The sequence below is a fragment of the Lysinibacillus sp. RS10 genome (genome assembly GCF_041956855.1).
Lineage (GTDB): Bacteria > Bacillota > Bacilli > Bacillales_A > Planococcaceae > Lysinibacillus > Lysinibacillus xylanilyticus_A.
This window is the reverse complement of sequence record NZ_CP167122.1, coordinates 1,840,887-1,898,557: the sequence shown is the minus strand read 5'-3', so window position 1 is coordinate 1,898,557 and position 57,671 is coordinate 1,840,887. Positions and strand designations below refer to the sequence as shown.

Below are 57,671 nucleotides of genomic sequence, written 5' to 3'. Positions count from 1 at the left end.
ACCAACGATATTCGGCTTATCAGACAACAGTTGGAAGCCTTTCACAACCGCTGCTACACTTCGTGCCATACTTGCACAATTGACAATTAAAATAACAGGGCTCTCTGTTACTACACTAATATCTGCTGCAGAACCTTCATCAGATAATGGACTTTTACCATCATAAAAGCCCATAACGCCTTCAATAATTGAAACATCCGCATCAAAGCTTGCGCGCGCAACAATATCACGCACGGCTTCATGTGAAAACATCCAGCTATCGATATTGCGCGATACCCGTCCTGTTACGGCAGTATGATACGTTGGATCAATATAATCGGGACCACATTTGAAGCCCTGCACAGTCTTGCCCTTTTCTTGTAATGCTTTCATGAGTCCAATGGTAAAAGTCGTTTTACCAACTCCACTGCCAGTACCAGCAAGTACAAAGCGATTTGTTTGCATAGGCTTCCTCCTTAAAATGTTAATCTAGCAACAGAAATCGTAGCATTGCCCGATTTTTTCTTCTGTAACACAAGCGACTCCACCTGCGCATAACGCATCGCTGCAGGCTCACTCACTCCATATGCACCTGTATATTGAAAGACCGTCTCTGAAGGTGTTGGAAAATCGATTTCATTTAATTCAGTAGGTGAATATGTTACAAATTCCCAATCATATCTCTTTGTTATCTCAAGGAAGCATTGCTCATCTTTCTTCAAATCGATTGTACATAGTGCCTTGACACTTTTTTTCGAAAGTTTAAGCTCTGCAAGTGTGTCATCAATGACCTGTTCAATTTCTTCCACAGATGTCCCACGATTACAGCCCATGCCAAGCACAACCGATTTTGGTCGATAAATGACACCATTTTCAAGAAGTACTTCTTCTTCAGGTTCAATTATGCGATCTGTAATAAGCAATGTCGCATGTGGTTTAGCTTCAATCGCAGCATACGTTGACGTATAGACTTTAATTTGCTCAGGCATTGGTGTGTCACGCATCCACCAGTCGCGTTCACCCGTTTCCTGTACGATTGCGACATGCTCCTCATTGACAACAGAGGCACTTACTGGTGTTAGTTTATCGGCACTATCCCAAATCCAGCCAAAACGTGCGCCAAATAAATCAACAGGGATTGTCTTTTGCACATCTGAAGCTGTTGTAATTATTGGATTGGCTCCAAGTGCTGCTGCAACTTCATGTGTCAGCTCATTGGCACCACCTAAATGTCCAGATAACACACTAATCACATTTTCACCACGGTCATCAATGACAACAACGCCTGGATCTGTCTTTTTATCCTTTAATATCGGTGCAATCATGCGTACAACTGCACCGAGTGAAATGATTAAAATTAAACCTTTATATTGCTTAAACAAGGTTGGCAGCAGCAAACGCACAGTCCCTGTAAACATTTGAATATGCTTTTCCGCTTCATCGCCCTGCTCAAATTTACTCATATAGTATAAATCGCTCGCAGCAAAAGTTTGCTGCAAGCGGCGTCCGAGTTGAACACCATGTTTGGTGATGGCTACAACAGCATAAGCATTTCGTTGCTCAACTGCTGGTAAAATACCCTCTTGTAACTCAATCACTTGTCTTCACACCTTTTCTAAAACCATGTGTAAAGGTAGCATCATATAACTTCGAACGATATTGATCCTTATCATGAATAGTCGGATCTAATGCCCAACCAGCTAAAATCATCGCATGCTTACGAATACCGTTCACACGCATTGCTTCATCTAGCTCAACCAACGTAGTACGTACGATTTTTTGATCTGGCCAAGAAGCTCTTTGAATAACCGCTACAGGTGTATCATCAGCCCAGCCTGCACTCTGCAATTCTTTTACGATTTTCTTCGTTAGCGTTGCACTTAGGAATAAGGCAATTGTACAATGGTGACTTGCTAAATCGCGTAGTTTTTCGAATTCTGGCACAGGTGTACGCCCTTCTGCACGCGTTAAAATAAGTGTTTGCGTTAAGTCAGGGATCGTTAATTCTGCCCCAATTGCTGCCGCCGAAGCGAAGACAGAGCTAACACCAGGAATGACCTCATAGCCAATGCCTTCTTTTTTCAATAATGCAACCTGTTCCATGATGGCACCATACATAGCAGGATCTCCTGTATGCATACGAGCCACTACTTTACCTGCATTGACACGATCTGCCATTACGGCTACCATTTCCTCTAAATGCATACCCGCGGTGCGAATAACTTCCGCATCCGGTCTTGCTTTGGCAATAAGATCTTCATTTACTAACGAATCTGTATACATGACAACATCCGCTGTTTGTAGCATATGTAAACCTTTTACTGTAATTAAATCCGGATCACCAGGACCAGCGCCGACAATATATATTTTCTTCATTATTTTCGCACCACCATTAATGTTAAGTATTCTAAATCGACACCGTCTAGCTCGCGTACATCCCAAATAATCTCCTCGTCAGATGTGACCTTCGTTACGACAGATGCCTTATCAAGTAAATCTAAATCACGTAACACCTCTAACATTAAATCAATCACCTTCGCCACTTTAATGAATACCACTGCATCGTGACTTTCAATCGCTTCACGCATTGCATCATAGTTATCATAGGCAGGTACGATGGCAACACGGTCATCACCATCTGCGAGCGCAATTCCTAAACGTGATGCCGAACCATTGAACGAAGAAATTCCTGGTACTGTTTGGATTTCAACCTCTGGGTGCATATCCTGCATAAGCTTCATCATATGGATGAACGTACTATATAATAGTGGATCTCCCTCTGTTACGAATGCGACGTCTTTGCCTTCTTTTAATTTTCCATAGACAAGTTCAACAGATTTTGTCCATTCACGTTCTAATACAGTCTCATCCTTTGTCATTGGGAATACTAGGCCAAGCATATCCTTTTCTTCTGGATTAATGTAAACATCTACAATACGATGTGCATAGCTTTTACTGCCTTTTAATTTTTTTGGATACGCAATAACAGGCGACTCCTGAATAACGCGGAATGCTTTAACTGTAATTAATTCTGGATCGCCAGGACCTACGCCCAAGCCATATAAAATACCAAGATTACTCATGATTTTCTTCCTTTCGATATGCAGATATAATATAAATCGGATTTAATGGGACAAAACGTGTCATATCTAAAATTGGTTTACTGCGCGCAAGCTGTGCCTGTAAGATGTCAACGGCAAAGCCACAAGCTTTAAACGCTTCGACTGCCTTATATAAATTTTCAATTGTTGCAGCATTTAAGACAATACGACCATTTGGCTTCAAGCGGGTACAACATAATTGCAATAGCTCCACCATTTCGCCTCCTGTTCCACCGATAAAAATCGCATCCGGATCAGGGAAGTTTTCAAGTCCTGCAGGTGCTTTACTATGAATAGCTGTTATATCAACACGGAACTTTTGCTGATTTTGCAGGCAATTTTCTAAATCAGGTGCATTTTTCTCTACCGCAAATACCTGACCTTCTGGCGCAAGCTTACCAGCCTCAATCGCCATAGATCCTGTACATGTACCGACATCCCATACAATACTATCTTTTTGTAGCTGCATTGCTTGTAAACTTAAGACACGAATTTCTTTTTTCGTAATAAGCCCTTTATCTGGCTTACGCTGTGAGAATTCTTCATCATCAATCCCGAGTGTATAGCGTTTTGGTTCGGATGATTGTTTTAAAATCACGACATTTAAAGGAGAAAAGTCTGTAGTCTCTAATTCATCAAGAGAATACGAGCCAAATTTTTCATTAATGCCCTGTAGATTTTCTGCCACAAATGCGCTGTATTCTGTCATGCCAAAATGCTTTAAATAGCGTGCAAGTGCATTCGGGTTATTTTCAGCATCTGTTAGAAGCGCCACTTTCTTTTTGCCATCAATACGCTGTGCTAAGCCTTTCATAGAGCGTCCATGAATACTTGTTACATAAGCGTCCTGCCAGCTTTCCCCCATCTTCGAAAAGGCAAGTTGTACCGAGCTCATATATGGATAAACTTCAACGTTTAGCTTTTTCGCTAAATAACCACCGATTCCATAAAATAGTGGATCACCTGACGCTAGAATAACGGTGTTTCTTGTTTCTGTAGATAATCTTTCAACAAGCGTTGAAAGACCACCTTTGATTATTATTTTTTCTCCAGTAAAGCTCGGGAAAAATTCTAGAACACGCTCACCGCCAACAAGTACCTCACAGTCTTCAATCCACTGTACATATTGTGGTAGCAAGCTTTCTTGTCCGTTATCCCCGATCCCAATCAATTTCATCGATCGATGCAATGTCATCAGCCCTTCCTAATAATTGTCCCTGCATCGAATAGATCGATGTGGAAAGCGTTAAACCGCCTCTAACATGATGTAACGAAGAATAGCAACAAGCCTCACATAAATGGTGAAAGAATGCATCATAGCCCTTCTCTGCCATAATTTCGCCGACTTGTGAAGCAGTATTGGCCTCTCGTATCTCAGCTACCGTCTCTTCGTCTGCACCTATATCCACTGCCAATTGTGCTAAAAAGTTAAAATCAATCGGAGCACTTTTGGAATGCACCATCATCACACCTTGAGCAACCTTGGAAAACTTACCCATCATACCAACTAGTGATACTTCTTTAATACCAAGTCGTTTACAATGCTTTAATGTAAAGCCAACAAAGTCGCCCATCTCTACAAACGCTTCCTCTGGCAAATGAGGGTACTGTGCCATCCCAAATTTTTCACTGCGCCCACCAGTAGTCACGACTAAATGCTCACAGCCAGCTGCCTTTGCAACACTAATAGCTTGAACGATACTTGCCATATAAGCGGAACTCGAAAAAGGCACGACGGTTCCCCTTGTGCCTAAAATGGAGATGCCTCCAATAATACCAAGTCGCCCATTTAACGTTTTTTTTGCAATTTCCTCACCTTCAGGTACTGAAATCACTACATTGACGCCTCTGTCAATTTCAAAATCGTCAAGCACACCCTGTACAGTACTAAGAATCATCTTCCGTGGCACAGGATTAATCGCTGCTTCTCCAACAGGCACTGGTAAGCCGGGCTTTGTTACGCGCCCGACACCAATCCCTCCGTCTAAATGAATGCCAGGTGTATCAGCCCAGCTCACTGTCCCAATAATGAGTGCCTTATGTGTTGCATCAGGGTCATCACCAGCATCTTTAATGGTTTCACAACTTACAGCATTATTTTCAAATGTACATTTTTCTATCGTAAATGTTGCATCTCGCCCAATCGGCAAATGAATTGTACTTGTTTCTTGCTCGTCATTTGTAATTAAGGCCAGTAATGCAGCCTTCGTTACTGCAGTTGCACAGGCTCCCGTTGTATAACCGTGACGCATGTCCTTGGGATCCTTTTTAGGCTTCCGCTCCATTATTTTTTCGCCTGTTCATCCGCTAAAAGTGAAACAGCATTCAATGCGGCAACCGTCACTGTACTACCGCCTTTACGACCAACATTTGTAATATACGGAATACCTTCTAGTTTTAATAACTCTTCTTTCGACTCAGCAGCAGAAACGAAGCCAACTGGCATACCGATAATTAAATCTGGTTTCGCTAAGCCTTCTTTAATTAAACGAATTAATTCCAGCAATGCAGTCGGTGCATTACCGATTGCATAAATGCCACCCTCATGTAATTTAGCAGCCTTTTGCATAGAAATAATCGCACGTGTAGTGTTTTGTTTTTTCGCTTCGATCGACACGTCTTCATCTGCAATATAGCAGTGTAAATCGCCACCATGTTTTTGGAAGCGTTTTTTCCCAGAACCACTTTCAATCATTTGCACATCTGCAATGACATGGCGACCAGCAAGAATTGATTTAATCCCTGCTTCAAGCGCACCTGGTGTAATAATTACACTACGTCCTAGTTCAAAGTCAGCAGAAGCATGGATGATGCGACGTACTACTTTCCACTCGTCTTCTGAGAAATTATGCTCGCCCATTTCCTCTGCAATAATTGCAAAACTGTAATCGTAAATTTTATCTGGGTCTACTGTTAATGGTTTGAAATCTGTTTTAAAGTCCATCTGGATTGCCTCCTAAAGTGTGTTTTGTACAGCTTGTAATACATCTTCAAATGTAGAATATTGCTGTCCGTATTTTATATTTGGTCTTGCAATTAAAATCGTTTCAATGCCACATGCAAGGGCAGCATCTAGCTTTTCATCCACAGAGCCAACCTTGCCGCTTTCTTTCGTAATCATCAGGGTCACATCATATTGACGGAAGAGCGCTTCGTTTAATTCCTTTGAAAACGGACCTTGTATCGCAACGATATCTCTTTGTGCCACACCAAGTGCTTCACATTTTTCCATATTATCGAGTCGAGGAAGCATACGCGCAATTACTCGTGTATTGTCTAAGCCATGTAATACTTTTGTAAATGTTGCAAGTGTTTTACTGCCCGTCGTTAACATGATGACACCACGTTTTTCCGCTGCTAAGTGAGCAGCCTCCTCATAATCTTTCACAACCATAATTAGTGGATGTGTATAATGCTCATGTGCTCGTTCATAGCGAATATACGGTACATTTGCTTGCTCAGCTGCAGCCATGGCATTTTTTGAAGCTTCCTCAGCAAATGGATGAGAGGCATCTACAACTAAACGATACCCTTGCTCTGTGATGATTGTCGCCATTTCTTCAGCCGTTAATCGACCGACTAAATGAGGCAGGCCCACTTCTGTAAGGCTTGAAGCGGCTGATTCAGTAACGACTGTAGCTGTCACAGCATAACCTGCTGACTGTAATTCTAGTGCTAGATTCCTTGCATCACTCGTCCCAGCTAACATGAAAATCATTTCACTGGCTCCTCTTCATGGTCATGATGGTGGTCGTGGTCATGGTCATGGTCATGATCATGATCATGATCATGATCATCGTGGTGATGGTGGTCGTGCCCATGGTCGTGGTCATGATGGTGATGATGATGCGCATGTCCATGTACCGCCGCATAAGCACGATAGTTTTCTAAATCTTGCATACCTGTTGATGTACCATTCACAGCTTGCTCAATACGCTCTAATAACACATTTTGTAAACGCTCATGATAGCCAAAATAGTTAGCGATTTGAATATCACTGTCTGGATATTTCTCGTTAAATTGCTCGCACATACCATGCATGCGTTCCATTAGGATACCTGTGAATAAAAAGTACGGTAGCATAATAATTTTTTTAGCACCAAGTTTTACACAGCGCTCAATGCCTTCTTCAACACGAGGATCTGTTACACCCATAAAGGCGCTTTCTACGTACTGTACAGGTAGTTTTTCCCATAGCAGACGTGTAATTTTATAAAAATCACCATTCGCATATGGGTCACTGCCGCCTCGTGCAATTAATAAAATGGCAGTATCCTTATGTTCTTCTTCCGCATTAAAGCCAATCTCTGCTAGGCGGTCTTCTAGAATCGCAAATATTTCTTCATGGACACCAATTGTTTGGCCATATGTGAATGTAATATTTGGATAATGCTCACGCGCATGCTCGATTTCTGCAGGAATATGCAGTTTTGAATGTCCCGCATGAAGAAGAATAATCGGAATAACATGTACCTCAGTAGCGCCCTTCTTGACACAGTTCGTAATACCTTCTTCAATGTTTGGCGAAGCAAACTCTAAAAAACATGTTTCTACTAAAAAACTATCATCAATACGAGGTGTCATTTGCTCAATAAATGTACGTACCTCATCATTTCCTGCTGCTAAACGGCTCCCATGGCCGACAAATAAAATTGCTTTCATCCTCATTACTCCTCACTAGTCGCCGCACGGAGCTGGCTCAACTTTTATTTTTGAAGACATATCCTGATACGTAAAATGAAGTATCTTTTTCACACGCTTAAAGTATTTAAACAATCGTTCATTTGGATGTGCATTTGCTTTATACTCTTCGATAATATCTGTGATCAGCGGTATAAGTTGCTCAGGTTCTAAACCCTCCACAACAGGCTGGGCCGCATGTGCTGTACGACCAACTGGCTTAGCCCCAATAAAAACATCAAACTTACTTTTGCGATACACAATACCAATATCATCAAATACCGCTCGATAACATGCCATACCACAGCCGTTAAAGCCTATATTTAACGTTTTCGGTAACGACATACCGCCAAGCTTTTCCTGAATCTCTTCCGCATAAGGAATCGAATCAGTCTTTTCTCCATAGCAGAAATCACAAGCCTTTAACGATAGCACGTCACCAATCGGTGCTAGTAAAAAGCCAACTTCTCGAAGCTTTGCTGTAATCACTGCAGGATCAGTCGTTGGAATTTTCAGATGAATTTGATGGTCTGGTGTATACTCCATCGTTCCTTCTTCTCCAACTACCTCTGCTAGCGTCATCATTTGTTGAGGAGTAAAGAACTTATTGGCTACTCCTGGACTCACAGCTAATTCAAAAATGGATTCCATTTTTTGTTGAACAAGTTTCGGAGTTACCCTCACTGCACTTGTTCCCTTCACCATTGCTAGTGCTGTTGTCGCCAATTCAAGTGATGACTTTTTTTTAGGCTTTGGTTCTGATGTTATGGCTAAACTGGGCTTAATACGATTGGCATTGGGATCTGTCGCAAAATCATTACGAGCCTGACCTGTTTCTTGATTCATTGCCCATGGTTCATTTTCTTCTTTTAGACGTTGATGTGGCCGTAACGGTTGTTTTTCATCGCCGAGTGTATATTTACGCTGATAACCACGTGGCGTAATCATTTTATTGTCATAGAAGAACGTTGATGAATTCCCGATAACAACAGTTGTTAGCATGCCAATATCATGTTCTAGCATTTCTGCTAAAGTCGTCATCGTAATTTCCTGACGTTCACGATACGCACTTTTCACTAGTCCTACCGGTGTATCTGGAGAACGATATTCTAATAAAATTCGTTGTGCCTCTACGATTTGTCTCGTACGACGGCCACTTTTTGGGTTATAAAGAGCAATAACGAAATCAGCCATTGCCGCTGCTTCTACTCGCTTTGCAATTAAATTCCAAGGTGTTAAGTGGTCACTTAAACTAATCGTACAGGCGTCATGCATAATCGGGGCACCTAGTAAACTTGCACATGAATTGATAGCAGAAATACCTGGAACAATCTCTACTTCAACACCCGTTGCTTCCGTCCATCCTAGCTCAATTAAAACTTCATACACTAATCCCGCCATGCCATAAACGCCAGCATCACCGCTCGATATAACCGATACGATACTTCCTGCCTCTGCTTGGCGCACCGCTTCCTGTGCACGAGAAACTTCTTCTGTCATACCAGTACTAACTATTGACTTTGCACTTACTAAATCCTGAATAAGCTCAACATATGTTTTATAGCCTATGATCATATCACTTTGTTGAAGTGCCTCAACAGCACGAGTCGTAATATGTTTAAAATCCCCAGGTCCAAAACCAACTACGAAAATCTTTCCTTTTTGCGCCATTTTGTTACCCCTCTTTCACCTTTTCAATGCCTTTAATGGCTGTTGTTTGTGCTGTACGCTGTAACGAACCTTCACGCAGTGTAAAGACATGCTCATTTTGTAATACTTCATGATTTAAATCTTGTACAAGTGCCCGCGCATGCTCTGTAGTCGGCACACGGTACCAATTCCCCTGAGGATAAGCGATAACAACACATGCATCCTTACATCTACCATTACAGCGTGTCCTAGTCGTATGTATGTCCTGATCAAGCGCTTGCATTTGTATTTCATCACGGATTGCCTGTGTAATTTCCTCTGCATCTTTTTTCATACAGCTACTGCCATTGCAAATAAAAAGATGCGTTTTCATCCCCTCTAAATTCCAAGTTGTCATTGTTGTTCTCCCCTCATTTGCTTTTAGGAAAAAGAAAAAACCTTTACTCTAGACGAAGAGTAAAGGTTTAGTAGAAGCCAAATTAAAACGAATATATACAGGTACTCGCTCTCGCTTCAACTTCTCCCTCCGAAAAGTTTGCATGCATTTATCACAATAAGCAGGTTTCCTGACTTAAGCTTCCTTTTACTTTCGCGCCTTCCTAAGTTTTCACTAGTGGCATTTGCGATTTCATCAGCTATTACAGTAGCGGGGGCTGTATCGGATTTTCACCGATTTCCCTATTATCTCGAAAATATTCAAGCACTTATTGATGTTTTATATGAAATTGTTTAACTTCTTTCAGCAAGTCTCCCACCTGTATAGGTGGTGAGATGAATACGGGTTTTTATTTTTCAGCAAGTGTCCAAACATCCGCTGAAAGAAGTTAAAGCCTCCGGCGGATGTCACGAAATCGGAAAGGAGTTCTTTGTGCAAGCACAAAGCCGATTCCGGACGCAATTATGCCGAGGCATAATTGATTGTGATAGAAAACTGTCTCTATCATATCTTAATTTTTAAAAATTTCAATATTTCTTTCTCAAATTGCGACATTTTTATTAAAAATTCAGAGAAAACACGAAATTTTTATCTGTATTTATCTGAATTTTCGACATTGACCTTTAATTCTAAAATTTTTATAAAAAGTATAGCATATATGTGGAAATTCATGTTACACTTTGTCGTGAAATCTCACAACTTCATTCTTTTTCGGTGCGAAGTGTATACCATTTCGCTTAAAAGGGAAGCCGGTTCAAGTCCGGCGCGGTCCCGCCACTGTACTAGGGAGTTTTATAGATCATGTCACTGTCCAAAGGATGGGAAGGCCTATAAAACGTTGAACTAAAGCCAGGAGACCTGCCGAAAAATATGTGATCGTTTCAACCTACGAGGATAGGTGTGCGGCTTAGCAGATTAAAATTTTATTTGCCTCTTTTAGCTATGCACTTTTCCAAAGTCGGAGAAGTGCTTTTTATTTTCATTCAGAAGAGACTCCATCTCATGGTGGTAGATGTTTACAGATATAGCCAAAACACCTCCTGAATGAAAATAAAGCCTCCGGACGCAATTACGCCAAGGCGAAATTGATATCGTTCGCACGCTACATTCGAAAAATATAATGTTAGGAGGAGAGATTTTGAAATTCTCACGTTGGAAGCTTAGTTATTTCTTGCTGGCATTTTTATTTGTGCCAAATCGTGCATTTGCTATGCATATCATGGAGGGCTTTTTGCCGATTGAATGGGCAATTTTTTGGTGGGTCTTATCGATCCCATTTATTATTTTAGGATTACGCTCTATTCGTAAAACCATTGATGAAAATCCTGAAACAAAAATGATACTAGGTTTATCCGGTGCCTTCGCCTTTGTATTATCAGCCTTAAAAATTCCTTCTGTAACGGGGAGCTGCTCGCATCCGACAGGAGTTGGACTTGGGACTGTTCTTTTTGGACCACTAGCTATGAGTGTGATTGGGACAATCGTTTTATTATTCCAATCTTTACTTTTAGCACATGGTGGGCTTACAACATTAGGGGCAAATGCATTTTCTATGGCAATTGTTGGTCCTATTATTGCTTACTCTGTATTTAAGGGCGCACAAAAAATGGGGCTATCATTTTCAATAGCTGTTTTTTTAGCAGCAATGCTTGGTGACTTAGGTACATATGTTGTTACATCTGTACAATTAGCTCTTGCCTTCCCTTCTGAAGTAGGAGGATTTATGGCATCATTCACAAAATTTGCTGGTATTTTTGCATTAACACAAATTCCGCTCGCGGTTAGTGAAGGAATTTTAACAGTGATCGTTATGAATTTCTTGAAAAAATATAATGTGAGCGAACTAAAAGCATTACGTGTTTTCTCAGCTAAGGAGGCACACTAAAATGAAAAAAAATTTACTGCTCTTGGCAATTGTTGTGTTTCTAGCTATCATTCCTCTTTTTATCCAAAAGGGTGCAGAATTTGAGGGTGCTGATGGCCAAGCAGAAGCAGCAATTGGTGAAATTAACGCTGACTACGAACCATGGTTTGAAAGCATTTGGGAGCCACCAAGTGGTGAAATTGAAAGCTTATTATTCGCTCTACAAGCTGCTATCGGCGCTGGATTTATCGGCTATTTCATCGGCTTTATGCGCGGCAAACATAAAGAAGGTTAAACGATATGTTACTCATTGATAAGTATGCTTATTTGAATAAGCTAGCGTCAGTTCATCCGCTAGAAAAAATGACGTTATCCTTAGGACTACTATTATTGTCGCTGATCATGAGAGATGAACGAATTTCACTCATTACATTTATTGTAATGAGTGCTTTTACCATTTTAAGCGCAAAAATCCCAGTTAAATATTATGCAAAACTGCTATTACTACCGGGATTTTTTTTACTTTCTAGTTTAGTATCAATTTTAATTTCTATAGCCCCATCAACAAGCACTCTCCCTACACATATTTGGTCATTTTCTATTAACGGTTGGACAATTTTTGTAGGGCGCGTGAGTATAGAAACAGCCCAGCAGCTTTTTTTCATCGTCCTTGGTAGCATTAGCTGTTTGTATTTTTTAATTCTTACAACATCCGTACAATCGATCTGCTATGTTCTACGACTATGGCGACTTCCCACTTTATTTGTAGAGCTAGTGGAACTAACGTATCGATTTATTTTTATTTTTTTAGACAGTATGCAAAAAATTCATCTTGCCCAGCAGGCTCGATTAGGTTACCGCTCCCCTATGCAATGGCTACGCTCAATTTCAATGCTAATTGCAGCTTTATTTGCCGAGATGTTTCAGCGAAGTCGTGAACTAAACAATGCAATGCAGGCACGCGGTGGAGAAACTGTCTATTGGCAGGAGAATGTTACCTATTCCATGAAAAACTGGCTAGGTATGGCTGCTATTTTTATTTCCCTTATCATTTATGGAGGTTTTTTCTGATGACAGATTTATACTTTGAACTAAAACAATTATCCTACGCTTATGCAGATGGAACCCATGCTTTGACAGATCTTACACTCCAAATTCCAAAGGGGAAAAAAATCGCTTTACTTGGTCATAATGGAGCTGGGAAATCGACTTTATTCCAGCATTTAAATGGCATTTTAAAGCCTACCACTGGAAATATATCCTTTTGTGGCAAGGAACTTAACTATAGTAGAAAAGCATTAAAAGAATTGCGCCAACAGGTTGGAATTGTTTTTCAGGATGCAGACAACCAGCTTTTTTCAGGTACTGTTATGCAAGATATTGCATTTGGACCTTTAAACCTTGGTTGGACAACTGAAAAAATTGAAGAGAATATTGCATGGGCTGTTGCTCAAACTGAAGTTGAACCATTACTCGATAAACCGATCCATTTTTTAAGTGTTGGCCAGAAAAAACGTGTTGCAATGGCTGGAGTACTAGCGATGGAACCATCTGTTTTATTATTAGATGAACCAACAGCTGGACTTGATAATTATTATGCTGCACAAGTTTTACAGTATTTAGCTAAATTAGAGAATGGTGAACGGACTATTTTACTGGCAACGCATGATATCCCATTAGCTTATGAATGGGCAGACCAAATCATCGTGATGGAAGCTGGAAAAATCATTTATAATGGGGACCCTGTTGAGTTGTTCTTTCAAGAGCAATTGCTTGAACGGGCCCATCTCGAACGCCCATGGGTCTTTGAAATGGCGATTGCCTTGCAAAATAAGAAACTATTTGAGAAAAACATTACAATGCCTCGTTCGAAGGAAGATTTACAAAAACTTATTGAGCAGCTTTAAGACGATGTTTTAAGGATATAACATTTCTTGGACTATAGTTGCGTGTTTTCCACTTGTAGGGCTCATTACCATAACGTGTGGTTGATTGTAGTGAAGGCTGGGCGCTTATAGCTGATACACTTCCCTTAACTACAATCTAAAAGAGTGACTCCCCCCGACCTCTCGCACCACCGTACGGACAGTGCCTTTCAGTAACGAATATTACCTGTTGTCTCAAGGATGTGAAATCATAGACTTTTTATAGTCCTAATGAGGGTATTCGTTCTCCCTTCCCTTTCACTAAGGCTAGTTTACTGATACAAATTTTCATAGATTTTACATAAAGGAAAAATATAGATTGGTACTTTTGGAAAAATAACATCTTATTTACGAAACTTTTCTATCATTCATCCGTAATAGTATAGATGTGACTTATATTAAACACTCAAGGAGGTAATACAGTTGAAGAACTGGAAAAAGAAATCATTTGCTATAGTAGCATCTGCTGCACTAATGGTGCCTACTGCTTCTGCCTTTGCTGAAGCACCACAAAAAGCAGAGAAGAACCCAGAGTCAGTGAAAGTAGCTAGCAATCAGAAACAAACAGAAAAGAATCAAAAAGAATGGATTAGTAAGGATACAATTATCGTCAAACATTCTGGTCTTGATAAGAATGTGCATAAAAAAATTGGCGCAAAAGTAATCCGCTCTATTCCTTCATTAGGTTACGATGTTATCCAACTTAACAAAGGAGTAACTTTAGAAAAAGCAGTTTCATATTATGCAAATCAAAAAGGGGTTAAGAATGTTTCCCCGAGTTACATGTATCATTCCTTTGGCAATGGCGGAGACCCAAAGAAAAATGATATGTATCATTTAAACTTACTTGAAATTGATAAGGCCCTAGAATTAGCAGGCAATAACGAAGTAAAAGTAGCGGTTATCGATTCTGGTGTGGATTTTAAACATCCAGATCTAAAATCTCAAGTGCTTCCACCTTATAATGCAGCAGCACCTGCCAATACTACTAATACTGGTGATCACGGAACACACGTAGCAGGAATTATTGCTGCGGCAAAAGATAATGCTGTGGGAGGACATGGGATTAATCCAAATGCCAAGATTCTTCCAATTGATGTATTCAACGGAAAAGCTGGAGCCAATGATTTCGTCATTGCACAAAGTATCCTTTACGCTATTGAGCAAGGCGCTGATGTTATTAACATGAGTCTTGGTGGGTATGGACAATCTCCACTAATGAAAGATGCTGTTCAGAAAGCGATTGATCAAGGAATTACCGTTGTAGCGGCTGCTGGTAATGAATCGACAGATAATTACTCCTTCCCTGCTTCTTACGAAGGCGTTATTAGCGTAGGTTCTACGAATGATAGAAACAAACTATCAAGCTATTCAAACTATGGCCCATCGGTTGACCTAGTAGCTCCAGGTGAAGAAGTATACAGTACAGTTCATGATGAGAAAAAAGGATCTTCCTATGTAAAATTTAGTGGGACATCGATGGCTTCTCCTGTTGTTGCAGGTGTGGCGTCCCTACTAAAATCAAAATATCCAAATTTAAAGCCTCATGAAATAGAAGCTATTCTCGAAATGACGGCAAAAGATTTAGGTGAGAAGGACTATGATTTGACATATGGACATGGCCTTGTTAACCCTGTAAAAGCATTACAGTTTGATTTAAAAAATCTTCCTAAACAGTATTCAGAAACAACAGATGAGCGTATGAAAAACGCAAAAGTCCTCAAAAAGAATACACTAAATACAGAAAAAGGTGAATTCAAGCAGCCGGACGAAAAGAAATGGTACAAGGTTGATTTAGAAGCAAATGAATACGCACAACTGACATTAAAAGGTGCAAATAAATACGATTATGCATTTGATTTGTACTTCTACCCTGAAGGTCAAAATGGGAAAGCAGAACCAATCAACGTGAATGATGTTCGTATTGGAAAGCAAGAAGGATACCTATATAAAGCAGATCAAAAAGGAACCCTTCTTGTTGGCGTAAAGGATCATAATGGCAGCTACGACTTAAAGGGTAAATCTAACTACATCTTCACAGCTCAAACAACTAAAGAATTACCAGTTGATTCATTAGAAATAGACAAAATGGAGAAAATTGCAAAATTCCCATTCAATACAGCAGGGAAAAACTATACCCTACTTTCTAAAGATCAGAAAAGTGACAAAGATTATTTTACATTTTCAGTAAAAGAACCAACGACACTGAAATTTGATTTATCTGGTATTCCAGGTGTTACAGCATCTATGGAACTTTATTTAAAAGAAGACTTAGATAATGTAGCAAAAGAACCAGTCGATACTGAGGAACCAGAAGAGGCCTATCCTCTCCAAGCATCCTACGGTATGGATAAAGGCGACGGAGTAAGCCTTATTGTCGATGTTATGCCTGAAGAAGAGTATGTACTAAGCGTATCTAATGAAAACGGAAATGACTTCTCGCTTGAAATGTTCTTTAGCGGCGGCATTGATACGAAAGAAAATGTAAGTGAATCAATTATTCCTTACACATTAACAGGAGCAGCCGTTACCCTTCCTAAAGATGAAGACGGACTTCCATTAATTGAGGAAATGCCAGAAGAAGATGTACAAATGGATTCTGTACCTTTAGCTGAATCTAAAATAACAAAACGCAATGAAATAGATGATTTAATGAATATGTTCATGAATCCCGATGCTATGGAAAATCCAGAAGACGTGGATGCAATTATAAAGCAAGCGATTCGTTTTAATATTGGTAAAGATCAAAAAGCATACTTCCAATCAGATTATGATAAAGATTACTTCTTATTTAAAGCCCAAGAAGATGGCATATGTGGTTTCAACATTAAAAAAGGTATGAACCAAATGCCAGCTGGTACTGTATTTGAATATGATGAAGAAACAAAAGAATTATTACCAATTTCTTCATTAACAAATGATTTAGGGCCAATGGGTCTATTCCTTGGATCAACAAGTGATGAAAACGTTGCAAAGACAATTTCATTGAAAAAGGACAAAACCTATGTTGTAAAAGTAAGTAATTTTGGTGACCGTTCTTCTGAACCATATACACTTAAAACAAGTAAAGTGGCAGCTATTCCAGAAGGTTATAATAAAGAAAATAATACAGAAAAAACAGCTCAAACGATTCAACCTGGTAACAGCTATAAAGATTATCTAGTTTATCAAGATGATAGTGATTTCTACTATTACAAACAGCAAGGCAAAGATGAAGTCATGAGTCTTCTTGTTTCTTCTGAACTACTTACAAATGAACAGCTAGATAAATTACCTAAAGAGCTTCAAAATAACTTAAAATTCACAGGCTCCATTATTGAAGATACAAATGGTAATATGCAAATTGATCCACAAGAAATGGCAACAGAAATTACATTTGGACAACCTGAAAATATCTTTGAATTGCTACTTGGTATATCAGGAACATCAGATGTAAATACTTCTTTTAAAGCGAAAAAGGACCGCGGTTATTTTATTGTTGTTAACGGAATGAAACTTGGCCAAGTATCGACTCAACCATATACATTAACGTTGTTTGATCATACAAAAGTAGATGAGGATGCAGATTCCAAGGTAGTGAATGGTATACCAACAAAACCATCTACACTTACGAAAAAAGACGACAAATGGGTAGCAACTCACTATCTAAATGCAGGTGTTCCATTTGGAGATAAAGACTATTTCGAATTTAATAATGACCGCAAACGCGATGTGCTCTTCTCTCTACAAACAGAAAAAGCACTAGATGGCGTCATCCGTATTATTGATGCAAAAGGAAAAACAGTAGAAACCTTAGATCTTTACGGCGCAGAAGATGCTGAAGTAGGTACAGTTGAACTGGATGAAGGAACTTACTATATTGAAGTAAGTGAAGCTGACGGCAAAGCAAGTACACAACCATATACACTTGAAATAAAATAAGTTGAAGGATTGTCCCCTAGATAATGAAATCTAGGGGATTTCTTTATCATTATCGATCTCATCCATGTTAGGCGCAATACTAAAAAAGCATCTCATCCGTGATGGATGAGATGCCTCTTTTTAGCTAAAATACTTTACATAATTACAGTATTGATCTTGTTTCATATTAAGATTCTCATATAGCTTCCGTGCATGAACATTATCAGTTGCCGTTTGAAGCGTCACATAGCGAGCATATTGCTGCTCACAATATTGAAATACCTTTTCCATCAATGCCTTGCCCACCCCTAGGCCTCTAGCATCTTCTTTTACATAAATATCATTTAATATATATGCACGCTGTAAGGCAATGGACGAAAATGTCGGATATAATTGTGCAAAGCCAATTGTATTGCCATTTTCTACAACTACAAAAATAATGGATTCTTTTAAGGCCATTCGTAATTGTAAAAATGCCTTCGCACTGCTTACATCTGACTCAATCCCATAATACTGGCGATATTCATCAAAAAGCACTGTTAGCTCCTCTAGTTCATTCATTGTTGCTTGAAGTATTTCCATCCTGTTCTCCCCTTGTGTCTACCCATGATCGTCTAAAATTATGAATCTAGTTTTCATTATAAAGGAAATAATGGAATAAATAAAAGAATATCCATCTTATTCAAGCAAGGAGATACTTTAGCACAGCTTTTCATCTAAAACTTCGGCAACAATTTGCCCAATATGTTTTCAGGTTCTATTCCACCTATTGCGAATGTTTTGAGGTGCTCGTATGTATTAGCAGCTTCCTTCTTTAAGAAAGATTTTTTAATGTATCTAAAGTTTTGTATCCTTATTATTTTAAATGAGTTTGGAGGATTCGTATGCTAAAAAGAAAGTTTGGAGACCGTTCACAATGGCAACGAGTTATAGAAAGAAAGTATGGCCAGTCATACCTTGATACTAAAGATTTTAAGGGTTATATCACTTTATTAAAAACAGTAAAAGTGACAGAACCCCTTTCCGTGAATTATGGAGAGAAAAGATTATGTATTGTCGATAATGGCTATATATGGTTGCAACAATTTCCTCTTGAGAAAAACCATGCAGTAACAACAATGTTTGATGCGAACGGAGAAATAATTCAATGGTATATTGATATTTGCAATAAAAACTCAATCGAAAATAATGTGCCTTGGATGGATGATTTATTTTTAGACCTCATCTTGTTGCCGTCAGGAGAGCTGATTGAAAAAGATGCTGATGAATTAGAGGAAGCTTATGTAACTGGTATCATTGATAAATCTCTTTATGAATTGGCATGGAACGAACTAAACAGTATAAAAAGAGATATAAGCAAAGGTGAATTTAAATTGGTTAATCTTTCTAAACAGCATAAAGAAATTTTAGTAAATAAAATAAATTAACTTTGGTTCTTCTCCTTACAAAACTCCATTTCGAAGTCATCTTTATTCAAAATGGAGTTCTTATGTATTGGCAGCTTATTAAGTTTTACGAGCACATTTTATGTAACTTTTAGAACACTCTTTCAAATTGACTAACTAGCACTAATTGATCACCTTGCCATCTGGTAATTTGCCACCCTTCATCCACTCTTCTACAAAACGGTTAAAGAACTTTGGGTTTGCTAAAGAGACACCATGGCCGATGTTAGATAGCACAACACCTTTACAATTAGGATTACTATTCACAAGATGGATGGCTGATTTTTTCATGCTGCCCTTCTCTTTTTCACCGACCGTTACTAAAATTTTGCATTGGGCTTTCGAAAAATTGTGTGGAATTGCAAATGACATATTTTCTTGCAATATTTTAATAAGGGTATCTAATTTCATCTTTGTACTATCTTGATAATATTGCTCAAAATATTCCTCATCTACATACAATGTTTTAGCTTGAAGCTTCGCGAATGATTTATTTTTTATCAGAGGAAAAGATAATTTAATGAACGGTCTAATCAATTTTTCTGTGATCGGAGAAGGTATCACTAAAGCACTGTTGATGATGGCATAGTCTATTAAATGCTTCTATCAATTATGCCTCGGCATAATTGTGTCCGGAATCGGCTTTGTGCTTGCACAAAGAACTCCTTTTCCGATTTCCGTGACATCCGCCGGAGGCTTTAACTTCATTCAGCGGTTGTTTGGACTTCCGCTGAATGAAGTTAAACAAATCATTTGAATAGCAACTTGTGCACCTAATGAAAAACCGATTACCATGACACGTTTATTTTTCGCTTTTTCTTCGATTAAAGATAGAAGCTTTTTTGCACATTCTTCAATTGAAAAATCAGTGTCATCATTGATTAATTCTGGTACAACGCAATGATAATCGGAAAAATATTGGACTTGTTTATCCCACATCCACCCTCCAACACCACCCCCATGAATCAACATTATGAGTGGCTTATGTAGATCACCGTACTCCTTGTAATGCATTACCACACCTTCTTTCTTCGTTGTTGTATTTCTCGGGAAATAATTAGATTATTCTTTCATTTTATACGCTGTATTTATTTTACTATTTTTAGTGTCATATTTATAGTTACCGTTGCATATATAATACTTGAAAAACATTTTGCATTTTTTAATGAAGCATTGTGGCTCTTGGGATTGAGGAAGAAAGACAAAAAATAATAAACATGGAGGTAATACAGATGGATCAAAACAAAACAAACGAACCAAAAGAATTATTAAAAACCATTAACCCTTCCAGTTTAGGAGAATTTCCCCTCTCACCAATTAGTGGTTTATATGCATGGAGCGAACAGCAATTCCATGAGGAACTTCGCCTTGACGTAGACGGATACTACCCACAAATGGTAGCAAGCGGAACTATTATTTCAAACACGTCTTCTACTATTCATTGGATTGCCAAGTTAACAGCTAATGGTCCAAATACTTGGATAGGCAATATTCGAAATAAATACCTAGACGAAATACAATCATTTCCTTATACAAATGTAAAAATACAGGTAACACGCGGTTCAATCCCTGAACAACATACTGCAGAAGTCGCATTTCTTATCGGAGGGGAGACAGACAGAACTAGCACTTTCCAGTTTCAATCTCCTCACTTCCACCCTGTGGAATTTGAATTCGATGCTGAAGAAGGTACAACGCCAGTCACGACCTATCAAACACACACGCATCCAGACAAACCAACATCTTTGCCGGATGAAACTTTGTCAATTTCAGAAGTTTTTAAACGCACTGGGTTTGACGTGAAAATATCAGAAGGTAATAATATTGTTTCCAAAGACTATACAGGGACTGATAAAAAGTGGAACACTCAAGAGATGCATGATGCCATGCAAGTATATTGGTCACACTTTGGTAATAAGCCTCAATGGTCCATGTGGACATTCTTTGCAAATTCGGAAGCTGAAGAAGGCCATGGTCTAGGCGGTATTATGTTTGATAGCATAGGTCCGAATCATCGTCAAGGGACAGCCATTTTTAATAATTCATTTATTTCAGATCCGCCTAAAGGTGACCCCTCCCCAGAAGCTTGGGTACAGCGCTATCGTTTTTGGTGTACTTGCCATGAGATGGGACATGCTTTCAATCTCCTGCACTCTTGGCAAAAACACCTAGGTCATCCTTGGGAACCGTTGGAGCGCCCTCTTACCCCAGAACCAAAGGCTCTAAGCTTTATGAATTATCCTTTCAAATTTGATGGCAACCAACAGGAGTTCTTTAAAAACTTTGAGTATCGTTTTAGTGATCAAGAGCTTTTATTTTTGCGACACGCTCCTGAGCGCTTCGTACAAATGGGTAATGCTGACTGGGCTGTTGATCATGGGTTTGAACAACCGATCATTTCTGATCACCCTTCTTTTAATCTTGAATTGAGAGTTAACCGCAAAACACCTATATTCCAATGGTTAGAACCTGCAGTTATTGAAATCAAACTAACGAATACTTCAAATCAACCTCAGTCAATAAATAAACATATCTTGTCCGATTTATATGGAATGTCTGTAATGGTTAAAAAAGATGGCAAACAAGGTCGTCGGCTACTACCTTATGTTCAATTTTTAAGGAACCTAGAGAACAAGGTAATTATGCCTGGTGAGTCACTGTATGAAACCATTTTCGCTTCCGTAGGGAAAAATGGCTGGTTAATTGATGATCCAGGATTCTATAACATTCAAGTAGCCCTACAAATAAACGGCCATAACATCGTATCTAACAACTTAAGGCTACGAGTTTTACCACCTACCGGATACGATCAGGAATTCCTTGCTCAAGATTATTTCTCTGAAGAAGTCGGCCGTATCCTTGCATTTGACGGCAGCCGTTTTTTTGAAAAAGGGAACGATATCCTTCGTGAGGTAACAGAAAAACTTCCTGACCATGCTGTTGCTCTACACGCTCATATCGCTCTTGCTAAACCATTGGCGTTCGATTATCAATTCCTTGACTTCACAGGAGACTCAGATACAAGAGGTAAAATCAAAATAATACCTGCTCAACCAGATGAGGCACGTAAACAGTTTACTTCTGCTTTAACAGAGCACAAACAAGTAGCTGCTAAGACACTTTCCAATATAGACTATCATGAATATATGGGAACATATAGTGAATTTCTAAGTAACCAAGAAGAAAACAAGGAAGCCGCAGAGGTACAGAATGTCCTTTATCAAACGCTGTCTGAACGGAATGTTCTAGACAGCGTTTTACAAAAAATCAAAAATCGCCGCGAAACTTATGGACAAAAGGAAAATGAACACTTTACGAACAGCTAAAATAATTTAAGTTAAAACATTACTCATCGACAAAGGTATTTAATTAAGATATAAAAAACTACAAATTGAAAACCGTTATTTCGAAAAAAGCTTGATCGAAATGACGGTTTTCTTTTTGATTTTAACTAACTATTTCTTTATGAAATTAAACAAGCACTAGTTAGCTTAATAAGACGTAAGTGGTGCCATGATTATATAGTATTCCTTAAGAAACTAAATTCTCTATTCCCAAAAATCCTTACTAAAACTCGTATTTGCATGATATTTCCCAACTGGTTTGGCAATATCTGAACCTCTAACGATCGTTCCTTTTCCAAACTTTTGTTCTATTTGATCAACGAGTTTAATGATTGGTTCTTCTTTTATATGTTCTTCAAAGTTAAATAATGTTAGCTGCTGTGTCGTTTCTTTAATATCACTGACATTCGATACGGTAACACCTAGTAATCGAACTGGTTCTTCACTCCAATGCTTATTAAATAAATACCACGCTTGCTCAATGATATCCTCTTTTGAATGAATCGCGTTATTGATGGACTTACTGCGTGTACATGTTTCCCAGTCTGCTGAACGAATTATGATACTTACAGTTACCCCTGCAAGTTTCTTAGCCTTTAATCTTTCCGCTACTTTTTCAGAAAGTGTTGCGATTACTTTATATAATTCATCTCTATCTGTTGTATCATAAGAAAGTGTTGTAGAATTCCCTACACTTTTCGTATCGTATATTGCTTCTGGATCAACAGGTCTGTCATCTTCGCCATTTGCTTTTTGTTTCATCCTTAGACCATTAATACCGAAGTTTTGCTTTAATACATATTCATCAGTTACAGCTAGTTCTCCAATTGTTTGAATACCTAAATTACCCAATTTCTCCGCTGTACTTTTGCCAACCCCATGCATCTCAATTACATTCATCGGCCATAGTATTGTTGGTACATCTCGCTTACGGAGTATTGTAATACCCATCGGCTTTTTCATGTCACTTGCCATTTTCGCCAAAAATTTATTTGGCGCAATGCCGATTGAACAAGGGAGTTGCAGTTCGTTCCAGATTCTATCTTGAATATTTTGTACGTGTTGCAATACATTTTGGCCATCAACTTTAGGAAGTTGCAAATAACCTTCATCGATTGAAACTGGTTGAAGAATTTCGCTATACTCTTTTAACAAATTAAAAAAAGACTTAGACGCAGCTCTATACCGTTCAAAATTAGGAGGTAGTACAATTAGCTCTGGGCACTTTCGCCGCGCCTCCCCCACATTCATAGTTGTATAAACACCTCTTGCCCTTGCTTCATAACTACAAGTAATTATAATACCTCTACGCTCTTTAGGATTCCCTGCTATAGCTATGGCCTTGCCTTTTAAACTCGGGTCATAAATCTGTTCTACTGAAGCATAAAAACTATTCATGTCAATATGGAGAATGATTCTTGATTTATTAGCCATAATATTCCCTCCATAAATAACGTAATTTCGGCAACATCTAATCGTTTTGATGATGTGTACTTCTTGTTTAGATAGATGCGAAACGATAGGCTAGATTCTACGCTTCGTAAAACAAGAATATTTGTTCTTATTTTATCATCAAAAGGGATGTTTTGGCTATCACAAACCGACATTCCTCATCTATTTTCTCATTGGAAACTGTCCACGTTAGCTACTTGGTTTAATGTATTCTCCTGTTGAAGCATTAAAGCCCGCAGTATTCATTTTTATGACACTTTATTCCATTTCAAAGTAGGCGGATATACTAATTCAATCACTTGTTTTATTGATCATTCTTGGTGTATATCGACTTCAAATGTATCTCCGGTTAATGAACAAGCAGGTACTTTCTCGACAGCATCAACTGAAATTAACAAAAGTAAGACAACAAAATTTTTTTCATTTTCTTGATTCCGCTTCGTTAGTAAACTATAAGAAATCCTCCTAACATGAAAGCTAATAGGATTTCTTATCAAACTTTATTTTAATACCACAGAAACATTAAAACTTATCTCAATGTTTGCTGTTCCAATTAAATCGTTAAAGAATTGCGTCTAATCCTAAGACTTGCTAGTGATATTTTTGAATCATATCGTAAAAATTAAAAAGCTAAGAGTATTCAATTAAATGAAAACTCTCAGCTTTTTTGCATTACGGAAACCAGAGGTGATTACGACCACCTGCTTCGCGAGACTGTGACAAGTAGTCGCCAAAAGATGCTCCAAGTGGACGTGTTAGGATGTAAGCAATCCAGAAAGCCAACACTGCATATCATTTGGACCGATCTAATATTAAATCTGTTTGATCTCGAATAATGTATGCTTCTGGAGTAGCAATATTGGCTCTTTCAGTCATAGCGTTAGCATGGTAATATAAAGGATTTGTCTCATATAGATAATCATCAAATTGTATTCCTGTAATTTCAGTTATTGTTGTTAAAGGAACTTGGTATTGTGTTAGTACATCCATTTTCTCCAGTAAGCGATTTTTTGTCGAGGAACGAAATTCTGCCTTTACGTTATGTCTCCAATAATCATCCTGTACTATTTTAAATGCGACTGAACGGAGCCTATCATCAACCCCAATATAAAAAGCTACTTTCCAAAATCCGGCCGGTATCTTTATACCGCAACCTAAGGGTTTTTGATATCCGCAGTACTCCCTGTCATTTTCCGTAAAGATCGGCCCAGTGAAAATTGAGAATTTTTTATTTTTGCTCTTAGTTTGATTAATAATCCAACCTTCGATGTCACCCCATTTTGTATGATGAAACTCCTTATGTTGAGGGGCAATATTTGCAAAGCAAAATGAATCACAATCTCCATCCTTTGCTTCATCTCTTTCTCCCCAACCTACATCGTCTCTTCTGACAAGGTGACCTCTATCCCACAAGTCTGCTTGTCCTCCTTCATATAACCATCCACCTACCTGATTTTCCTCTCCAATCCGATCGTCAGTATGCCAATTATTACATCTCTTAAGTTGTATATCCCGTTCTTTATCCGTATTGTTCGCTCCATAAATGGCAAATTTCCGTTCTTTATTCATCACAATTGAAAAGTGCGTAAATGGATAAACTTTACCTCCTTCTAATGCTACTTGGCCTATATCTTCACGTAAACGTGGAAATGGGATAGGAAACTCTTCTCCTAAAAAGGTAGTATCAAAGCCTTTGTTTAAACCCATTTTTGAACGACCTCCTTCTTATCTTGAAATCAAACCTATCAACTAGATCCTCTTGCACATTACAAATAAACCAGAAATATTTCGCTCGAGAAAATAAAACAAAAGGATGGGCATGTCCTAATTTTGTTTGTTTCTATTTATATATTTGCACTGAGCAGCATATATGACTTCCTCAAGCTACTTCGATATAACTAATTTATCATTTGTTATGAAAAAAACAGGTGTGTTGATTAGCCATTTTTATACATTCGAATTAAATTCGAAGATGCTGATTTCCACTGGAGTCGAGTAGACCGTAGCGGAAATCAGTAAAATAGGAATATATCGGCAAAATAACAACAAAAAAATCCTTCTTAAATAACACTCATTATACCTTTAAAAAGCCCTCCAATTCCCAAAATTTGCTATAATTCAATTATTAAAAAAGGATAAAGAAGGGGTCTATATGAAAAAATTTATAATTATATTACCTTTACTCATAATCATTATTGCTGTTGTTTTTTTTATTGCAATGAAAGACCATAACGACTCTGCAACAGATGTATTAGAAAACGCTGATTTTAATGCGGAAAATCCAACTGTAACTATTTTTAGTGTCAATACAGAAAAAAAAGATATATTTACGGAAATTGAAATTCCAGAAAAAACACAACAAGAACTTATAAAGGCTTTTCAAAACGCAAAATTTAAAAAAACAACTATAAACACCACTAATTACGATTACCGAATCACCATTACATTAAATGCGGGTTATTCAATGTACCTTGATTCAGATAAAAAAATACTAAGTATCATTAGTACCGACGGCAGTGCCGACAAAAAATATGCCATCGTAAATGATAGCGATTTTTTTAGTATTTTAGAAAAAGCAACAAAATAAGGAGTCTGGGACATAACTGGTTAAAACCTTAAAAAGCGAGGGAAATCAATTTTAGAAACGTTGATTTCCCTCGCTTTTCTGATGTGAAATTTTTTAATTTCGCTTGAAAAATATACTTATGTCCCAGCCTCTTGTTGACGCTATCGTATCTCTACTTGTCCTAAAATATTTCAATCAACAAATGAATAATCCCCATCACTTTCAAGTAAATCCTTCAAAATAATTAGTGCTTGTTCAAGCTGAGTTTCCGGAGCAGTGATGGCCAAACGCACCGCATTGATCGGCTTCACATTTCCGACGGCAAAGCGTTCAGCTGCATATACTTGCACACCTGCTTTTGATGCAAGCAATTCAAACTGCACACTAGTAAATTTTTCAGGAAGTATAAGCCATCTAAACATGCATTCTTCTTCCCCTAAAATGTTATAATCCCCTAAATATTGATTGACTAGTGAATTTTGTTGTTTTGCATACAATCGATGTTTCTCTAAAATGGATTGTGCAACACCATCATGAATCATCCTCGCTGTTAACTCCACCATCATCGGAGACACTGAGATATTTATATTATACAGTGTTTCCATTATTTTCTTCCGAAGCGTTAAAGGTGTAACAATAAAGGATAGTCGTAAGCCAGGCGAGATTGTTTTTGACACACTGGCAATATAAATAACCTTTTCTGGTGCATAGGAAGCTATTGGTGCAAATGGCTGCTCCTTAAGAAAACTATATATCGCATCTTCTATGACGATTAAGCCTGTCTGCCTTGCAACTACCGCAATCATTTTTCTTGTTTCCATCGACATTGTATGGGTAGTAGGGTTATGAAAATCAGGAATAACATAAAGACCTTTAATATGCTCATTTTTACAAGCGTATAATAGCCCCTCTCTTGTCATTTCTCCGTTTCTTTGTTGGATTGCTACGAGTTGGATACCAAGCATATTTGCCGCTGTTTTGATACCAGCATATGTAATGGGATCTGTACCAATTCGATCACCTGGCTGAAACAATGCAGCTAACGTTCCAACAATGGCATTTTGTCCCCCCGCCCCAAGCAATACAGGTTGATCCGTTTGAAAGTTGACTTTTTCCAAAAGCTTCATTGCCGCCTCCGTTTGCCACGCATTGCCTTCAGGGCGTCCGTATTGAAATAGTTTGCTAAAATTCGGGTCATTCATCATCTTTTTCATATACCGTGTAATGTCCTCATTTGCATGATTTTCTGGTAATACAGACCCCATTTCAATCATATGAGAAGAATTACTAGTCGGTAATAAAATTTTATTCGTCGCGGCGTCTGATGAAACGAATGTTCCGCTTCCAATCGAGGCATAAATAAGCCCCTTCTGCCCACAAAGCTTAAATGCCCTTGTGATCGTGCTTAAATTAACGTCTAAAAAGTCAGCTAATTCCCGCTGTGGAGGAAGCTTAGTTCCTGGAGATAATTTCCCATCCTTTATATCTTGTTCAAGCTGTTCGGCAATTGCTATATATAACGGAGCCGAAATATTGCTTATATCTGGCTTCCAACTCATCGGATATTCTTCAAACGAATTTACTGGCATTAGCACAGCCCCTTCTCTCTCTCTTTGATTGCATACAATATTTAATTGTCTTGCATACAATGATAATATTGTATGCAAATGATTACAATGATATAATTTTTAAAAAATCAGAAAAAAGGACCGATACATTATGCAATTTTCAGAAAGAATTTTAAAAACCCCATCTTCATTCATCCGAAATATTTTGAAAGTAACTGATGCAGAGGATGTCATTTCCTTTGCAGGGGGTCTTCCTAACCCAATCTCGTTCCCGATTGATGCGTTACAGGCATCTGCGAACAATGCCATTGCTACAAATGGCAGTCGTCTATTCCAATATTCATCTACGCAGGGCTACGCGCCTTTACGTGAATACATCGCTGCAAAATATCAACGTGTACACGGACTAGACATCCATGCTGACGATGTATTTATTACAACAGGCTCACAACAGGCTCTTGAATTAATTGGGAAAGTACTGATTAACAAAGGTGATGGCATTATTATTGAAGAACCTGGTTATTTAGGCGCCATTCAAGCCTTCACATTAAGTGAACCTACATTTTATGGAGTAACTCTCGAAAATGATGGCTTAAACTTAGAAGAGTTAGAGAAAGCCCTTCAGCAACCAAATGTAAAATTCATTTATACAGTACCAAACTTCCAAAACCCAACAGGACTAACGTATTCTAAAGAAAAACGTCAGCAAATTTACGAAATCATTTCAAAATACGATGTAGCATTAATCGAGGATGACCCATATGGAGAATTACGCTTCGAAGGTGAGCCACTACCATATATCGGTGCTGGTAAATTAGAAAATAGTATTTTGCTAGGTTCTTTCTCTAAAACAGTCACACCAGGAATGCGTCTTGGCTTTATCATTACAAAAAATAAAGAATTAATGGAACATATCGAAACAGCGAAGCAAGCAACTGACCTACACACAAATATTTTCTCTCAATATGTCATTTATGATTATTTAGCAAACAATGACTATACGGAGCATGTCCAAAAAATTAAAGCATTATATCAAAATCAAGCACAGGCAATGCTAGATGCGATGGAAGAGTTCTTCCCTGAACATGTGGACTACACAAGACCTGAAGGTGGAATGTTCATTTGGGCTACAATGAACAATGGAGCATCATCCTTAGATATTTTCCATAAAGCAATGGAGCAAAAAGTTGCTTTCGTACCTGGCGACCCATTCTACACTTCGAAAACGAATGTGAATACAATGCGCCTAAACTATACAAATGCAACACCAGAAGTGATCCGTGAAGGTATTAAACGTTTAGGTAGTATTTTATAGTCAAGACAAGAGAACACCGTATGAGCGCTTTTGAACGCTTGTACGGTGTTCTACATTATTCAGGATAATAGATGGTCATACTTAATCGTGTTAAAGTATCCCTAGATTCGATGGCGCTTTTATTAGTGTATAGTGCCCTCTCTATTTTCATTCATAGTTTTGTACAACGTAAAAAGCAATCCTCTTCGGCGCGATAGCGTACAAAGAGGGTTGCTGATCTTTTACTACTTATATTATTTTGTATATGTTAAAACGGCATTTTTTTTGAATTTAGCTAAAGCTTGTGTTGCCTCATTTTTGTTTGTATACTCAAAAATTCGAACGTCCTTTTTATCAAATACTGTAATAACCCACATTAATAAAATCTCCCTTCCAACTCGTTTTTGTAATATAACAACCAATGAAAATCGTGCTACTTTTTCTAACTGTTTCACAACAACCTCTTGCTCAATTCTTATTTTACGCCGATTTTTTTAAAAAGAAAGTATTATGTGAATCCCTTCACAAACTGTTCAATTTCAAAACGCTTTCACTTGAACAATTTGTGAAAACCTGAATTTTCAAGGCATAAAAACAATCTTTCTACCATTTTAATATTGTCTATCCGTCACTTTACCCTTTCTATCCGTCGTTCGGGGTACTCTATCGATCACTTTCTTCTTTCTTATCTGTCCAATACAAAAAAAACCGTATGTACGCCTTTTCCACGACGCACATACGGCTTTTCAATTTCGATGATAATTAAGTAGTAGTAGTAGTAAATTTTATTTCAAAAGTTTTATTTAGCAGAATGCTTCTTCTTGCTTTGCTGATAATTCAATTTCAAAGCCTAAATCCTCAAGCATACGATAATCACTGTTTGCTTCTTGACCTTCAGTTGTTAAGTAATCCCCTACAAAGATACTGTTTGCTGCATATAGACCTAGTGGCTGAAGTGACCCAAGATTGACTTCGCGACCACCAGAAATACGAATTTCTTTTGTTGGATTAATATAACGGAACAACGCTAAAACCTTTAAACAATAGCGTGGATTTAATTCTTTCGTTCCTTCTAGTTTCGTACCGTCAATCGCGTTTAAGAAGTTGACAGGAATAGAATCCGCGTCTAATTGATGAAGTGCACGTGCAATATTCACGACATCCTCTTTTGTTTCTTTCATACCGATAATGGCACCTGAGCAAGGTGATATTCCATGCTTTTTCGCAATCTCAACCGTATTCACACGGTCCTCATACGTATGGGACGTAGTAATATAGGAGTGATGTCGTTCAGATGTATTTAAGTTATGGTTGTAACGGTCTACCCCCGCTTCTTTTAATTGCTGTGCCTGTTCTTCTTTTAATAAGCCAAGACAGGCACATACTTTTAAGCCATACTTTTCTTTAATTTCTGACACAGCTTCACTTACTACATTGACATCCTTTCGAGTCGGACCACGACCACTTGCCACGATGCAATAAGTACCAATTTTATTGTCAAATGCTCGTTTTGCCCCCGCTAAAATTTCCTCTTTCGTAATGAATGGATATTTGTCAATCGGAGCTGTTGATTTAGATGACTGTGAACAATAGCCACAATCCTCTGGGCAATAACCGCTCTTAGCATTCATAATCATATTTAATTTTACTTTTTTCCCATAATAGTGCTTACGAATGGCAAAAGCTCCGTCCATCACCTTCAAAAGCTCATCATCGTCACTATTTAAAATAGCAAGAGCCTCCTCATTGCTAACGATCTTCCCCTCAATAACTTCCTCTGCTAACTGTAACCAATTCATTAGACATTCTCCCTCTCTACTTGTACAATCAATCAATTATGCCTCGGCATAATTGTGTCCGGAATCGGCTTTGTGCTTAGGCCTGCAGATGTTTTTTGTGCGAAAGCGCAGTGCTAACGTAGCGGCAGCAGCATGATGCAGGTCAGTTAGCCGTTATCGCATGGATGCGATGGTTTTAGGCTAACATCCCCTAAGTATTCCTTTCCGATTCCGTGACATCCGCCGGAGGCTATAACTTATTTCAGCTAGCGTTGAATATCCGCTAAAAAACAACTTAAATCTGCATTTATCTCTCCACCTATAGAGGTGGGAGACTTCTGTAGCTGACGCTTTGCTTTCGCTACAAAAGAGATTTGCTGAAAGAAGGTATTGCTCTTGCTGAATTAAATACTTTGTAAAGTCGCTCAGCCAGAAGTGCAGAAGCGATTGCTAAGCAAAAATCTGCAACAATACTGTTTAAAAAGCCAACTAAGAAAATATGTGACCAGCTAGTTTCCATGTGTAACCAGAAATTCAAAGACACATATAAATATGGAACGGCCACCGCATAAATAACGATAAGCCCGACAATATTTGCACCGATAAAATGTTTTTTCGTTGGAGTATCCACTCTTTCAATGATGAAACCAATGACTAAAGCTGCCAGTGCAAAGCCAATCAGGTAACCAAATGTTGGTTGCAGTACATAGGTGATGCCTCCACCTTGTGTAAAAACGGGCAAACCAACTAAACCAACGCCTATATAGACGAGCTGACTTTGAAATCCATTGCGACTGCCGAGCAAGCAACCTGCTAAAAAAACAAAGACAATTTGTAATGTAAAGGGCACTACAGGTAGCGGTATTTTAATAAACGCCCCGATTGCGGTTAAAGCGGCAAACATCGCAATCATGACAAGTGTCAGTGTTGATTGTCGTTTGAACAAACTACTCCCTCCCACTCCTCAAAAAATTGCATAAGCGTTTCTTTTGTTGTATCAATCATAAAACGCATTTCATCATCAGATATAATGTAAGGAGGCATGAAATATAATATATTGCCAAGAGGACGAATCAGTAAGCCTTTCTCTAAAGCACGTTTATATATTTGATAACCGATACGTTCCTCACTTGGAAGTGGCTCCTTTGTTTCACGATTGGCGACTAGTTCAATAGCGCCAACTAACCCTACCTGTCGATATTCGCCAACAAATGGAAATTGTTCAAATGCCTGCATAGCTAGCTTCCGCATACGTTCACCCTTGTTTTGTACAATGTCGATCACACGCTCCTCTTCAAACATTGTCAAAACTTCTAGAGCTACTCGACAAGCCAGTGTATTACCAGAATAGCTATGAGAGTGTAAAAACGCTTTCATCGTGCCGTAATCATCATAAAAAGCGTTATAAACATCATCAGTCGTTAATACAGCGGATAGTGGCAAATATCCACCTGTTAAACCTTTTGACAAGCACATAAAATCTGGAGCAATATCCGCTTGCTCACAGGCAAATAATGTACCTGTACGTCCAAAACCAACTGCAATTTCATCTGCGATTAAATGAATATCGTATTTTGTACAAAGCTCTCGTAATCGCTTCAAATAAATTGGAGGGTACATTTTCATACCCGCTGCCGCTTGAATTAGTGGCTCAATAATAACAGCTGTAATTTCTTCATGATGCTGATGAAGCTCTTCTTCAACAAATTGTATACATTGGGCATGACAGCTTTCAGGCTTCTCTTTGAAAGGACATCGGTAGCAATCTGGCCCCTGTGCACGCACCGTATCCAATAATAGTGGCTGATACACTTCGTTATACAACCCTACCCCTCCAACAGATAAGGCACCTAGTGTTTCACCGTGATAAGCATCCGTCAAGGCAAAAAAACGTTTTTTCGTTGTTTTTCCAATTTGCATATGATACTGAAAGCTCATTTTTAGTGCGACTTCAATAGCTGATGAGCCGTTGTCTGCAAAAAATACTTTATTTAAACCATCTGGCGTTAAGGCAACTAACTTTTCTGCCACCTTAATCGCAGGTTCATGTGAAAAGTTCGCAAAAATCGCATGTTCTAATGTAAATGCTTGATCACTTAATGCTTGACTAATACGAGGATTTGCATGTCCAAACAAATTAACCCACCAAGAAGATACGGCGTCTAAATAGCGATGATTATTTTCATCGTATAGCCAAACACCTTGTCCTTTTTTAAGTACAATAGGCGGAAATTGCTCATAGTCCTTCATTTGTGAGCACGGATGCCAGACATGTTGTAAATCTCTTTTCTGCAATTCAGTTAATGCTTGTTTCATAGTTGACCAGCCTTTCAAACAAAGATGTACGTGAAATGGAATAGTCAACAGCTTGTGAAATATCTTGAAGCTTTGGAATCGTCGCATATGGTAAATCATGATGTTGTAGAATCGTTTTCACATTATCTTGTTCCATCTTACTGCCTGTGTCTCCATTAAATACAATGCCAAGAACCTCAACATTTCGAGTATGTAAAGCCTCAAGAGTTAGCAATGTATGGTTAATCGTTCCTAGTGTTGTTCGTGTGACAATAACAACTGGAAGCTTACTTTGAACGATTACATCAAGGAGAGTATTTTCTCCAAATGTATCCAATGGAACAAAAAGTCCCCCTGCTCCCTCACAAATCACGACATCGTTTGATTGCTGTAACTTCTGAATTTGATGTAATAAATGCTCCACATTAATTTGCTGGCCCTCCAGTTGCGCAGCAAAATGTGGTGATGCGGCTTCCTTAAACGAATAGCCATTTAAATTATCTGGCTCCAGTCTTTGTAATGAATACTTTTCATACATTGCTGTATCGTAGTAATAGCAATGCCCATTCTCATGTACCTCGCCCGTTTGCACAGGCTTGTAAGGCGTGACTTGTAGATCATGCTGCTGTAATTGTCGCATCAGTAATGTGGTGATAACCGTTTTACCGACATCTGTATCTGTCCCAACAACCCAAAAATGTTGCATTGTTAACCTCCCCCTTTAAGTTAACTAGTTACATTTCTAAAGTTAACACATATATTTTTATTTTGTAAATGCTATTTCTATATTTCTTCATAAACGATACTTTTCTTAACAAAAAATAAGGAATTTTGTGATAATTTAATAATTTTTTAATTCACAAAAAACACTAGGTTCTTACCTTGAGGTAAAAATCTAGTGCCATGTTGTTAAAAAACTATATTATGTCCATGATATTTGTCCAATTAAATAAATTGTGACTCTTCGGCAATACGAGGGGGTGATTTCTGTTCCGACTGGTAATTTTCCGTATATTATCAAAAATTTAAAGGATTTCCTTCTTCGTTCGTAGTATTAAAACTAGACGGGGGTGGTTGTATGTTTGGTATTTTTAAAGAATCAGAAAAGATTATAGATACATATGAGCAAGTTTCTTTTATTTTAAAATACTTGCTCACATACGAGCTAAAAGACTTACCTATTCGTTATGAATTTTGGTATCGCGTGGCTATTCGTCAGGAAGAATTGCGAACGTTAAATACTGAGCATCGAGCAAAGATTACGATGACTACAGCAGTAGGTCGCTTTCACAAAACACAATATGAGGTAACGAAACAACAATTGGCAAAGCTTGAGCGCCTCGCAGATATATTTAAATCGTTTTGTATCGAGGAAGAACGAGAAGCATTAAACCATCGACTCCATTTCCAAAAGGAAGCGATTACGGAGCTATATGAGCATGTTCAAAATAAAGAGTTATATCTATATTGTGATTCTGTACAGCAACAATTTTGGGATGCAGTCAGTGAAGATATATTAAATGCAATTGCCCACCTGGATTAGCAGATGGGCAATTTCCAGGTCTATCTATTTTTCTATGAGTCTTCCTTTATCCATCTGTACAAGTCGATAAAAACATTTAAAGGCTTCTCTTCTATAGCCATCGCGAAAACGATTCCTTCCTCCTACGTAATGGACAGTACTATAGCGCCTTTCCCCCTTGCAAATGACATTCCACATATCTTTTGCGATATCCGCTTTCCTTTCTTCATGATTCACTATTTTTGGCATATCTTTATAATCTTTTTTAATACAATTGTTTTAATTAAAAACTTACGGTACTTTAATTACTATAACTGCATTAATTAAAGTTTGGAGGTTTTATATGATTGCCTGGATTATTACTGCGGAAATCGCCTTTTGGATTGTTATTATTCTAGGGCTTATTTGCAGATATGTTTTGAAAATGCCGAAACTGAGCATTTTCTTTTTTGCACTAACACCTGTTATAGATTTGTTACTTGTCATCCTCACTGCACTAGATTTAAAAGCAGGCACTTCCGCTTCTATATCTCACGGTATAGCAGCTATCTACATTGGGGTCTCCATAGCCTATGGTAAAACGATGATTACATGGGCAGATGAAAAATTCCAACAATGGTTTTTAAAATCTGTCCATAAAAAAGAGCCATTGACTGGAATGGCAAAAGGTAAGCATGAAATGAAAATGCTTGGACAGCATATTGTTGCCTTCATCATTGGTGCTGGATTATTGTATGCTATGTCTCTTTTCGTTGGTTCAAATTCTGATACATCTCCCCTATTTCAAGTAATGAAAGTTTGGGGTATTGTCCTTGCGATTGATACTGCAATAAGCATTTCATATGTTTTATTCCCCAAAAAGAAATAACTCAAATTTCGAAACATTTCTCCTCTTTATTCGTAAGTAAATAAAAGGAGAGGACGTTAATGACAATAGATATTAATATACATAAAGGTGGCTATGTAGAAGAAGAAATCGTTATTACGGACATTCAATTTCAAGTAAACAGCGGTGAGCTTGTTGGATTAATCGGTTCAAATGGGGCAGGTAAAAGTACAACCTTGCAGGGAATGATGGGTGTCTTACCAATTATGGATGGTCATGTCTCAATAGGAACTTACGGCTACATACCAGAAAGACCAATTTTGTATGAGTATTTTACATTATGGGAGCATATTGATTTTTACATGCGTGTAGCAGGTAAAGAGGCTTCTTTAACCGATCGTGCACATGAATTACTAGATATTTTTAAATTAGACCATAAGCTACATGATTATCCAACAACGTTTTCCAAAGGTATGCAACAAAAAGTGATGCTTATTTTAGCATTTCTTGACAATCATTCTTCCTATATTTTAGATGAACCATTTATGGGGCTAGATCCACAGGCAATGCGTAAGCTCTTAACGACTTTAGATGAATTAAAAGCGCAAGGTGCCTCCATTTTAATGAGTACACATGCACTCGATACGGCAGAAAAAATATGTGATCGTTTCATACTGATTGATCATGGGCGAATTCTACAGCAAGGTACACTCACATCATTACGCCTAACGGTGAAACAGGACAAAGCATCTCTTCTTGATATTTTCGATACATTACTTGAGGAAAATCACCATGACTAGTTTATTTCAGCAACGAAGAAAAATAGAGCGCTCCAATAATTTCAAGCTACTAGCAAGCATTATCGATTGGACAGTCGCCTTATATATTGTTGTGCCATCTCTTGTGATTGGCTTTTTCCTCTATAAAGACTTTATTCTTAATGTCCAAACATCATGGGTTGCTCATACTACTCCTGTTATCTACATTGTGCTGTTACTTTTCATCACACAAATTGAAACAATTCGTACATTTTTTCAACGAGCTGATCGCCTTTTTTTAATCCAAAATCAAAAACAAATGATAAAGTTAAAACAAGCTGGTCTTTATTGGACGTTTAGTAAGCAGCTCTTCATACTTGTTTCTGCCCTTGCTTTATTAGCGCCCATTTTCATAATCGTTCATCATATAACAATTTTGGAATTACTTATTTTATTACTGCTACTATTTACAACTAATTTTTTCAATGCACTTGTAAAATTAAGACTTCGTAAATGGCAGCAGCTTTTAAGTAAAATTGTGATGTGTATTCTCGGCACAGTTTTCTTTTTGTATGTACCCAATATTATTACGGCACTTTTTTATCTAATTCTTTTTGTCTATTGCGCAAGCTATTATTATAGACATTTTATTTATAGCACGAAATATTTTGATCAGCAGGTGAAACTCGACCAAGCAGCTTTTTATAAATGGCAAAGTCTCTTATTTCGAATTACTCCTGAACTTAAAAGTCAGTTAGTGCCAAAATTTAAAAAGCCTCGTCTACTATGGAAAAATTCAAAGCGCATGTTTAGACGTTCCGATTATTTTATAGAGGAAATAGTATGCAAAACGATGCTTCGCCAAAAACAGTATCGCCTTGGCTATCTTCGTTTTTTAGCGATGGGGATTGGGCTTACCATCATTGTTCCGACTTGGGGTAAATTTATCATAATTGGAATGCTTTATTTTACTTTACGTAGCGTTATGCAATCGATAATCCAACAAATTATTGAGCACAGAATTTGGTCAATCTTTCAATTATCCAATGAACAAATTCAGATAGCTAAAAGTCGATTAATTAAAGGGTTTGTAGATTTCCCATTATTGTGTGTTCTTGTTATCTTAGTAATTTTTAGTCTTGTAAATTAAACAGGTGCTAGCTTAGTTGCTAGCACCTGTATTTTATTATCTATTATTTTCTATTCCGTATAATAGCATATTTCTAAATTCCTGCACTTGGTCCGCTTTAATCGCCACTTTGTTATAACGTTTTTTTAGTCCAAGCATAAAAGTCACTTCCACAGGTTCCCTCATCTTTAAAATAAACTGTGGGTAGGCCTCACCAAAATCACGTGCTACAAAATCAATCGTATCTTTAGATAATTTTCCTTCCAATTGTTCCTTATCTTCAATAAGTTCTTCAATATCTTCAAAGCGAATTTCTGCACGCTTCATCAAACCTAAAGACAAATACAGCTTATCAGATGTTACATAGACAGGATTTAAACGAATTGCCTGCATATCTGCAATAAAAAATACAACAGAGTATACATTAAAAATAAGCAATAGAATAGAAAGAACCATTGATTTCTCATGTAGCCACCAGTGAATTCCTATTGTTTCAATGGCAATTCCATGGATGATCATAATTTGAAAAGCAATATAGCTGGAGTTTTTATGTAAGGTTAATCCTGGACGCTCTTTTCTCTTCCAGCTTGCCAAACTATAGTAAAGTACTAAAAAGTCTGTGCAAAGCATTTGTATAATAAGATGCTTTGGGGCATGTTTTTCAACTGCTTGTGGAAATGTGAACAGATCTGGTAAAGTATTTGATCGTACATCTGCTAGAATTCTTGGCATGTAACGAACAAGAGTTGCAACTAGTAATATTTCTAATAAAATAATCGAACCTTCAATGGCAAATCCAACCCACGTAACCGCAACAAAAGGCTGTAGATGCTCGATTGGAATAATAAAACGGGCTGCAATACAACCAGACGCTGCTAAAATTACCGCTTGTTTTACAGAAAACTTACCCTTATACAGCATAAATAAAACAGGCATTACAAGGAGAAAATCAATTAATGACCCTATGACAACTCCATTTGTTTCAGTTGGTAAAATAGATAAGCCAAGTCCCGTGTTATAGAGTGTGTAATTACTAGCGAGAACGACTAACAAAAATGCTAGCCATATATTTTGCTTTTTCTTTAAAGCGATCATGTTACAGCTCCCCTTTTTTCAAATGATGATCATTTAATGCATCGATAGTGCCTTCCTTAATGACAATTTGATTGAGTTTCTGAATAACCTCTTTTAATTGCACAAGCTCACTTAATTCGAGCTTTGAATAATATTTAGAGATAATAAATCGTTTTATTTCTTCCTCTCGTTCAAAATACTTAAAGCCTGAAGTATCTAGACTTACAAATATTTCACGTCGGTTTTCAGGATTAATACTCCGAGTTACATATTGCTGTTCTTCAAGTTTACTAACCAATTGACCGACAGCACTTGAAGTAATATTCAAATAACTTGCAATCTGTCCTATCGTCACTTGGCTATTTTTTTCAATAAAATCTAATAAAATTAGTTGCTTAGGTGATAAATCATCAGTCACTAAATTCTGATGTAACTTAATGAAATGACTATCCATCGAATAAATGGCATCATTTATTTCCTGTACAAGGTGATATAGAAGTTCTTCATCCTTTTTCATTAAAAACCAAATCCTTTAAGTAAAGTTAATAGTAAAGTCTTCTTTACTATTAACTTTACTTTACCACATTTGGTTATAGCTGTAAATAAATCCAGTGCAAAAGGCTCCATCCTTTTACCTATAATTTTCAATAATTTTTCACAAATGGGGATTTGATTCTCATTTCATGGCTATTCCTTTGCTTCGCGCGCGGATATTTACCTCTCTTCCACGTATTCTTGCTTCGCAGCTTAGAACCCCTTACAGCTGTTATAACAAGTGTAATTTGGCTTAAAATTTCCTTCAGTGGTTTTCAATTTATCGGAACATTCCTTATTCTATGTTTAATTTTATACCTCACTGTTTTTTAGAAAAAACACGCTTAGCATAAATCCAATAAATTCGGATTATTCCGAAAATATTAGTCATTAATTCCTATAACAGATCATAAAAACGATGAATCTATACATAAAATTTACTTATTTTATATATCCTTTTTCCTTGTCTGTCCAGTATACTGAAAATATCATCAATCATATTAAAGGGGTATTTTTTTATGGATAAAAAAGTTATTTTTTTCGAGGTTCGTGGCGGCACAGATAAGGGACCAGATGGCTATCGACAAGATACAATGCCAATGGTGAATGCGCTAAAACAACGAGGACAGGATGCAGAAGTCATTTTCTTTGATGTTACAAAAAAAGAGGAAATTTATCATTATGTCAAAGAGTATGGTGCAGCCTTTGTATCACGTATCAATCCCGGAAACTTACAGCAAGAGGAAGAATATTTTGATATGTTACGCGAGCTATGTAATGAAGGTGTCATCGGTATGCCTCATCCCGATGCAATGATTGGCTATGGCTCTAAAGATGTATTATCAAAGCTGTCTTCTACAAATTTAGTGCCCAATGATACATTTGCTTATTATACGATTGAAGCATTTAAAGCCCAATTCCCTACCTCTCTTGCTATTACTGAACGAGTTCTAAAGCAAAATCGTGGTTCAACGGGCGAAGGGATATGGCGAGTAAAATTAGTTGAACCTCTTGCTGAAGGGATCACAGAAGTGCCACTTGATGCGGAGATTAAATGTACCGAAGCAAAAGATAATCATGTGGAATATTGGAAACTCGGAGACTTCATGACGTTCTGTGAACAGTACATTACAGGTCCAAATGGCATGCTAATTGATATGCGCTTCCTTCCTCGTATTACTGAAGGTGAAATCCGCTTATTTATGTTGCGTGATAAAGCAGTTCACGTAGTACATAAAAAACCAGCAGATTCCGAAGACGCTTTTAGTGCAACACTGTTCTCAGGCGCGCAATATCGCTATGACGCACCGGAAGACTGGGAAGAGCTTGTACAAAACTTTTTAACCCAGCTCCCTCTCGTTACTAGCTTACTCGGCAATTATAATTTACCGTTAATTTGGACAGCCGATTTCATGTTAGATACAAACGAAGCTGGCGAGGATTGCTATATTTTAGGAGAAATGAATTGTTCATGTGTAGGCTTCACTTCTGAACTCTCTTTAGCACATCAAGTAGCAGAAGAAATTTTGGCTTGTATCAGTGAAAATACCGATATTTCAGCATAAAATGAAAAAGTGCGATCTTTTGGGATCGCACTTTTTATATATACACTTTGATCGCTTGTATAAATTCATAAATAAAATACCCTGCAAAGCCAATTAATAATACGCCCGCTACTATTGTAAGCGACTTAATGACTTTACGACTCATCGCTTTACGGGTAACAGAAATAATGGTCATCAAGCCTATATCATGTAACAATATGCCACTCAGAACCCCTGCAGCAATGACTAAAAAACTAGCTGACTCCCCTTGCCCATATGATTTGGCTAGTACGACACCAAAAACATTTACCCAAAAAACTAGATTTCCAGGCGAAATTGCTACTAGTAAACCATTTCGATAAGAAGTGAAAAACGATTTTGTCACTTTCTCTCCTGCCAGCGTAATATCCTGGTCAGCATTTTTTATTGAATCCAAACCTAAAAGGAATAAGAAGCCAGCCCCTATAAGCCACATAGGAATTTGAATGATGGGCATTGCTAAAATGGAGGCAAGTCCCATATACAAAGCAAAAACCAATACAACATCAATTGTCATACCACCAAGCCCTACAGCCCAGCCATGCATAAAACCATTTTTTAGTCCTTGCTTTGTCATTTCTACTGTAATGGCTCCTACAGGCATGGCAATCGCAAGTCCTACCAACACATACGCTACATATAAACTCAAAGCAACACTTCTTTCATGCAATCAATTTCGCCTTGGCGTAATTGCGTTCGGATTTTGAATTGTGCACGCACAATCCATTCCTTTCAATATCCGTGACATCCGCCGGAGGCTTTATCTTCATTCAGTCGGTGTTTGGGCACCTACTGAAAAGGAACCAAATCCGCATTCATCTCTTCACCTAGAAAGGTGGATGTAACGGTCGCTTTGCTTTCGCTACAGAAAAGATCTGCTGAATAAAGATAAAATAAGTTTCATACGTCCGTTTATAGTTGTATTATAGCATAAAAATACAGAAAAAGATGTAAATATTAATAATTATTCATTTTTATGGAATAATTATTAATATAGGTAAACCTGATTGTTCATTCCCTATTTTATTTATGATTCCTTAATTATATGACATCATTTGAAGTCAGACTTATAGCATTCTAAGACCCCCTAACTACGAGAGGTATCCTTTCTTTCTATAACATTTGCTTTTTCCATTGCAATAGTAGGTCATTGGATTTCGCAATGTCCACTTTTAGGGCAATCTGTTTAGCAGAGCAGCGTTTTTTAGCCTTTTCCCAGGCTTCTTCTAAAGCCGGTAAATAGCTTAAATTTTTTGTTGCTGCAACAAGTTGCAAGAAAATATTTCCTTGAATATAGTACCAGCGAGGGTTCATGCTATCTAACTGAATTGCTTCTTCAATGAGACGCAGTGCCAAATACGGACTGCCTTCACTACGGTTCAAAAACTGTGCAAAGGCTCCCCAGTAAAGAGCTTTATTTGGCTGTAATTTTACCGCTTCGACAAATTGCGCCATTACCTTATCATGCTCCTTAGCAAGAACAAAATATTCAGCCATTGTATAGTAGGCATTCGCTTGCGCTTCAATGGATCCAGCTAATAATTCGTCTACCACTTTAGCAAACTGTTCATCATCCTGACTTCCTAAATAAGCAGCGAGTACATCACGCTCTGGGTAGGAGCCATCTGCCCGTTCAACACTTTGCCTCTCCTTCTCAGCAGACGGAACAGGCATATTTGCATAGCCGTTCGCTTCTAACAACGCGACGTGCTGTTGAATTGTTGCCAATGATTCATGTTCAATAAACGCTCTATCAGCTAAAACTATTTTCGCTAACTGATAGCTTTCTTTCACTTTTCCACTTAAAAATAATTCATTTATCTGTTGGACTTGCTCATCAAACTGTTTGATCACTATTAAAATCCTCACCTTCACCAAAAGAAAAGTCTTATAGGTAGTTTACCATCTTTAGAGAGAAAAGGATCTATTATCATCTAAAAATTCTTTCAATTCAACTAATTTAATATGCCGTATGTTCCATTTGTTGAGCTGGTATTAACATATCTTCCAGGACTTTTCTCTTATCATTCTAATTCAATAGCAAGACATTGTATTAGAAAAGTACTGTTATTTACCCTTATCAAAAAAGGTTGATAAAGTTCTGAATTATGAGATAATTGAAGTAGTCTATCTACATCATTTGTGCATTCAATATAAAGGAGGGCTTGCTATGAATAGTCGCTTTCATTTTATATCGCTTATTATTGGAAACTTATTTACACTAGGAGCTATTTTCATTTATGCTCTGCAAAGTCAAGTGGACGTGGCCCTCAGTACTTATGCCCTTGTGACGGGAATTTTAAGTACATTACTCATTATCTTTTTTTATTTATGGCGGGATGAAAATTTCAAATCGTTTTTCTAAATAAATCGCTGGGTGGAAAATATAGTTTCGAAGTTTATTACTAGAATTGGGATGAGCTATCATTTTTTAAAATATATGGACTGTATATTAGTTGATTGGAGTGGAGACTGGGCGACTCCTTGGGGATTAGCGATCGAGGAACGAAGACTAAGAGCATCACATCCTGTGATAACGCCTTCGTGCCCAACATCGGTGCTGTTGCTGTCGCTGCGCTTTCGCACAAACAAAACCCTCTGCTGCCGCTACGTTAGCACTACGCTTTCGCGCAAAAAACATCTGTTGGCCCGAGACCCTGGAGCGAAGCGGTATGGGGAACGAAGGCTAAAAACATCACGTCCTGTGATAACGCCTTCGTGACCAACTTCCTGTCGCTGCCGCTACGTTGCACTGCGCTTTCGCACAAAAAACATCTGTTGCCCCGACGCCCCCAGGAAGCTCTGCTCTGCGCGAAAGCGAAGCGGCAGCGGCAATGTTTTATCTGTGCGAAAGCGAAGCGGCAGCGGCAATGTTTTATCTGTGCGAAAGCAAAGCGACAGCTACAAAGCGCCCAGTCGGAACGGAAATCAACCACACGTTATGGTGATGAGCCTCATTTTTCCCCTTTTCTACAGCAGTAGTAAAGGGATTTTTTTTCATAGAAAGCTTCTTTTTTCGTGGTATTCCCCTCTGAATACGACTGATTGTTGTAGAAAAATAAATTTTTTTGTAGAAAATTTAAAAACAATGATTGAGTAGTAAATCAATTTTCTGTATAATCAGCTTGTTTGACAATACTTTTATGAACTTGGGGGTAGACAATTGGGTAAAGCATTGATTATCGGAGCTGGCGGAGTAGCCAGTGTTGTGGTACACAAGTGTGTTCAAAATTCGGACGTATTTGAGGAAATTTGTATCGCAAGTAGAACTGTTTCAAAATGTGACGCTCTAAAAGAAAAACTAGAAGGCGGAAAAACAAAGATCCAAACTGCACAGGTAGACGCAGACAATACAGAAGAGGTTATTGAGCTTATTAAAGCCTTTGGACCAGATGTTGTCATTAACGTAGCACTACCTTATCAGGACTTAACGATTATGGATGCTTGCTTAGCGACAGGTGTACACTATGTGGATACTGCAAACTACGAGCCACCTGAAACGGCAAAATTTGAATATAAATGGCAATGGGCTTACAAAGAGAAGTTCGAAAAAGCTGGCTTAACTGCATTACTTGGTAGTGGTTTTGATCCAGGTGTAACGGGCGTTTTCACAGCTCATGCTCAAAAACATGAATTTGATGAAATCCACTACATTGATATTGTGGATGCAAATGCTGGTGATCATGGTTATCATTTCGCAACAAACTTCAACCCAGAAATCAACATTCGTGAAATTACTGCGAATGGTCGTTACTGGAAAGAAGGCAAGTGGATAGAAACTGCACCACTTGAGAAAAAAGAAGTGTATAACTTACCAGAAATTGGACCAAAAGATATTTATCTGTTATACCATGAAGAGTTAGAATCTCTTGCTAAAAACATTAAAGGCTTAAAGCAAATCCGTTTCTGGATGACATTCTCAGAAAAATACTTAACACATTTAAAAGTATTAGAAAATGTTGGTATGACTTCTATCGAGCCTATCGAGTTTGAAGGAAAAATGATTCAACCAATCCACTTCCTTACAGCAGTACTGCCTGATCCAGCATCACTTGGACCACGTACAAAAGGGAAAACAAATATCGGTTGTATCGTTCGCGGTCTAAAAGATGGTAAGGAAAAAACTTATTATGTGTACAACGTATGTGACCACGAAGAATGTTATAACGAAGTTGGTTCACAGGCGATTTCTTACACAACTGGTGTACCTGCAATGATTGGCGCGATGCTTGTGATGAACGGTGAATGGCGTAAACCAGGCGTTTGGAACGTCGAAGATTTCAATCCAGATCCATTCATGGATGCGCTAAATAAATGGGGTCTACCATGGCAAGAAAGCCATAATCCAGAATTACTTGACCTTGATTTAGATGCAAAGGAAATAAACCAATGAAACCAATTGATTTCTCAAAAGTTCCATCCCCTTCTTACGTAGTGGATGAGCGATTATTAACAAAAAATCTTGAGCTTTTAAAATCAATTCAAGATCGCACTGGCTGCCGTATTTTACTTGCCTTAAAAGGGTTTTCAATGCATTCAACATTCCCTTTAGTAGGTAAATATTTAGCCGGCATTACATCAAGTTCACTTCACGAAGCGCGACTTGGCTATGAAAAAATGGGCAAGGAAGTACACGTTTATGCACCTGCTTATATGGAGCATGAGATGGACGAGCTTCTGGGCTATGTTGAGCACATCGTGTTTAACTCATTTAACCAATGGGCACAGTACAAGGATAAAGTAAAATCTGCTGGTAAAACAATTGAATGTGGTATTCGTATTAATCCTGAGTACTCTGAAATTGAAACAGCCCTTTACGATCCTTGCTACACAAATTCTCGCCTAGGTACAACATTAGCCAACTTCGACAAGTCACAGCTTGACGGTATTGATGGCTTACACTTCCATGCAATGTGTGAGCAAAATTCAGATACGTTAGAGCGTATTATACAAGTTGTCGAAGAAAAATTTGGTGATGTTTTGCATCAAATGAAATGGTTAAACTTTGGCGGTGGTCACCATATCACTCGTGAAGATTATGATGTAGAAAAGCTAGTGAATATCATTAATTACATCCAAGACAAGTATAACCTTCTCGTATATTTAGAGCCAGGTGAAGCTGTTGCACTAAATACTGGTTATTTAGTAGCAACTGTTCTTGATATTCAGAAAAACGGTATGGACTTAGCAATTTTAGACACATCGGCAACATGTCATATGCCAGATGTTCTAGAAATGCCATACCGCCCTATGATTATCGGTTCTGGTCAAGCAAATGAGCTAGCACACACATATCGTCTAGGCGGACTTACATGTCTTGCTGGTGACATTATTGGTGATTATTCATTTGAACAACCTTTAAAACCAGGAGATCGTCTTGTATTTACGGATATGGCACATTACTCAATGGTGAAAAACCATATGTTTAATGGGGTAAATCTTCCATCAATCGTTTCTTATAACGATGAAGAAGGCATTAAAGTTATTCGTGAATTTAAATTTGAAGACTATAGCGGTCGACTTTCCTAATAGAAAAAATCCTCTCCAACTTCAGCTGGAGAGGATTTTTTATTATGGCCGCATATTCATCCAACTATCGACATGATGAATGGCAAAACCATTAAAGCTTGTTTTATTGGCATAATGACGATGAACCGTTGCTAATTGTTTATTCATATAGGCTTCTCCATTATCATAAAAGGTAATTGTTTTCCCCTCATTAGAAGCGCCTGTTTCTACACCAATCACAATTGATTTATTTACTTTTTGTGCATACTCTATTTCATTTTCAACTATTTTGATAATGTTTTTTGCTGCATCTCGATAGGCCATGATCGAAACACTATCCACTTGATCGATAACCCATTCAGCTAATATACCATTGCCATATTGATTGCTATAAGCGATCTCATCAAACCAAAATGGCATATCGACTTCCAAAGGTATTTGTAATTGATTGGCCTCCTCTTTCGCTTTAGTAAGGAGCGCTTGATAGGATTCGATTGTATTTACTTGGTTCGAGCTCCACCCACTATTTAGATAGGGCTCTACATCCAGGTGGACCCCAGAAAATTGCTCTGTTGTTAATGCACGCTCATTATATGTATTTAACCACTCAAACAGTTGATCCTGCATTTTATAGCCATCCTCTGACACCCAACTTGCAGCACCATCCAATGCATATACTTTTATACCTTTTGCTGTTGCTTTGTCAATAAAGCTTTTATAATTGTCATTTGCTATATCAGTATTAATCTGTAAATAGACTTTGTTAACATCTTTGCTTTCTAAAAATTGGAGTACGCCTGTTTCATCTTCAACAATTTTCATCGTATCCCATAACCAAGTAGCCCTATCTTGCATGGCCGTTGCCTCTACCTTCCCTATTGTTAATCCTAGCGTACTTACAATTGTTACTATAAAAGCAATGATTGCTTTTGATAGTGAACGACTTACCATATGTTACATCTCCATTCTATTTACCAAGGCTCATAGAACAGAACCTGGCAACCTGACAATCATGCACTATACTAATATAGTGTTTAGACTCATGGCTTTGCGTCCTTCCCTTTCGGTGAAGTTTGCCTTTTACAGTAGTTTTATTACATTACATAATACGCAGTTAGAACGAAAATGTCTGTAGGTCCAATTGATAATTATCGGGAGTACTGTTCGATAAAATCGTATAAACACAGGTGATTTTTACTATAGCAGCAAAAAAAAACGTAGAGTACTAAGCCTCTACGTTTTCCTTTTCATTTTCAAGCAATTTGTGCAAATAATTAATAATTTCACGAATACCTTCTAATGAATTCACAAGTATTTTTGGGTCTACGTATGTAATCATACGATTTTCCAGATTTGCCACAGCTGTAAAGTAGCGTGTTTTTGAATAATTGACAAGTCCCACTTGCTTTAATACAGACTCATCAAAATCAAGAATTTCACGAGCTTCTGTCACAAGTAATCCATAATTCACAACATCCGTGTTCAATACGATAACACGTGCTGTTGCAGTATTTGAAGAACGGTTGTAAAGAATACGTTCAAAATCAAGCACAGGCACAAGCTCACCACGAATTCTTGTGAAGCCTAGTAGATAATTGGGTAAATGAGGAATAGGTGTTACGTGTTCTAACTTTTCAATCGAAATCGCTTGCTCCACAGGTACTGCATATTCCTCTGTACCACAAGCAAAGACTACTGCCTTTACACTTTCCATGCGGTCACATCCTTCGACTCTGTTGTTATTTTTTTGCAGACTCTTTTACAATTTCGACAAGTAAATCTGCTAATTTTTCTAATTCTTCTACTGGTATTTTTTCATTTGTTGTATGAATATCCTCATAACCAACAGATAAATTTACTGTAGGGATACCGAAGCCAGCAATAACATTGGCATCAGATCCACCACCAGAAATACCAAGCTTTGGTGTACGTTCAATGCTGTGTGCAGCTGCCATTGCCACTTGAACAACTTTATCCTTTTCTGTTACACGGAAGCCAGGATACATTAGTTTCACTTCTACTTCAGCTTTTGCCCCTAATGAAGCAGAAACTTGCTCAAACGTCTCCTGCATATGCTTAGTTTGTGCATCAAGCTTCGTTTTGTCGATAGAACGTGCTTCCGCTAGTATTGTCACTTCATCACATACAATATTTGTTGCCTGGCCACCTTCAAAGCGACCGATATTTGCTGTCGTTTCTTCATCTAAACGACCAAGCTTCATTTGTGCAATACATTTAGAAGCAACCGTAATCGCAGATATTCCTTTTTCTGGAGCAACACCAGCATGAGCTGTTTTCCCAATTATTTTAGCGAAGATTTTGGCTTGGAATGGTGCAGCTGTTACAATACCGCCTACTTTGCCATCACTGTCTACTGCAAAACCATATTTTGCTTTAATTTTAGATGGATCTAACTCTTTAGCTCCAACAAGTCCACTTTCTTCACCAGCTGTAATAATAAATTCAATATCTCCATGTTCAATATTTTGCTCTTTTAAGCGTTTAGCCATTTCAAATAAAGCAGCAAGGCCAGCTTTGTCATCAGCACCTAAAATTGTTGTGCCATCGGATACGATATAGCCATCTTCACGAAGAGACGGTTTAATACCTTTACCTGGGACAACTGTATCCATATGCGAAGTAAAATAAATAGGTTCGACATCTAACGAACCTTTTAATGTTGCAAGTATATTCCCTGCTCCATGCCCGTTACGAGTATGTGCATCATCTTGTTCTACTGTAAAACCTAGTGCTGTTAATTTGTCGATTAAAATCGGCGCAATCACTTGTTCATGTTTTGTTTCTGAATCGATTTGTACGAGTTCAAAAAACTCTTCTACTAAACGACTTGTCATGTTGGAAGACTCCCTTAGTTTACGTGTTTTTCCACGTTATAGTATATATTTTATTTTAGCACAACGTCTGCAGAGTTTAAATCATTCGCTTTTAAGAACTACGTTATTTTATCAGGGTACGGGTTCCTCGCTTTCCTACGAGCGAGCGTCGAGCCGCTTCCTCCACAAATGTTGCCGCGGTGCTGTACTTTTTTTATTGCGAAATGAAGAAAAAACCTGTGAAAGAAGGAGATTCTTTTCACAGGTTGCTTTATATCGATGCTTGGAAAATAGCTTCTTTCTCTTTTTGTAGAGACTGCAAATAATCCTCTGCCTTGTTATGTTTATCCTGTAGACGCCAAATCGTATTATGTACATCATCTTGTACACGAGAAACCTGTTCTCTTGCTGTTGATATTTTGGAATGGACGGACCAAGCTGAAAAAATGTCATCAAAGAAATAGTCCGCAAATTTTACAAATCCATCTGTTTCAACTGGTAATGTTTTCGTAGACATATCATGTACATCCAGTAGTTCGTTATGAAAACGTTGCAAAGCTATTTGAGCATTATGAAGATAATTTTCCGACTTATCAAGTGCATCATGCTTTAAATGTGTAGCAATAAGTCCCCCACTAAAAAACGTATCCCATGTTGAGTATCCATTTGCGGAATGCAAGGACTCTGCTGCTTGTCCAAGCTTAGTAAGTGCTGCTTCACCAGCCTCTTCAGCTTCCTTTATTTCTACAATTAGTTGTTTCGTTAACATTTCTTCATGCGCTAATTGTTCAAGCCTTTTTGCCTGTTCAGGCTCATGTATTTGTAAGTAGCTTTTCTTTTTAGCATTTAATACGCTTAACGCCTCGTGCAACACTTGTTCATCAATTTGAGTAAGTTTAGTGTTTACTTGCCCTAAATCAGCTGTCAAATCAGTTTCCATCTTCTTTGCTTCATTTATTTTTAATTCAAACACGGCTGCCTTGTCGATTTCTTCTGCACGTAGCTCATCTTGTTGCCCTGTCCACGTTCGGATCATATTCATAAAAGAAAAGCCTTCTAACTTATCGAGTTTCATACGAATTTGATTGAGTGCTGTAGAATGTTTATAAATTTCCTGTTGTGCATGCTCGATTTGCTTTTCAATTAAATCCCTTTGTTCACTTAACCTACTGACAGTTCTTAATTGTGCATGAATCATTTCCTGCTCTTTTTGTAATTGTTTCCATTCCATTCATCTCAACTCCTCTACATATATGTACGGATGAAACGAGGATATGTTTCAATTATCTGTCTCATCACCATAACGTGTGGTTGATTTCCGTTACGGCTGGGCGCTTTGCCACTGACGCTTCACTTTCGCGCAGATAAAACATTTGCCGCTGACGCTTCACTTTCGCGCAGATAAAACATTTGTCGCTGTCGCTTCGCTTTCGCGCAGTTAGAAACATTTGTCGCTTTCGCACAGAGCAAAGCTTCCTGAGGGTGTCCGATGTGCCACTTCACTCGCATAATCCGCGGAGGCTTTAACTTCTCAAATTAGTTCAAGTTTAAAAGAAAAGCCTAGTAATCGAATGACTACTAGACTTGTACAATTCTTATAGAGGAATGTTTCCGTGTTTTTTCTCTGGACGTGTTTCGTGTTTGTTTGATAGCATATCTAGCCCTTGAATTAGCTTAATACGTGTATCACGTGGATCGATAACATCGTCTACCATACCGCGAGATGCTGCAACGTATGGATTCGCGAACTTTTCTTTATATTCTTCAATTTTCGCTGCACGTGTTGCTTCTGGATCTTCTGATTTTGCAATTTCACGCGCGAAGATGATGTTTGCCGCACCTGCCGCTCCCATAACCGCGATTTCTGCGTTAGGCCAAGCAAATACAAGGTCTGCTCCGATTGATTTAGAGTTAAGGGCAACGTATGCACCACCATATGCTTTACGGAGAATGACTGTAATTTTTGGTACAGTTGCTTCTGAGTATGCATAAAGGATTTTAGCTCCGTGACGGATGATCCCACCATGCTCTTGTTTAACACCTGGGAAGAAGCCAGAAACGTCTTCAAATGTAATGATTGGTATATTGTAAGCATCACAAGTACGAATGAAACGAGCAGCCTTGTCCGAAGAATCAATATCTAACCCGCCAGCTAGTACTTTAGGTTGGTTACATACTAGACCAACAGATTCACCAGCAATACGCGCAAAACCAACGACTACGTTTTTAGCAAATTCCGAGTGAACTTCCATGAATGAACCTTCATCCACTACTTGCTCCACTACTTTACGTACATCATAAGGACGAGTTGTTTCGATTGGCACAGTATCCACGATTTCTGGAAGATAGTCATCAACCTCTGGACGTGGCTGTCTTGGAGCTTTTTCTTTATTATTTTGTGGTAAGTAGCTTAATAGTTTTTTAATTTGATTAATTGCTTCTTCTTCAGATGGTGCGCGGAAGTGAGCGTTACCACTTACTGCGTTGTTTACTTTAGAACCACCTAAATCTTCAGCAGAGATTTTTTCACCTGTTACTGTTTCGATAACTTTAGGTCCTGTAATGAACATTTGAGATGTTTTATCAACCATTAGAATAAAGTCTGTGATTGCTGGAGAATATACCGCTCCACCAGCACATGGTCCCATGATAACTGAGATTTGCGGAATAACTCCAGAGTAGATTGCATTACGATAGAAAATATGGCCATAACCGTCTAGTGAAAGTACACCCTCTTGAATACGAGCTCCGCCTGAATCATTTATACCGATGAATGGTGTACCATTTTTCGCAGCTAGGTCCATTACTGTTGCCATTTTTTTGGCATGCATTTCACCAAGCGCTCCACCAAATACTGTGAAATCTTGAGAGAATAAGTATACTGGACGTCCGTTGATTTTACCAAAACCTGTGACTACACCATCACCAGGACCTTCCATTTTGTCCATACCGAAGTCTACTGTACGGTGTGTTATGAATGGGTTGATTTCAAAAAATGTATCTTCGTCAAGTAATAATTCAATACGCTCACGAGCTGTTAATTTCCCTTTTTCATGTTGCTTGTCGATGCGTTCATAGCCACCACCAAGTTCAATTACCGTCTTACGGTCATACAAGTCATTAATTTTGTCGAACATATCCATACTGATCACTTATCCCCTTTTCCACTTTTATCACATAATTCATATAACACACCGAAAGATGATTTCGGATGCATGAAAGCAACCTCAGCACCACCAGCACCTGGTCCTGGTTCATCGGATAATAGACGTACGCCTTTTTCGCGAAGCTCTGCCATACGTTCACGAATTCCTGTCACACCGAAAGCTACATGGTGAATACCTTCCCCACGTTTTTCGATGAATCCGTGGATAGCACTTTTTTCACTCATCGGTTCTAATAACTCAATTTTCACGTTACCCGCATCAATAAATGCAACACGAACCTGTTGAGATTCAACCTCTTCCACTTTCAGTAACTTTAAGCCTAAAGTTTCTGTATAATATGTAATGCGTTCATCAAGATTGCGGACTGCAATCCCAATATGATCTACTTTCTCCATGGTGACATCTCCTTCTGTTATGGTACATAATCTATTTTACAGACTTTTTCGTCAAAACTCTACTACTTGAGAAATTTTTCAGATTTGCTAAACTATTTATAAGAAAAGAAGGAGCGAACGAGCATATGAGTAATAAAAAATTTCAAAAAATCGTTATCTATACTATGATCGCGATTATGTTAATTTCATCTCTAGCATTTGGTTTATCAATGATAGTATAAAGAAAGGCGAGGCGTCTGCATTACTGCGGACGCTCTTTCTTTACATTTAAACCTTTAAAAGTCTGCTTAATTTCTAAATAGCGATCCATTTCCTCTATAAATTGATAGAGTGCCGCTTGTGCTAGAAATTGCTCATGGTTTTTCGGTAAAGGTAATTGGGCGAAATCTCGCTTTACCTGCTCTAGTTTTTCTCTAAAATGGCGAGCCGTATTTCCTGAATGAACGTGCTCACCGAGGTCTTGCAGAAAGTCGGCAACGATAATTGCCTCTTGTACTATAACAGGAAGTGCCGTTATTTTTGGAAGGACCCTGTCTATAATTTCTAGCTGTTTTTCACGCATATCAAAATAAACATAGTAGTCATTTTTCCGTCTCGTAAAATGATTTTCAACATCTTTAAATGCTAAGGATTTCGCATTATTTAATGCTGTGATTGCTTCAATGATTTCCTGTCCATCCCACATTGTATCGCCTTCTCTTAAATAGTTGGCAATTTCTAAAAAAATCTTACTGTAAAGTTCCTCAATTTTAACTCGATAGTAATTTAATTCCTTTTGAATGTCTGGCATATACATATTTATAGCTATTCCCGTCCCATAGCCAATCGCCATTAATGCAAATTCATTATAAACAAGTGCCAATGAAAAACTTTTAGCAGCATAAATATGCATAATAATAACCGCACTCGAAACAAAACCATCTGCTACCTTTAATGACACGATTGTTGGTATAAAAATGATAAGCATACCTGCTAATGTAAGCGGATGATAGGTAAATAGCTCAAAGCTCAAAAATGCATAAAGCATACCGATCATACTTGCGACGAATCGTGTATAAGCAGCATGAATGGATTTTTTCTTCGTTGGCTGTACACATAATATTGTTAGAATACCAGCAGATGCATAAGAAGCTAAATCAAAATATTGGGCAATGGCAATAGCGATTGCTGCACCAAATGCCGTTTTTAAAGTACGATAGCCGATTGAAAATTTCTTCAAGTCGACTGCCTCCTATCTTTCAGTATTCTACTTTTACAAACGTGTTGATTGCTATATTTCACCACAATTTAGGATCATCACCATAGCGTGTGGTTGATTTCCGTTCCGACTGGGCGCTTTCCTGGGGGCGTCCGATGAGCCGCTTCACTCGCGGTGCTCGCTCCAGGGTCTCATCTGTGACGCTAATCCCCAAGGAGTCGCCCAGCCTCCACTCCAATCAACTTATATATGGCCTAAGTTTTAACTTATGTCATCCACACCTTTTGGTGATGAACCACAATATAGTAGTTCAAAAGAAATAAGGGGTTTCACCACAGATAATGCCCAATATTTCTAATCAACACACCTGTTAATTTTATTTTTTTAAGAAAACTATCAGCCAATCATTTAGCCAATATTACAAAAATTCCAATCGCACTATAATTATGTCTTAGAATCAAAGCTACCCACGGGGAATGTGGTTAGTAAGAAGTCTCCGCAGACGCTTTATAGCCTGCGGAGCTTTCTACTAAAAATAGCTTCTCTTTTAATTTAATGATTGAAATTAAAGTTCGTCGCAGTATTCCTCAAAGTTTGCTTGTAGGTTTGTTACTACTGACATTGGGTCATGCCCCTCAATTTCATAGCGCCCAACTTCTGCTACTACTTGTCCATCCTTTAATAACACAAATGATGGGGAGGATGGTAAATGATCTTCACCGAAGTGATAACGAGCAGCTGCAGTAGCTTCTTTATCTTGACCAGCAAATACTGTTACAAGATGGTCTGGACGTTTATCGTAATGTACGCATTGTGCTGCTGCTGGACGTGCGATACCGCCTGCACAGCCACATACTGAGTTTACCATGACTAATGTTATACCTGGACGAGCAAACGCCTCTTCAACAGCTTCTGGTGTGCGAAGCTGCTCATAACCAGCCCCCTCAATTTCTGCACGTGCTGTTTTTAAAATTTCTTGCATAAATAAATCGTAATCCATATTCATATAGCGATAGCTCCTTTCAAGTTCGCGTCACCCTAAACTCTAGCTTTAGATATTCGACGCTCATCATCTCCTATCATAGCAGTTAGTGACGAATTTGTGCACCTACTTGCTCACATAAAAGATGATATTATTTCTGTGATTGTTCATCGCTAAACAAACGATCCACACCTTGTGTTACTGTCAGCTGTCCATTTAAAATTTGACGTTTGAGAAGTTGTACTTGTGCTTTACGCTCCGGATTACCATAAAACGAATCAATTAACTGGTCAATAATCATCGATTGGAACCAATCTTTCGTCTGATTTTGGCGTCTGATCGACCAGTAATTATTTTCTTCAACAATTTGTCTGAATTCCCCTATTGTACTCCATACTTTGTCGAGGCCACGTTTTTCCCACGAACTTACCGGCATTGCTGTCGACATCCATCCTGGAGTTGCAGGCTGTAAGAAATGTAAGATTTGCTTGTACTCGGATACGGTTTTTTTCGCCAGACGAACATTATCGCCATCAGCCTTATGGACAACGATAGCATCAGCTAATTCCATAATGCCCTTTTTCATGCCTTGGAGCTCGTCTCCTGCACCTGTTAATACTAACAGTAAGAAGAAATCAACCATACCACGGACATACGTTTCACTTTGTCCAACACCGACTGTTTCTATTAAAATGACATCATAGCCTGCTGCCTCACAAACAAGCATTGTTTCACGTGTCTTTTTATGAACACCCCCAAGGGTACCAGCTGATGGAGAGGGACGAACAAAGGCATTAGGCTTTTTCACGAGCTCTTCCATTCGAGTTTTATCGCCTAAAATGCTTCCTCCTGATAAAGAGGAGCTTGGATCAATCGCAAGGACTGCCACTTTTTTTCCCATCTCACAAAGCATCGTTCCGAAAGCCTCAATGAACGAACTTTTTCCTGCACCAGGAACGCCAGTAATCCCAATACGGACACTGTTTCCTGTATGTGGTAGAAGCTCTTGTAGAAGTTCTTGTGCTTGCACTTTATGCGTTACGTTTGAACTTTCAATGAGTGTAATAGCTTTAGACAAGTGTGTACGAGAGCCTGCACGTACTTCTCGTGCAAGCTCCTGTATGTTTAAATTGTCTGCTTTTTTCTTTCGGAATTTTTTCGGTGTACCATATTGCATTCCGTCGTGAGTTGCCTCTACTCCGTCCATAACAAATAGCGCACTTTCTGGCATTCCTTTGTTTTTGTCCATTATTCAGACACTTCCTCATAACCTAGTCGTTTGTAGATTTCTTCAATAATTTTTTGTGCCGATACAGGAATAACTGTACCAGGACCAAAGATTGCTACTGCACCAGCGTTATAGAGGAACTCATAATCTTGTGCTGGAATAACCCCTCCAACAATGATGATGATATCTTCACGACCTAGTTTTTCTAGCTCTGCTACTAATTCAGGAACTAGTGTTTTATGACCGGCTGCTAATGAAGATACACCAATGACATGCACATCGTTTTCTACCGCCATTTGAGCTGCCTCAGCAGGTGTCATGAATAACGGAGAAATATCAACGTCGAAGCCTAAGTCCGCATAACCCGTTGCCACAACCTTCGCACCACGGTCATGTCCATCTTGTCCCATTTTCGCTACTAAAATACGTGGACGACGACCTTCATTTTCAAGGAACTCCTCTGTCATTTGTTTCACTTCAGAAATTTGCTCTTCATCTGAGAAGTTCGCAGAGTACACGCCAGAGATTGAACGGATTACTGCTTTATGACGACCAGAAACAACTTCAATTGCATCGGAAATTTCACCTAATGAAGCACGAGCACGCGCTGCATCTACTGCTATTGCTAATAAGTTTTCTCCACCATCTTGTGCTGCTTTCGTTAATCGTGCTAGATGTTTTTGTACTTCTTCTTCATTACGAGCTGCCTTCATTGCTTCTAGACGTTCGATTTGCTTTTGACGAACTAGCGTATTATCAATGTCTAGAATGTCGATAGGTTCTTCTTTTTCTAAACGATATTTGTTGACACCAACAATCGTTTCTGTTTTAGAGTCGATTTTCGCTTGACGTTTTGCTGCAGCTTCCTCGACTTTCATTTTTGGAAGACCTGTTTCAATCGCTTTCGCCATACCGCCAAGTTCTTCGATTTCTTCAATTAATGCCCACGCAGATTTTGTAATTTCGTCTGTTAATTTTTCCACATAGTACGAACCACCCCATGGATCAATAACTTTTGTCATGGCTGTTTCTTCTTGTAAGAATAGCTGTGTATTACGTGCAATACGTGCAGAGAAATCCGTTGGTAGCGCGATCGCTTCATCAAGTGCATTGGTATGAAGCGATTGCGTATGCCCCATTGATGACGCATTAGCTTCGATTAATGTACGTGTCACATTGTTAAATGGATCTTGCTCTGTTAAAGACCAGCCAGACGTTTGTGAGTGTGTACGAAGTGCTAATGTCTTAGGATTTTTCGGATTAAATGTTGACATCATTTGTGCCCAAATGCGACGAGCTGCACGCATTTTTGCAACTTCCATGTAATAGTTCATACCAATTGCCCAGAAGAATGATAGACGTGGCGCAAAGGCATCGATGTCGATTCCAGCTTGTAGCCCCGTACGAACATACTCAAGACCATCAGCTAATGTATAAGCCAGCTCGATGTCATTTGTTGCTCCTGCTTCTTGAATATGGTAACCAGAGATCGAAATTGAGTTAAATTTTGGCATATACTTCGCTGTAAACTCAAAAATATCTGCAATAATCTTCATAGACATTGCTGGTGGATAAATATATGTGTTACGAACCATATATTCTTTTAAAATATCGTTTTGAATCGTACCAGCTAACTTGTCTGGTGTAACTCCTTGT

At 38.2% G+C, this 57,671-nt stretch carries 54 protein-coding genes, 2 pseudogenes and 3 riboswitches (2 of these 59 cut by a window edge); of the genes and pseudogenes, 19 read left to right on the top strand and 37 right to left on the bottom strand.

Features of this window, described 5'->3' with window-relative positions; genetic code table 11:
* The 11 genes in view from ACB089_RS09700 to ACB089_RS09650 are tightly spaced (at most 15 nt apart) and all read right to left on the bottom strand, a layout consistent with a single transcriptional unit that may run on beyond the window.
* Window positions 1–444, bottom strand: partial view of a cobyrinate a,c-diamide synthase gene (locus tag ACB089_RS09700; protein ID WP_374966215.1) — the beginning only. 924 nt of this gene lie to the left of the window's left edge; the window shows 444 of its 1,368 coding nt (coding positions 1–444); its start codon is at window positions 442–444; the stop codon falls past the left edge of the window.
* Window positions 445–455: 11 nt separating this feature from the next.
* Window positions 456–1,577 carry a cobalt-precorrin 5A hydrolase gene (locus ACB089_RS09695; RefSeq protein ID WP_374966214.1) on the bottom strand — a complete coding sequence of 374 codons (1,122 nt, stop codon included), beginning with the start codon at window positions 1,575–1,577 and terminating at the stop codon, window positions 456–458.
* On the bottom strand, window positions 1,570–2,355 hold the full coding sequence (gene cobM / locus ACB089_RS09690; protein ID WP_223553324.1) for a precorrin-4 C(11)-methyltransferase: 786 nt from the start codon (window positions 2,353–2,355) through the stop codon (window positions 1,570–1,572). The genes ACB089_RS09695 and cobM overlap by 8 nt, the downstream gene beginning before the upstream one ends.
* Entirely contained in the window at window positions 2,355–3,062 is a 708-nt protein-coding gene (gene cobI, locus ACB089_RS09685) for a precorrin-2 C(20)-methyltransferase (protein WP_374966213.1), read from the bottom strand. The genes cobM and cobI overlap by 1 nt, the downstream gene beginning before the upstream one ends.
* Window positions 3,055–4,275, bottom strand: coding sequence for a precorrin-6y C5,15-methyltransferase (decarboxylating) subunit CbiE (gene cbiE / locus ACB089_RS09680; protein ID WP_374966212.1), 1,221 nt, complete (start codon window positions 4,273–4,275; stop codon window positions 3,055–3,057). Before cbiE ends, cobI begins: the two co-directional genes overlap by 8 nt.
* Window positions 4,232–5,365, bottom strand: coding sequence for a cobalt-precorrin-5B (C(1))-methyltransferase (locus ACB089_RS09675; protein WP_374966211.1), 1,134 nt, complete (start codon window positions 5,363–5,365; stop codon window positions 4,232–4,234). Before ACB089_RS09675 ends, cbiE begins: the two co-directional genes overlap by 44 nt.
* Window positions 5,365–6,024, bottom strand: coding sequence for a precorrin-8X methylmutase (locus ACB089_RS09670; RefSeq protein ID WP_368636713.1), 660 nt, complete (start codon window positions 6,022–6,024; stop codon window positions 5,365–5,367). Before ACB089_RS09670 ends, ACB089_RS09675 begins: the two co-directional genes overlap by 1 nt.
* A 12-nt stretch (window positions 6,025–6,036) precedes the next feature.
* A complete protein-coding gene (cobK, locus tag ACB089_RS09665) occupies window positions 6,037–6,798 on the bottom strand; it encodes a precorrin-6A reductase (RefSeq protein WP_374966210.1) in 762 nt (253 codons plus the stop codon).
* Complete coding sequence (locus ACB089_RS09660) at window positions 6,795–7,742, bottom strand: sirohydrochlorin chelatase (RefSeq protein ID WP_374966209.1); 948 nt, start codon at window positions 7,740–7,742, stop codon at window positions 6,795–6,797. The genes cobK and ACB089_RS09660 overlap by 4 nt, the downstream gene beginning before the upstream one ends.
* Window positions 7,743–7,757: 15 nt before the next feature.
* Window positions 7,758–9,431, bottom strand: coding sequence for a precorrin-3B C(17)-methyltransferase (gene cobJ, locus ACB089_RS09655; protein WP_368636710.1), 1,674 nt, complete (start codon window positions 9,429–9,431; stop codon window positions 7,758–7,760).
* Window positions 9,432–9,435: 4 nt separating this feature from the next.
* Window positions 9,436–9,807 (bottom strand): ferredoxin, encoded by a 372-nt coding sequence (locus tag ACB089_RS09650; RefSeq protein WP_068984709.1) that lies wholly within the window; start codon window positions 9,805–9,807, stop codon window positions 9,436–9,438.
* A gap of 141 nt (window positions 9,808–9,948) precedes the next feature.
* Window positions 9,949–10,133: riboswitch (cobalamin riboswitch) on the bottom strand.
* Between the two features lie 408 nt (window positions 10,134–10,541).
* Window positions 10,542–10,727, top strand: a riboswitch (cobalamin riboswitch).
* A gap of 257 nt (window positions 10,728–10,984) precedes the next feature.
* Between ACB089_RS09650 and ACB089_RS09645 the strand changes: the two genes are divergently transcribed.
* The 5 genes from ACB089_RS09645 (at window position 10,985) to ACB089_RS09625 (ending at window position 17,556) form a co-directional block, all read left to right on the top strand.
* Window positions 10,985–11,731, top strand: a complete 747-nt coding sequence (locus ACB089_RS09645; protein ID WP_374966208.1) for an energy-coupling factor ABC transporter permease — start codon at window positions 10,985–10,987, stop codon at window positions 11,729–11,731.
* Window position 11,732: 1 nt separating this feature from the next.
* Entirely contained in the window at window positions 11,733–12,005 is a 273-nt protein-coding gene (locus tag ACB089_RS09640) for an energy-coupling factor ABC transporter substrate-binding protein (RefSeq protein ID WP_068984711.1), read from the top strand.
* Window positions 12,006–12,010: 5 nt separating this feature from the next.
* Window positions 12,011–12,781, top strand: a complete 771-nt coding sequence (cbiQ, locus tag ACB089_RS09635) for a cobalt ECF transporter T component CbiQ (protein ID WP_374966207.1) — start codon at window positions 12,011–12,013, stop codon at window positions 12,779–12,781.
* Window positions 12,781–13,617, top strand: a complete 837-nt coding sequence (locus tag ACB089_RS09630) for an energy-coupling factor ABC transporter ATP-binding protein (RefSeq protein WP_374966206.1) — start codon at window positions 12,781–12,783, stop codon at window positions 13,615–13,617. The genes cbiQ and ACB089_RS09630 overlap by 1 nt, the downstream gene beginning before the upstream one ends.
* A 441-nt stretch (window positions 13,618–14,058) precedes the next feature.
* The gene (locus ACB089_RS09625; RefSeq protein WP_374966205.1) at window positions 14,059–17,556 is read left to right on the top strand and encodes a S8 family serine peptidase; all 3,498 of its coding nucleotides are present in this window, start codon (window positions 14,059–14,061) and stop codon (window positions 17,554–17,556) included.
* A gap of 120 nt (window positions 17,557–17,676) precedes the next feature.
* Here the strand turns inward: ACB089_RS09625 and ACB089_RS09620 are convergent, their stop codons facing one another.
* On the bottom strand, window positions 17,677–18,117 hold the full coding sequence (locus ACB089_RS09620) for a GNAT family N-acetyltransferase (RefSeq protein WP_374966204.1): 441 nt from the start codon (window positions 18,115–18,117) through the stop codon (window positions 17,677–17,679).
* Window positions 18,118–18,419: 302 nt separating this feature from the next.
* Between ACB089_RS09620 and ACB089_RS09615 the strand changes: the two genes are divergently transcribed.
* A complete protein-coding gene (locus ACB089_RS09615; protein ID WP_374966203.1) occupies window positions 18,420–18,962 on the top strand; it encodes a DUF402 domain-containing protein in 543 nt (180 codons plus the stop codon).
* 141 nt (window positions 18,963–19,103) lie between these two features.
* Here ACB089_RS09615 and ACB089_RS09610 read toward each other — a convergent pair.
* Window positions 19,104–20,000 (bottom strand): annotated as a pseudogene (locus tag ACB089_RS09610) (alpha/beta fold hydrolase).
* Between the two features lie 212 nt (window positions 20,001–20,212).
* Here ACB089_RS09610 and ACB089_RS09605 point away from each other — a divergent pair.
* A complete protein-coding gene (locus tag ACB089_RS09605) occupies window positions 20,213–22,306 on the top strand; it encodes a hypothetical protein (RefSeq protein WP_374966202.1) in 2,094 nt (697 codons plus the stop codon).
* Window positions 22,307–22,528: 222 nt separating this feature from the next.
* Here the strand turns inward: ACB089_RS09605 and ACB089_RS09600 are convergent, their stop codons facing one another.
* The 3 genes and pseudogenes from ACB089_RS09600 to ACB089_RS09590 all read right to left on the bottom strand — a co-directional run bounded on the left by ACB089_RS09600 (window position 22,529) and on the right by ACB089_RS09590 (window position 25,483).
* Window positions 22,529–23,758, bottom strand: a complete 1,230-nt coding sequence (locus tag ACB089_RS09600; protein WP_374966201.1) for a DNA polymerase IV — start codon at window positions 23,756–23,758, stop codon at window positions 22,529–22,531.
* A gap of 714 nt (window positions 23,759–24,472) precedes the next feature.
* Window positions 24,473–24,565 (bottom strand): annotated as a pseudogene (locus ACB089_RS09595) (hypothetical protein); the annotation flags it as partial.
* A gap of 3 nt (window positions 24,566–24,568) precedes the next feature.
* Window positions 24,569–25,483, bottom strand: coding sequence for a DNA/RNA non-specific endonuclease (locus ACB089_RS09590; protein ID WP_374966200.1), 915 nt, complete (start codon window positions 25,481–25,483; stop codon window positions 24,569–24,571).
* Between the two features lie 445 nt (window positions 25,484–25,928).
* Here ACB089_RS09590 and ACB089_RS09585 point away from each other — a divergent pair, with 445 nt between their 5' ends.
* A complete protein-coding gene (locus ACB089_RS09585) occupies window positions 25,929–26,363 on the top strand; it encodes a hypothetical protein (RefSeq protein ID WP_374966199.1) in 435 nt (144 codons plus the stop codon).
* Between the two features lie 170 nt (window positions 26,364–26,533).
* On the opposite strand, the gene ACB089_RS09580 is transcribed toward ACB089_RS09585, so the two are convergent.
* Window positions 26,534–27,931 (bottom strand): PLP-dependent aminotransferase family protein, encoded by a 1,398-nt coding sequence (locus ACB089_RS09580; protein ID WP_374966198.1) that lies wholly within the window; start codon window positions 27,929–27,931, stop codon window positions 26,534–26,536.
* A 130-nt stretch (window positions 27,932–28,061) separates the two neighbouring features.
* Here ACB089_RS09580 and ACB089_RS09575 point away from each other — a divergent pair, with 130 nt between their 5' ends.
* Window positions 28,062–29,225 (top strand): PLP-dependent aminotransferase family protein, encoded by a 1,164-nt coding sequence (locus tag ACB089_RS09575; protein WP_374966197.1) that lies wholly within the window; start codon window positions 28,062–28,064, stop codon window positions 29,223–29,225.
* A 233-nt stretch (window positions 29,226–29,458) separates the two neighbouring features.
* Here ACB089_RS09575 and ACB089_RS09570 read toward each other — a convergent pair whose 3' ends face one another.
* The 5 genes from ACB089_RS09570 to bioD all read right to left on the bottom strand — a co-directional run bounded on the left by ACB089_RS09570 (window position 29,459) and on the right by bioD (window position 33,983).
* Window positions 29,459–29,659 (bottom strand): hypothetical protein, encoded by a 201-nt coding sequence (locus ACB089_RS09570; RefSeq protein ID WP_374966196.1) that lies wholly within the window; start codon window positions 29,657–29,659, stop codon window positions 29,459–29,461.
* Window positions 29,660–30,007: 348 nt separating this feature from the next.
* Window positions 30,008–31,003, bottom strand: coding sequence for a biotin synthase BioB (gene bioB, locus ACB089_RS09565; protein ID WP_374966195.1), 996 nt, complete (start codon window positions 31,001–31,003; stop codon window positions 30,008–30,010).
* Between the two features lie 340 nt (window positions 31,004–31,343).
* Window positions 31,344–31,928, bottom strand: a complete 585-nt coding sequence (locus ACB089_RS09560) for a biotin transporter BioY (RefSeq protein ID WP_374966194.1) — start codon at window positions 31,926–31,928, stop codon at window positions 31,344–31,346.
* Window positions 31,904–33,298: an adenosylmethionine--8-amino-7-oxononanoate transaminase gene (gene bioA, locus ACB089_RS09555; protein ID WP_374966193.1), complete on the bottom strand. Its 1,395-nt coding sequence runs from the start codon at window positions 33,296–33,298 to the stop codon at window positions 31,904–31,906. Before bioA ends, ACB089_RS09560 begins: the two co-directional genes overlap by 25 nt.
* Window positions 33,279–33,983, bottom strand: a complete 705-nt coding sequence (gene bioD, locus ACB089_RS09550) for a dethiobiotin synthase (RefSeq protein WP_374966192.1) — start codon at window positions 33,981–33,983, stop codon at window positions 33,279–33,281. The genes bioA and bioD overlap by 20 nt, the downstream gene beginning before the upstream one ends.
* A gap of 372 nt (window positions 33,984–34,355) precedes the next feature.
* Here bioD and ACB089_RS09545 point away from each other — a divergent pair, with 372 nt between their 5' ends.
* The 4 genes from ACB089_RS09545 (at window position 34,356) to ACB089_RS09530 (ending at window position 37,533) form a co-directional block, all read left to right on the top strand.
* On the top strand, window positions 34,356–34,820 hold the full coding sequence (locus tag ACB089_RS09545; RefSeq protein ID WP_374966191.1) for a hypothetical protein: 465 nt from the start codon (window positions 34,356–34,358) through the stop codon (window positions 34,818–34,820).
* 322 nt (window positions 34,821–35,142) lie between these two features.
* Window positions 35,143–35,667 carry a hypothetical protein gene (locus tag ACB089_RS09540; protein WP_374966190.1) on the top strand — a complete coding sequence of 175 codons (525 nt, stop codon included), beginning with the start codon at window positions 35,143–35,145 and terminating at the stop codon, window positions 35,665–35,667.
* A gap of 59 nt (window positions 35,668–35,726) precedes the next feature.
* Complete coding sequence (locus ACB089_RS09535) at window positions 35,727–36,425, top strand: ABC transporter ATP-binding protein (protein WP_374966189.1); 699 nt, start codon at window positions 35,727–35,729, stop codon at window positions 36,423–36,425.
* Window positions 36,418–37,533: an ABC transporter permease gene (locus ACB089_RS09530; RefSeq protein WP_374966188.1), complete on the top strand. Its 1,116-nt coding sequence runs from the start codon at window positions 36,418–36,420 to the stop codon at window positions 37,531–37,533. The genes ACB089_RS09535 and ACB089_RS09530 overlap by 8 nt, the downstream gene beginning before the upstream one ends.
* Before the next feature lie 36 nt (window positions 37,534–37,569).
* On the opposite strand, the gene ACB089_RS09525 is transcribed toward ACB089_RS09530, so the two are convergent.
* Entirely contained in the window at window positions 37,570–38,607 is a 1,038-nt protein-coding gene (locus tag ACB089_RS09525; RefSeq protein ID WP_374966187.1) for a beta-carotene 15,15'-monooxygenase, read from the bottom strand.
* 1 nt (window position 38,608) lies between these two features.
* Window positions 38,609–39,103, bottom strand: coding sequence for a MarR family winged helix-turn-helix transcriptional regulator (locus ACB089_RS09520; protein WP_374966186.1), 495 nt, complete (start codon window positions 39,101–39,103; stop codon window positions 38,609–38,611).
* Window positions 39,104–39,638: 535 nt separating this feature from the next.
* Between ACB089_RS09520 and ACB089_RS09515 the strand changes: the two genes are divergently transcribed.
* Complete coding sequence (locus ACB089_RS09515; RefSeq protein WP_374966185.1) at window positions 39,639–40,685, top strand: Cj0069 family protein; 1,047 nt, start codon at window positions 39,639–39,641, stop codon at window positions 40,683–40,685.
* Window positions 40,686–40,719: 34 nt separating this feature from the next.
* On the opposite strand, the gene ACB089_RS09510 is transcribed toward ACB089_RS09515, so the two are convergent.
* Together ACB089_RS09510 and ACB089_RS09505 are read right to left on the bottom strand one after the other, a co-directional pair.
* Window positions 40,720–41,352: a LysE family transporter gene (locus ACB089_RS09510; RefSeq protein WP_374966184.1), complete on the bottom strand. Its 633-nt coding sequence runs from the start codon at window positions 41,350–41,352 to the stop codon at window positions 40,720–40,722.
* A gap of 464 nt (window positions 41,353–41,816) precedes the next feature.
* Entirely contained in the window at window positions 41,817–42,557 is a 741-nt protein-coding gene (locus tag ACB089_RS09505; RefSeq protein ID WP_374966183.1) for a hypothetical protein, read from the bottom strand.
* A gap of 316 nt (window positions 42,558–42,873) precedes the next feature.
* Here ACB089_RS09505 and ACB089_RS09500 point away from each other — a divergent pair, with 316 nt between their 5' ends.
* From ACB089_RS09500 to nspC, 4 genes are all read left to right on the top strand, one after another.
* Window positions 42,874–43,068: a hypothetical protein gene (locus ACB089_RS09500; protein ID WP_368636685.1), complete on the top strand. Its 195-nt coding sequence runs from the start codon at window positions 42,874–42,876 to the stop codon at window positions 43,066–43,068.
* A 382-nt stretch (window positions 43,069–43,450) separates the two neighbouring features.
* Window positions 43,451–43,651, top strand: a complete 201-nt coding sequence (locus tag ACB089_RS09495) for a hypothetical protein (protein WP_374966182.1) — start codon at window positions 43,451–43,453, stop codon at window positions 43,649–43,651.
* 215 nt (window positions 43,652–43,866) lie between these two features.
* The gene (locus tag ACB089_RS09490) at window positions 43,867–45,096 is read left to right on the top strand and encodes a saccharopine dehydrogenase family protein (protein WP_374966181.1); all 1,230 of its coding nucleotides are present in this window, start codon (window positions 43,867–43,869) and stop codon (window positions 45,094–45,096) included.
* Complete coding sequence (nspC, locus tag ACB089_RS09485; RefSeq protein WP_068984736.1) at window positions 45,093–46,232, top strand: carboxynorspermidine decarboxylase; 1,140 nt, start codon at window positions 45,093–45,095, stop codon at window positions 46,230–46,232. Before ACB089_RS09490 ends, nspC begins: the two co-directional genes overlap by 4 nt.
* A 42-nt stretch (window positions 46,233–46,274) precedes the next feature.
* Here nspC and ACB089_RS09480 read toward each other — a convergent pair whose 3' ends face one another.
* From ACB089_RS09480 to mce, 7 genes are all read right to left on the bottom strand, one after another.
* Window positions 46,275–47,162 (bottom strand): amidase, encoded by an 888-nt coding sequence (locus ACB089_RS09480; protein WP_374966180.1) that lies wholly within the window; start codon window positions 47,160–47,162, stop codon window positions 46,275–46,277.
* A gap of 43 nt (window positions 47,163–47,205) precedes the next feature.
* Window positions 47,206–47,299, bottom strand: a riboswitch (cyclic di-GMP riboswitch).
* A gap of 137 nt (window positions 47,300–47,436) precedes the next feature.
* Window positions 47,437–47,925, bottom strand: a complete 489-nt coding sequence (locus ACB089_RS09475) for a chemotaxis protein CheW (protein WP_368636681.1) — start codon at window positions 47,923–47,925, stop codon at window positions 47,437–47,439.
* Window positions 47,926–47,950: 25 nt separating this feature from the next.
* On the bottom strand, window positions 47,951–49,066 hold the full coding sequence (locus ACB089_RS09470; RefSeq protein ID WP_068984739.1) for a M20/M25/M40 family metallo-hydrolase: 1,116 nt from the start codon (window positions 49,064–49,066) through the stop codon (window positions 47,951–47,953).
* A gap of 250 nt (window positions 49,067–49,316) precedes the next feature.
* The gene (locus ACB089_RS09465) at window positions 49,317–50,276 is read right to left on the bottom strand and encodes a hypothetical protein (RefSeq protein WP_374966179.1); all 960 of its coding nucleotides are present in this window, start codon (window positions 50,274–50,276) and stop codon (window positions 49,317–49,319) included.
* Between the two features lie 64 nt (window positions 50,277–50,340).
* A complete protein-coding gene (locus ACB089_RS09460) occupies window positions 50,341–50,508 on the bottom strand; it encodes a hypothetical protein (RefSeq protein ID WP_374966178.1) in 168 nt (55 codons plus the stop codon).
* Between the two features lie 132 nt (window positions 50,509–50,640).
* Window positions 50,641–52,188 (bottom strand): acyl-CoA carboxylase subunit beta, encoded by a 1,548-nt coding sequence (locus ACB089_RS09455; RefSeq protein ID WP_223553380.1) that lies wholly within the window; start codon window positions 52,186–52,188, stop codon window positions 50,641–50,643.
* Window positions 52,189–52,193: 5 nt separating this feature from the next.
* Complete coding sequence (mce, locus tag ACB089_RS09450; protein WP_374966177.1) at window positions 52,194–52,607, bottom strand: methylmalonyl-CoA epimerase; 414 nt, start codon at window positions 52,605–52,607, stop codon at window positions 52,194–52,196.
* A gap of 125 nt (window positions 52,608–52,732) precedes the next feature.
* Here mce and prli42 point away from each other — a divergent pair, with 125 nt between their 5' ends.
* Window positions 52,733–52,828 carry a stressosome-associated protein Prli42 gene (gene prli42, locus ACB089_RS09445; protein ID WP_175401735.1) on the top strand — a complete coding sequence of 32 codons (96 nt, stop codon included), beginning with the start codon at window positions 52,733–52,735 and terminating at the stop codon, window positions 52,826–52,828.
* Window positions 52,829–52,848: 20 nt separating this feature from the next.
* Here prli42 and ACB089_RS09440 read toward each other — a convergent pair whose 3' ends face one another.
* The 4 genes from ACB089_RS09440 to scpA form a co-directional block, all read right to left on the bottom strand.
* Entirely contained in the window at window positions 52,849–53,826 is a 978-nt protein-coding gene (locus ACB089_RS09440; RefSeq protein WP_374966176.1) for an aromatic acid exporter family protein, read from the bottom strand.
* Window positions 53,827–54,370: 544 nt separating this feature from the next.
* Window positions 54,371–54,811 carry a BrxA/BrxB family bacilliredoxin gene (locus tag ACB089_RS09435; RefSeq protein ID WP_049664240.1) on the bottom strand — a complete coding sequence of 147 codons (441 nt, stop codon included), beginning with the start codon at window positions 54,809–54,811 and terminating at the stop codon, window positions 54,371–54,373.
* 127 nt (window positions 54,812–54,938) lie between these two features.
* Window positions 54,939–56,036 (bottom strand): methylmalonyl Co-A mutase-associated GTPase MeaB, encoded by a 1,098-nt coding sequence (meaB, locus tag ACB089_RS09430; protein WP_374966175.1) that lies wholly within the window; start codon window positions 56,034–56,036, stop codon window positions 54,939–54,941.
* On the bottom strand, window positions 56,036–57,671 hold the 3' portion of the coding sequence (gene scpA, locus ACB089_RS09425; protein ID WP_374966174.1) for a methylmalonyl-CoA mutase. Its footprint extends 518 nt past the window's final position; only the last 1,636 of its 2,154 coding nucleotides appear in the window; its start codon lies beyond the right edge, outside the window; its stop codon occupies window positions 56,036–56,038. Before scpA ends, meaB begins: the two co-directional genes overlap by 1 nt.

What these genes read in the sequence shown, in the direction of transcription:
- meaB (WP_374966175.1), bottom strand. Translation starts at nt 56,036, where the DNA reads ATGGACAAAAACAAAGGAATGCCAGAAAGTGCGCTATTTGTTATGGAC.
- cbiE (WP_374966212.1), bottom strand. Translation starts at nt 4,275, where the DNA reads ATGACATTGCATCGATCGATGAAATTGATTGGGATCGGGGATAACGGA.
- ACB089_RS09530 (WP_374966188.1), top strand. Translation starts at nt 36,418, where the DNA reads ATGACTAGTTTATTTCAGCAACGAAGAAAAATAGAGCGCTCCAATAAT.
- cobM (WP_223553324.1), bottom strand. Translation starts at nt 2,355, where the DNA reads ATGAAGAAAATATATATTGTCGGCGCTGGTCCTGGTGATCCGGATTTA.
- cbiQ (WP_374966207.1), top strand. Translation starts at nt 12,011, where the DNA reads ATGTTACTCATTGATAAGTATGCTTATTTGAATAAGCTAGCGTCAGTT.
- ACB089_RS09670 (WP_368636713.1), bottom strand. Translation starts at nt 6,024, where the DNA reads ATGGACTTTAAAACAGATTTCAAACCATTAACAGTAGACCCAGATAAA.
- ACB089_RS09465 (WP_374966179.1), bottom strand. Translation starts at nt 50,276, where the DNA reads ATGGAATGGAAACAATTACAAAAAGAGCAGGAAATGATTCATGCACAA.
- ACB089_RS09545 (WP_374966191.1), top strand. Translation starts at nt 34,356, where the DNA reads ATGTTTGGTATTTTTAAAGAATCAGAAAAGATTATAGATACATATGAG.
- ACB089_RS09475 (WP_368636681.1), bottom strand. Translation starts at nt 47,925, where the DNA reads ATGGAAAGTGTAAAGGCAGTAGTCTTTGCTTGTGGTACAGAGGAATAT.
- ACB089_RS09480 (WP_374966180.1), bottom strand. Translation starts at nt 47,162, where the DNA reads ATGGTAAGTCGTTCACTATCAAAAGCAATCATTGCTTTTATAGTAACA.
- ACB089_RS09540 (WP_374966190.1), top strand. Translation starts at nt 35,143, where the DNA reads ATGATTGCCTGGATTATTACTGCGGAAATCGCCTTTTGGATTGTTATT.
- ACB089_RS09435 (WP_049664240.1), bottom strand. Translation starts at nt 54,811, where the DNA reads ATGAATATGGATTACGATTTATTTATGCAAGAAATTTTAAAAACAGCA.
- ACB089_RS09525 (WP_374966187.1), bottom strand. Translation starts at nt 38,607, where the DNA reads ATGATCGCTTTAAAGAAAAAGCAAAATATATGGCTAGCATTTTTGTTA.
- ACB089_RS09575 (WP_374966197.1), top strand. Translation starts at nt 28,062, where the DNA reads ATGCAATTTTCAGAAAGAATTTTAAAAACCCCATCTTCATTCATCCGA.
- ACB089_RS09615 (WP_374966203.1), top strand. Translation starts at nt 18,420, where the DNA reads ATGCTAAAAAGAAAGTTTGGAGACCGTTCACAATGGCAACGAGTTATA.
- prli42 (WP_175401735.1), top strand. Translation starts at nt 52,733, where the DNA reads ATGAGTAATAAAAAATTTCAAAAAATCGTTATCTATACTATGATCGCG.
- ACB089_RS09675 (WP_374966211.1), bottom strand. Translation starts at nt 5,365, where the DNA reads ATGGAGCGGAAGCCTAAAAAGGATCCCAAGGACATGCGTCACGGTTAT.
- ACB089_RS09650 (WP_068984709.1), bottom strand. Translation starts at nt 9,807, where the DNA reads ATGACAACTTGGAATTTAGAGGGGATGAAAACGCATCTTTTTATTTGC.
- ACB089_RS09500 (WP_368636685.1), top strand. Translation starts at nt 42,874, where the DNA reads ATGAATAGTCGCTTTCATTTTATATCGCTTATTATTGGAAACTTATTT.
- ACB089_RS09620 (WP_374966204.1), bottom strand. Translation starts at nt 18,117, where the DNA reads ATGGAAATACTTCAAGCAACAATGAATGAACTAGAGGAGCTAACAGTG.
- cobI (WP_374966213.1), bottom strand. Translation starts at nt 3,062, where the DNA reads ATGAGTAATCTTGGTATTTTATATGGCTTGGGCGTAGGTCCTGGCGAT.
- ACB089_RS09470 (WP_068984739.1), bottom strand. Translation starts at nt 49,066, where the DNA reads ATGACAAGTCGTTTAGTAGAAGAGTTTTTTGAACTCGTACAAATCGAT.
- bioA (WP_374966193.1), bottom strand. Translation starts at nt 33,298, where the DNA reads ATGAAACAAGCATTAACTGAATTGCAGAAAAGAGATTTACAACATGTC.
- ACB089_RS09535 (WP_374966189.1), top strand. Translation starts at nt 35,727, where the DNA reads ATGACAATAGATATTAATATACATAAAGGTGGCTATGTAGAAGAAGAA.
- ACB089_RS09630 (WP_374966206.1), top strand. Translation starts at nt 12,781, where the DNA reads ATGACAGATTTATACTTTGAACTAAAACAATTATCCTACGCTTATGCA.
- ACB089_RS09520 (WP_374966186.1), bottom strand. Translation starts at nt 39,103, where the DNA reads ATGAAAAAGGATGAAGAACTTCTATATCACCTTGTACAGGAAATAAAT.
- ACB089_RS09600 (WP_374966201.1), bottom strand. Translation starts at nt 23,758, where the DNA reads ATGGCTAATAAATCAAGAATCATTCTCCATATTGACATGAATAGTTTT.
- ACB089_RS09580 (WP_374966198.1), bottom strand. Translation starts at nt 27,931, where the DNA reads ATGCCAGTAAATTCGTTTGAAGAATATCCGATGAGTTGGAAGCCAGAT.
- nspC (WP_068984736.1), top strand. Translation starts at nt 45,093, where the DNA reads ATGAAACCAATTGATTTCTCAAAAGTTCCATCCCCTTCTTACGTAGTG.
- ACB089_RS09515 (WP_374966185.1), top strand. Translation starts at nt 39,639, where the DNA reads ATGGATAAAAAAGTTATTTTTTTCGAGGTTCGTGGCGGCACAGATAAG.
- ACB089_RS09590 (WP_374966200.1), bottom strand. Translation starts at nt 25,483, where the DNA reads ATGGGTTTAAACAAAGGCTTTGATACTACCTTTTTAGGAGAAGAGTTT.
- ACB089_RS09455 (WP_223553380.1), bottom strand. Translation starts at nt 52,188, where the DNA reads ATGGATATGTTCGACAAAATTAATGACTTGTATGACCGTAAGACGGTA.
- ACB089_RS09585 (WP_374966199.1), top strand. Translation starts at nt 25,929, where the DNA reads ATGAAAAAATTTATAATTATATTACCTTTACTCATAATCATTATTGCT.
- bioB (WP_374966195.1), bottom strand. Translation starts at nt 31,003, where the DNA reads ATGAATTGGTTACAGTTAGCAGAGGAAGTTATTGAGGGGAAGATCGTT.
- ACB089_RS09640 (WP_068984711.1), top strand. Translation starts at nt 11,733, where the DNA reads ATGAAAAAAAATTTACTGCTCTTGGCAATTGTTGTGTTTCTAGCTATC.
- mce (WP_374966177.1), bottom strand. Translation starts at nt 52,607, where the DNA reads ATGGAGAAAGTAGATCATATTGGGATTGCAGTCCGCAATCTTGATGAA.
- ACB089_RS09660 (WP_374966209.1), bottom strand. Translation starts at nt 7,742, where the DNA reads ATGAAAGCAATTTTATTTGTCGGCCATGGGAGCCGTTTAGCAGCAGGA.
- cobJ (WP_368636710.1), bottom strand. Translation starts at nt 9,431, where the DNA reads ATGGCGCAAAAAGGAAAGATTTTCGTAGTTGGTTTTGGACCTGGGGAT.
- ACB089_RS09605 (WP_374966202.1), top strand. Translation starts at nt 20,213, where the DNA reads ATGGATCAAAACAAAACAAACGAACCAAAAGAATTATTAAAAACCATT.
- bioD (WP_374966192.1), bottom strand. Translation starts at nt 33,983, where the DNA reads ATGCAACATTTTTGGGTTGTTGGGACAGATACAGATGTCGGTAAAACG.
- cobK (WP_374966210.1), bottom strand. Translation starts at nt 6,798, where the DNA reads ATGATTTTCATGTTAGCTGGGACGAGTGATGCAAGGAATCTAGCACTA.